This is a genomic window from Bifidobacterium panos (assembly GCF_012932445.1).
Taxonomy (GTDB): Bacteria; Actinomycetota; Actinomycetes; order Actinomycetales; family Bifidobacteriaceae; genus Bifidobacterium; species Bifidobacterium panos.
In genome coordinates this window covers 1-55,679 of sequence record NZ_JAAIIJ010000018.1, presented here as the reverse complement: position 1 = coordinate 55,679, position 55,679 = coordinate 1, and the positions used below count along the sequence as shown (strand labels likewise).

At 61.3% G+C, this 55,679-nt stretch carries 60 protein-coding genes and 1 tRNA gene (1 of these 61 running past the window's edge); 52 read left to right on the top strand and 9 right to left on the bottom strand.

Annotated features, from left to right (window positions below):
• Positions 1–775: the 5' portion of an allose kinase gene (gene alsK / locus G1C94_RS05010; protein ID WP_172145515.1), read on the bottom strand. 215 nt of this gene lie to the left of the window's left edge; the window shows 775 of its 990 coding nt (coding positions 1–775); the start codon lies at positions 773–775; its stop codon lies off the left edge, out of view.
• Positions 776–952: 177 nt separating this feature from the next.
• Positions 953–1,651 carry a D-allulose 6-phosphate 3-epimerase gene (gene alsE, locus G1C94_RS05005; RefSeq protein WP_172145512.1) on the bottom strand — a complete coding sequence of 233 codons (699 nt, stop codon included), beginning with the start codon at positions 1,649–1,651 and terminating at the stop codon, positions 953–955.
• 199 nt (positions 1,652–1,850) lie between these two features.
• Between alsE and G1C94_RS05000 the strand changes: the two genes are divergently transcribed.
• The 3 genes from G1C94_RS05000 (at position 1,851) to G1C94_RS04990 (ending at position 5,311) form a co-directional block, all read left to right on the top strand.
• On the top strand, positions 1,851–3,092 hold the full coding sequence (locus tag G1C94_RS05000) for an ROK family protein (RefSeq protein WP_172145509.1): 1,242 nt from the start codon (positions 1,851–1,853) through the stop codon (positions 3,090–3,092).
• A 459-nt stretch (positions 3,093–3,551) separates the two neighbouring features.
• Entirely contained in the window at positions 3,552–4,880 is a 1,329-nt protein-coding gene (locus G1C94_RS04995; protein ID WP_172145506.1) for an ATP-binding protein, read from the top strand.
• Between the two features lie 266 nt (positions 4,881–5,146).
• Positions 5,147–5,311 (top strand): hypothetical protein, encoded by a 165-nt coding sequence (locus G1C94_RS04990; RefSeq protein ID WP_172145503.1) that lies wholly within the window; start codon positions 5,147–5,149, stop codon positions 5,309–5,311.
• 97 nt (positions 5,312–5,408) lie between these two features.
• Here the strand turns inward: G1C94_RS04990 and G1C94_RS04985 are convergent, their stop codons facing one another.
• Complete coding sequence (locus tag G1C94_RS04985; RefSeq protein ID WP_172145500.1) at positions 5,409–6,359, bottom strand: YhjD/YihY/BrkB family envelope integrity protein; 951 nt, start codon at positions 6,357–6,359, stop codon at positions 5,409–5,411.
• 141 nt (positions 6,360–6,500) lie between these two features.
• On the opposite strand from G1C94_RS04985, the gene G1C94_RS04980 reads away from it, so the two are divergent.
• On the top strand, positions 6,501–6,803 hold the full coding sequence (locus G1C94_RS04980; RefSeq protein WP_253902321.1) for a type II toxin-antitoxin system RelB/DinJ family antitoxin: 303 nt from the start codon (positions 6,501–6,503) through the stop codon (positions 6,801–6,803).
• Entirely contained in the window at positions 6,800–7,258 is a 459-nt protein-coding gene (locus G1C94_RS04975) for a type II toxin-antitoxin system VapC family toxin (protein ID WP_172145494.1), read from the top strand. Before G1C94_RS04980 ends, G1C94_RS04975 begins: the two co-directional genes overlap by 4 nt.
• Here G1C94_RS04975 and G1C94_RS04970 read toward each other — a convergent pair.
• Positions 7,227–7,667, bottom strand: coding sequence for a type II toxin-antitoxin system VapC family toxin (locus tag G1C94_RS04970; protein WP_172145491.1), 441 nt, complete (start codon positions 7,665–7,667; stop codon positions 7,227–7,229). The two genes, G1C94_RS04975 and G1C94_RS04970, sit on opposite strands and share 32 nt — an antisense overlap.
• On the bottom strand, positions 7,664–7,924 hold the full coding sequence (locus G1C94_RS04965; protein WP_172145489.1) for a FitA-like ribbon-helix-helix domain-containing protein: 261 nt from the start codon (positions 7,922–7,924) through the stop codon (positions 7,664–7,666). Before G1C94_RS04965 ends, G1C94_RS04970 begins: the two co-directional genes overlap by 4 nt.
• Before the next feature lie 148 nt (positions 7,925–8,072).
• Here G1C94_RS04965 and G1C94_RS04960 point away from each other — a divergent pair, with 148 nt between their 5' ends.
• Together G1C94_RS04960 and G1C94_RS04955 are read left to right on the top strand one after the other, a co-directional pair.
• A complete protein-coding gene (locus G1C94_RS04960) occupies positions 8,073–8,345 on the top strand; it encodes an ACT domain-containing protein (RefSeq protein WP_172145486.1) in 273 nt (90 codons plus the stop codon).
• 130 nt (positions 8,346–8,475) lie between these two features.
• On the top strand, positions 8,476–9,840 hold the full coding sequence (locus G1C94_RS04955; RefSeq protein WP_172145483.1) for a PFL family protein: 1,365 nt from the start codon (positions 8,476–8,478) through the stop codon (positions 9,838–9,840).
• A gap of 218 nt (positions 9,841–10,058) precedes the next feature.
• Here the strand turns inward: G1C94_RS04955 and G1C94_RS04950 are convergent, their stop codons facing one another.
• On the bottom strand, positions 10,059–10,658 hold the full coding sequence (locus tag G1C94_RS04950) for a tRNA (cytidine(34)-2'-O)-methyltransferase (RefSeq protein WP_216656877.1): 600 nt from the start codon (positions 10,656–10,658) through the stop codon (positions 10,059–10,061).
• 107 nt (positions 10,659–10,765) lie between these two features.
• Between G1C94_RS04950 and G1C94_RS04945 the strand changes: the two genes are divergently transcribed.
• The 40 genes from G1C94_RS04945 to G1C94_RS04750 all read left to right on the top strand — a co-directional run bounded on the left by G1C94_RS04945 (position 10,766) and on the right by G1C94_RS04750 (position 45,614).
• The gene (locus tag G1C94_RS04945) at positions 10,766–11,701 is read left to right on the top strand and encodes an HhH-GPD family protein (protein ID WP_417852147.1); all 936 of its coding nucleotides are present in this window, start codon (positions 10,766–10,768) and stop codon (positions 11,699–11,701) included.
• A 915-nt stretch (positions 11,702–12,616) separates the two neighbouring features.
• Positions 12,617–20,215 (top strand): InlB B-repeat-containing protein, encoded by a 7,599-nt coding sequence (locus G1C94_RS04940; protein ID WP_172145480.1) that lies wholly within the window; start codon positions 12,617–12,619, stop codon positions 20,213–20,215.
• A gap of 560 nt (positions 20,216–20,775) precedes the next feature.
• Positions 20,776–21,168 carry a hypothetical protein gene (locus tag G1C94_RS04935; RefSeq protein WP_172145477.1) on the top strand — a complete coding sequence of 131 codons (393 nt, stop codon included), beginning with the start codon at positions 20,776–20,778 and terminating at the stop codon, positions 21,166–21,168.
• A gap of 361 nt (positions 21,169–21,529) precedes the next feature.
• Positions 21,530–23,485, top strand: coding sequence for a DNA helicase RecQ (gene recQ / locus G1C94_RS04930; protein WP_172145474.1), 1,956 nt, complete (start codon positions 21,530–21,532; stop codon positions 23,483–23,485).
• Positions 23,486–23,974: 489 nt separating this feature from the next.
• Positions 23,975–24,283, top strand: a complete 309-nt coding sequence (rpsJ, locus tag G1C94_RS04925) for a 30S ribosomal protein S10 (RefSeq protein ID WP_003827292.1) — start codon at positions 23,975–23,977, stop codon at positions 24,281–24,283.
• Between the two features lie 17 nt (positions 24,284–24,300).
• Positions 24,301–24,951 (top strand): 50S ribosomal protein L3, encoded by a 651-nt coding sequence (rplC, locus tag G1C94_RS04920; protein WP_172145471.1) that lies wholly within the window; start codon positions 24,301–24,303, stop codon positions 24,949–24,951.
• A 6-nt stretch (positions 24,952–24,957) separates the two neighbouring features.
• Positions 24,958–25,617, top strand: coding sequence for a 50S ribosomal protein L4 (gene rplD / locus G1C94_RS04915; RefSeq protein WP_172145468.1), 660 nt, complete (start codon positions 24,958–24,960; stop codon positions 25,615–25,617).
• Positions 25,618–25,622: 5 nt separating this feature from the next.
• The gene (rplW, locus tag G1C94_RS04910) at positions 25,623–25,919 is read left to right on the top strand and encodes a 50S ribosomal protein L23 (protein ID WP_172145465.1); all 297 of its coding nucleotides are present in this window, start codon (positions 25,623–25,625) and stop codon (positions 25,917–25,919) included.
• A 36-nt stretch (positions 25,920–25,955) separates the two neighbouring features.
• On the top strand, positions 25,956–26,786 hold the full coding sequence (gene rplB, locus G1C94_RS04905) for a 50S ribosomal protein L2 (RefSeq protein WP_172145462.1): 831 nt from the start codon (positions 25,956–25,958) through the stop codon (positions 26,784–26,786).
• Between the two features lie 14 nt (positions 26,787–26,800).
• Positions 26,801–27,079 carry a 30S ribosomal protein S19 gene (gene rpsS / locus G1C94_RS04900; RefSeq protein ID WP_172145459.1) on the top strand — a complete coding sequence of 93 codons (279 nt, stop codon included), beginning with the start codon at positions 26,801–26,803 and terminating at the stop codon, positions 27,077–27,079.
• Positions 27,080–27,094: 15 nt separating this feature from the next.
• Positions 27,095–27,454: a 50S ribosomal protein L22 gene (gene rplV / locus G1C94_RS04895; protein ID WP_172145456.1), complete on the top strand. Its 360-nt coding sequence runs from the start codon at positions 27,095–27,097 to the stop codon at positions 27,452–27,454.
• A 2-nt stretch (positions 27,455–27,456) separates the two neighbouring features.
• The gene (rpsC, locus tag G1C94_RS04890) at positions 27,457–28,281 is read left to right on the top strand and encodes a 30S ribosomal protein S3 (RefSeq protein ID WP_172145439.1); all 825 of its coding nucleotides are present in this window, start codon (positions 27,457–27,459) and stop codon (positions 28,279–28,281) included.
• Positions 28,282–28,287: 6 nt separating this feature from the next.
• The gene (rplP, locus tag G1C94_RS04885; protein WP_172145436.1) at positions 28,288–28,707 is read left to right on the top strand and encodes a 50S ribosomal protein L16; all 420 of its coding nucleotides are present in this window, start codon (positions 28,288–28,290) and stop codon (positions 28,705–28,707) included.
• Between the two features lies 1 nt (position 28,708).
• Positions 28,709–28,963: a 50S ribosomal protein L29 gene (gene rpmC, locus G1C94_RS04880; protein WP_172145433.1), complete on the top strand. Its 255-nt coding sequence runs from the start codon at positions 28,709–28,711 to the stop codon at positions 28,961–28,963.
• 2 nt (positions 28,964–28,965) lie between these two features.
• Entirely contained in the window at positions 28,966–29,226 is a 261-nt protein-coding gene (rpsQ, locus tag G1C94_RS04875; RefSeq protein ID WP_172145431.1) for a 30S ribosomal protein S17, read from the top strand.
• Positions 29,227–29,337: 111 nt separating this feature from the next.
• Positions 29,338–29,706: a 50S ribosomal protein L14 gene (gene rplN / locus G1C94_RS04870; RefSeq protein WP_033522682.1), complete on the top strand. Its 369-nt coding sequence runs from the start codon at positions 29,338–29,340 to the stop codon at positions 29,704–29,706.
• Between the two features lie 2 nt (positions 29,707–29,708).
• Positions 29,709–30,044: a 50S ribosomal protein L24 gene (gene rplX, locus G1C94_RS04865; RefSeq protein ID WP_172145429.1), complete on the top strand. Its 336-nt coding sequence runs from the start codon at positions 29,709–29,711 to the stop codon at positions 30,042–30,044.
• Positions 30,041–30,616, top strand: a complete 576-nt coding sequence (rplE, locus tag G1C94_RS04860) for a 50S ribosomal protein L5 (protein WP_172145427.1) — start codon at positions 30,041–30,043, stop codon at positions 30,614–30,616. The genes rplX and rplE overlap by 4 nt, the downstream gene beginning before the upstream one ends.
• Before the next feature lies 1 nt (position 30,617).
• Positions 30,618–30,803, top strand: coding sequence for a type Z 30S ribosomal protein S14 (locus G1C94_RS04855; RefSeq protein ID WP_172145425.1), 186 nt, complete (start codon positions 30,618–30,620; stop codon positions 30,801–30,803).
• Between the two features lie 85 nt (positions 30,804–30,888).
• Positions 30,889–31,287 (top strand): 30S ribosomal protein S8, encoded by a 399-nt coding sequence (rpsH, locus tag G1C94_RS04850; RefSeq protein WP_172145412.1) that lies wholly within the window; start codon positions 30,889–30,891, stop codon positions 31,285–31,287.
• Between the two features lie 17 nt (positions 31,288–31,304).
• The gene (rplF, locus tag G1C94_RS04845; RefSeq protein ID WP_172145410.1) at positions 31,305–31,844 is read left to right on the top strand and encodes a 50S ribosomal protein L6; all 540 of its coding nucleotides are present in this window, start codon (positions 31,305–31,307) and stop codon (positions 31,842–31,844) included.
• Between the two features lies 1 nt (position 31,845).
• Positions 31,846–32,217 carry a 50S ribosomal protein L18 gene (rplR, locus tag G1C94_RS04840; RefSeq protein ID WP_172145408.1) on the top strand — a complete coding sequence of 124 codons (372 nt, stop codon included), beginning with the start codon at positions 31,846–31,848 and terminating at the stop codon, positions 32,215–32,217.
• The gene (gene rpsE, locus G1C94_RS04835) at positions 32,214–32,951 is read left to right on the top strand and encodes a 30S ribosomal protein S5 (RefSeq protein WP_172145406.1); all 738 of its coding nucleotides are present in this window, start codon (positions 32,214–32,216) and stop codon (positions 32,949–32,951) included. Before rplR ends, rpsE begins: the two co-directional genes overlap by 4 nt.
• A 2-nt stretch (positions 32,952–32,953) precedes the next feature.
• Entirely contained in the window at positions 32,954–33,148 is a 195-nt protein-coding gene (rpmD, locus tag G1C94_RS04830) for a 50S ribosomal protein L30 (protein ID WP_172145403.1), read from the top strand.
• Between the two features lie 2 nt (positions 33,149–33,150).
• Positions 33,151–33,603 carry a 50S ribosomal protein L15 gene (rplO, locus tag G1C94_RS04825; protein WP_172145400.1) on the top strand — a complete coding sequence of 151 codons (453 nt, stop codon included), beginning with the start codon at positions 33,151–33,153 and terminating at the stop codon, positions 33,601–33,603.
• A 189-nt stretch (positions 33,604–33,792) separates the two neighbouring features.
• Complete coding sequence (gene secY / locus G1C94_RS04820; protein WP_172145397.1) at positions 33,793–35,130, top strand: preprotein translocase subunit SecY; 1,338 nt, start codon at positions 33,793–33,795, stop codon at positions 35,128–35,130.
• Between the two features lie 84 nt (positions 35,131–35,214).
• A complete protein-coding gene (locus tag G1C94_RS04815) occupies positions 35,215–35,781 on the top strand; it encodes an adenylate kinase (RefSeq protein WP_172145394.1) in 567 nt (188 codons plus the stop codon).
• Between the two features lie 143 nt (positions 35,782–35,924).
• Positions 35,925–36,143: a translation initiation factor IF-1 gene (gene infA / locus G1C94_RS04810; RefSeq protein ID WP_172145391.1), complete on the top strand. Its 219-nt coding sequence runs from the start codon at positions 35,925–35,927 to the stop codon at positions 36,141–36,143.
• 20 nt (positions 36,144–36,163) lie between these two features.
• On the top strand, positions 36,164–36,277 hold the full coding sequence (rpmJ, locus tag G1C94_RS04805) for a 50S ribosomal protein L36 (protein ID WP_003814578.1): 114 nt from the start codon (positions 36,164–36,166) through the stop codon (positions 36,275–36,277).
• 146 nt (positions 36,278–36,423) lie between these two features.
• A complete protein-coding gene (rpsM, locus tag G1C94_RS04800) occupies positions 36,424–36,801 on the top strand; it encodes a 30S ribosomal protein S13 (RefSeq protein ID WP_172145388.1) in 378 nt (125 codons plus the stop codon).
• An 85-nt stretch (positions 36,802–36,886) separates the two neighbouring features.
• Entirely contained in the window at positions 36,887–37,285 is a 399-nt protein-coding gene (gene rpsK, locus G1C94_RS04795; protein WP_024464353.1) for a 30S ribosomal protein S11, read from the top strand.
• An 82-nt stretch (positions 37,286–37,367) separates the two neighbouring features.
• Positions 37,368–38,366 (top strand): DNA-directed RNA polymerase subunit alpha, encoded by a 999-nt coding sequence (locus tag G1C94_RS04790; RefSeq protein WP_172145385.1) that lies wholly within the window; start codon positions 37,368–37,370, stop codon positions 38,364–38,366.
• A gap of 86 nt (positions 38,367–38,452) precedes the next feature.
• Positions 38,453–39,058: a 50S ribosomal protein L17 gene (gene rplQ, locus G1C94_RS04785; protein ID WP_172145382.1), complete on the top strand. Its 606-nt coding sequence runs from the start codon at positions 38,453–38,455 to the stop codon at positions 39,056–39,058.
• A gap of 655 nt (positions 39,059–39,713) precedes the next feature.
• Positions 39,714–39,866 carry a hypothetical protein gene (locus G1C94_RS04780; protein WP_172145379.1) on the top strand — a complete coding sequence of 51 codons (153 nt, stop codon included), beginning with the start codon at positions 39,714–39,716 and terminating at the stop codon, positions 39,864–39,866.
• 404 nt (positions 39,867–40,270) lie between these two features.
• Positions 40,271–41,293 (top strand): tRNA pseudouridine synthase A, encoded by a 1,023-nt coding sequence (locus G1C94_RS04775; RefSeq protein ID WP_253902318.1) that lies wholly within the window; start codon positions 40,271–40,273, stop codon positions 41,291–41,293.
• A gap of 202 nt (positions 41,294–41,495) precedes the next feature.
• Positions 41,496–43,703, top strand: a complete 2,208-nt coding sequence (locus tag G1C94_RS04770; RefSeq protein ID WP_172145626.1) for a circularly permuted type 2 ATP-grasp protein — start codon at positions 41,496–41,498, stop codon at positions 43,701–43,703.
• 58 nt (positions 43,704–43,761) lie between these two features.
• Positions 43,762–44,562 (top strand): transglutaminase family protein, encoded by an 801-nt coding sequence (locus tag G1C94_RS04765; protein ID WP_172145373.1) that lies wholly within the window; start codon positions 43,762–43,764, stop codon positions 44,560–44,562.
• A 139-nt stretch (positions 44,563–44,701) separates the two neighbouring features.
• Positions 44,702–44,787 (top strand) — tRNA-Ser (locus G1C94_RS04760).
• Positions 44,788–45,003: 216 nt separating this feature from the next.
• Positions 45,004–45,201 (top strand): type II toxin-antitoxin system HicA family toxin, encoded by a 198-nt coding sequence (locus G1C94_RS04755; protein WP_172145370.1) that lies wholly within the window; start codon positions 45,004–45,006, stop codon positions 45,199–45,201.
• Positions 45,198–45,614: a type II toxin-antitoxin system HicB family antitoxin gene (locus G1C94_RS04750; protein ID WP_172145361.1), complete on the top strand. Its 417-nt coding sequence runs from the start codon at positions 45,198–45,200 to the stop codon at positions 45,612–45,614. Before G1C94_RS04755 ends, G1C94_RS04750 begins: the two co-directional genes overlap by 4 nt.
• 20 nt (positions 45,615–45,634) lie before the next feature.
• Here the strand turns inward: G1C94_RS04750 and G1C94_RS04745 are convergent, their stop codons facing one another.
• A complete protein-coding gene (locus G1C94_RS04745; RefSeq protein ID WP_172145358.1) occupies positions 45,635–46,459 on the bottom strand; it encodes a hypothetical protein in 825 nt (274 codons plus the stop codon).
• Positions 46,460–46,530: 71 nt separating this feature from the next.
• Here G1C94_RS04745 and nusA point away from each other — a divergent pair, with 71 nt between their 5' ends.
• The 5 genes from nusA to ribF all read left to right on the top strand — a co-directional run bounded on the left by nusA (position 46,531) and on the right by ribF (position 53,254).
• Entirely contained in the window at positions 46,531–47,562 is a 1,032-nt protein-coding gene (gene nusA, locus G1C94_RS04740; RefSeq protein ID WP_172145355.1) for a transcription termination factor NusA, read from the top strand.
• A gap of 159 nt (positions 47,563–47,721) precedes the next feature.
• The gene (gene infB / locus G1C94_RS04735) at positions 47,722–50,433 is read left to right on the top strand and encodes a translation initiation factor IF-2 (protein WP_172145352.1); all 2,712 of its coding nucleotides are present in this window, start codon (positions 47,722–47,724) and stop codon (positions 50,431–50,433) included.
• Positions 50,434–50,439: 6 nt separating this feature from the next.
• Entirely contained in the window at positions 50,440–50,913 is a 474-nt protein-coding gene (rbfA, locus tag G1C94_RS04730) for a 30S ribosome-binding factor RbfA (RefSeq protein WP_172145350.1), read from the top strand.
• Positions 50,900–52,003, top strand: a complete 1,104-nt coding sequence (gene truB / locus G1C94_RS04725; RefSeq protein ID WP_172145347.1) for a tRNA pseudouridine(55) synthase TruB — start codon at positions 50,900–50,902, stop codon at positions 52,001–52,003. The genes rbfA and truB overlap by 14 nt, the downstream gene beginning before the upstream one ends.
• A 69-nt stretch (positions 52,004–52,072) precedes the next feature.
• On the top strand, positions 52,073–53,254 hold the full coding sequence (ribF, locus tag G1C94_RS04720) for a bifunctional riboflavin kinase/FMN adenylyltransferase (RefSeq protein WP_172145345.1): 1,182 nt from the start codon (positions 52,073–52,075) through the stop codon (positions 53,252–53,254).
• Positions 53,255–53,267: 13 nt separating this feature from the next.
• Here the strand turns inward: ribF and radA are convergent, their stop codons facing one another.
• The gene (radA, locus tag G1C94_RS04715; RefSeq protein ID WP_172145343.1) at positions 53,268–54,698 is read right to left on the bottom strand and encodes a DNA repair protein RadA; all 1,431 of its coding nucleotides are present in this window, start codon (positions 54,696–54,698) and stop codon (positions 53,268–53,270) included.
• 162 nt (positions 54,699–54,860) lie between these two features.
• Positions 54,861–55,046: a hypothetical protein gene (locus tag G1C94_RS04710; protein ID WP_172145341.1), complete on the bottom strand. Its 186-nt coding sequence runs from the start codon at positions 55,044–55,046 to the stop codon at positions 54,861–54,863.
• Between the last annotated feature and the right edge of the window lie 633 nt (positions 55,047–55,679).

The window sequence follows — 55,679 nt, the reverse complement described above, 5'->3', positions numbered from 1 at the left end:
AGGTCCAAGCGAGATGTTCCAGCCAGTCGTCGATGAACGGTTCGTCGCCATACTTACTGAACGCATCGTCGATGGAGGCGCCCGGATGATGCGCTTCAAGCTCGCGTACTAGCGCATTGCCGGAGGCGGCCGTTTCGGAGCAGCCGTCCAATCCGCATCCGCAGGTTCTGCCGGTCGCCTCGTAGATGTGGCCGAGTTCGCCGGCCACGCCGTGCATCCCGATCAGGATCTTGCCGTCCACCGCCAGCGCGCAGCCGATGCCGGTGCCGACGTAGCAGCCGAAGGTCACACCTTCGAGATTCTGCAGATTCAGACGTTTCGCATCGTAGCGGATGATCATGTTCACGTCGCGGTCGATGAACACCGGTACGCCGAAGCGGCTCAGGCGTTCCGGCACGTTCACGTTGTTCAGTCCCGGGATGAACGTGGTCTGCAGCACCACGGTGCGCGTGGCATCCACGACGGATGGGAAGCCGATGGAGATCGCCTTCAGCTCGTATTTGCCGTCGAGCATCTCACCAAGATAGCCTTCGAGATAGTCTGCGAGCTTGGCCATCGGATCGTCGCCGCTCAGAGCCTCCTGCGAGCTGACGCGACGGGAGTCGACGAGTGCGCCGAGGGCGTCGACCAGGCCGACACGCAGGTTGGTGCCGCCGATGTCAATGCCGAGTACGACCGGGGTTTTCAGCGTGGCGGAATTGACCGGGCTGTCGGCGGTGGCGACAATCGGCTCGTTGTTGGCGATTGCGGTTGTGAGGGTTGCGTCGTTGCTCATGATTGCTCCATTGCGAGAGAAAGATTGTTGGAATTCGTGTGATTGTGCTGCGATATTGCTCTGATTGAGGGTGGTGCAGGACCGTTCCGAAGTCGGAGGAAAGGTATGAAAGAGAGGGAACGGCTCTGCACCAAGTGATGATGAGAAGGGTTGTCGGGACGGACCTAACGAGCCGGATCAGTCTTCGGCTGGCAGCGTCTCGCCGGTGGTGCGCTCGTAATTGGCGCGCATCTTGGCCCAAGCTTTGTCGAGATCACGGTCAAGCGAGAACAAGCCGGAATTGCCCAGAATGAAGGTTTCCGCACCGGCGTTGCGAAGCTTGGCGAACGTCTTTTCGCTGCATGAACCGTCGATTTGGATTTCATAGTCCAAGCCGTGATCGGACTTGTATTTGGCCGCCTGCTCGATTTTGGCGAGCATCTCATCTATGAACGGCTGACCGGCGAAGCCGACGTCGATGGTCATCAGCGTGAGCAGATCGACGCGTTCGATCAGCGGCAGAATCGAATCGAACGGGGTCAGCGGGTTCACCACAAGGCCGGTACCGCAACCAAGTGCGCGAATCGAGTTCATGGTGCGGAAGGCGTGCGTGTTGAGTGTTTCGACATGAGGTGAGATTACGTTTACGCCGACCTGGGCGAGCGGTTCCAGCCAATAGTCGGGGTCGGTGGTCATCAGATGTGCTTCGTTGCGTATGGAGCTGTGCGGCAGCACCCACTTGAGCCATTCCGGGCTCAGGGAGAGGTTCGGCGCGAAATGGCCGTCCATGATATCGAGATGAAGGGAATCGGCATGCTGGCTCAGCGTGCTCACCTGCTCGCCGGCGATGGAGAAGTCCATGCACATCAGCGAGACCGCAAACTTTGGGGTTTCCATATCGGGTCCTTTCTTATGATGGCTGTCTTCGTCGGTACCAACGCGGGGAAGCTACTGTGCTTTCGCCGTTTTCCTTAAGGTGATTCTTACGATATGATTTCGATTAATGTGGTTCAACGACAGATTTATGTCGTAATTTGACATTAATCTGTCGTATATCTAAAGCATTGAAATTCCAACAATTCTTGAAAGGATTGCGATGAAGCAGTCTGCAATGTCGCCTACGAAAAAACAGTGGCGCTTCACCTTGCCGGACCGGCCGTGGACGTTGGCCGTTACCGGCAGCGAGTTGCCGAGCGAAGTTGCGATGCTGGTCGCCTCCGGCAAGGCGAACAGCAAGGCTGAGCTGGTGCGTGAGACCGGTTTGGCGCGTTCGACGGTGTCGTCATGTGTGGACGGGCTGCTGCGCAGGGGGACGCTGGCGGCTTCCGGTGTGATCGCGGTGGACCGTGGACGGCCAGCGGAACGACTGATGATCGCCAATCAGCTTGGTCTGATTGCGGTGGCCGACGTGGGTGCTCGGCACACCATGCTCGGCATCGCCGACATGAATATGCAGCTGCTTGCGCACGAGTGGCATGTGATTTCGATAACTGACTACACTCCGGAGGACTTTCTGGTCTGGGTGAGTGAACAGTTGTGGCGCATGGCGTCGGAAGCGAACGCCGACCTTCCGTTGCGGCATGCCGCGTTGTCGCTGCCGGCGCGCATCGACATTTGTGAGGATACGCCGATCCGACCGCCCATCATGCCCGGCTGGGATGCATTCGACGCGGTACAGCACATGCAGGACGCGCTCGGATGTCCCGTCAGTGTGGAAAACGACACCAACATTCGCGCGCTGGGCAATGCGGCCATACTGCCCGAAGACGAGAGGCCGATCATTGAAGTGAAGATCGGTACCGGCATCGGAGGGGGCATCATCATCAAGGACGGACGCGTCTTCCATGGATTCGACGGTGCGGCAGGTGAAATCGGGCACACGTCGTACGATCCGCGCAATCGCAAGCGCTGCGCCTGTGGCCAGACCGGCTGTCTGGAGACGATTGCATCCGTACCTGCCATGTTGCGCCGCATGCAGGTGCTTTCACCGACTGCCGACGAACCAGGCAGCGTTGAACAGCTCATCGAACGGCTTCACGACGGCAATCTCGGTGCCGAACAGGCGGTACGTGAAGCGGGCGAAGCGATCGGCATCATGGTGGCGACGCTGTGCAACATCCTCAATCCACGGCACATCATCGTCGGCGGGCTCATTGCGGAGGCGAGCGACGAGCTGCTCACCGCCATCCGCACCACCGTATATAAGACAGCGCGTCCGCTGACCACGCGAAACCTGAGCATCGGACGCAGCCCGCTCGGGCGCCTTGCCGGTCTGGCCGGTGGCATTGTGCTCGCCACGCAGGAGACGCTGTCGCCGGAACGACTGTACGGCAATTGAAAACGTAGCCGACACGCCTGGGTGGCTTATGAAGAGTCGCCAATCGTGATAGCGTGACGGCTGTTTTGAATAACCGCATGGCTTAGCCGATTCAAATTGGCTCGGCCGTGCGGTTTATTGACAGCCCATGAGACATATTGTGGCTAGGCGGGCTTAGCGCGTTTATTTAATTTGCGGCAATAGCCATTCGACCCCAATAGCCATTCGACCCCGACGCTCTTCTATTTGAGTCGTCGGGGTTTTGCATTCGCATGTTGCGAAAATCTAATCGTACGCTGGCAATGGCATTGCAAAATGCGACTTTGTGCTTTAAATAGGTGTTTTAGAATCTGACTTTGTGTCGAAAATAGCATTTTTAGAATTCGACTTTATGCTGAAAACAGCATTTCTAGAATATGACTTTGTGTCATAACAGTATAAGATAGAATCGTGATTTTTGTTAGATAGAAGGTGGAATCATTGAAACGAAAGGCATATGACGAACTGCTTGCTTGGAAGTCAGGCAAGACCAGACAGGCGCTTCTTGTCACCGGTGCCCGTCAGGTCGGCAAAACATATCTCGTCCGTGAATTCGGGCGTGCGGAATATAGCCGTTTCATTGAATTCAATCTTGCGACGGACGATGCGACGCGTGAGTCGTTCGCGGCCGCGCGTGATCCTGAGGACCTTCTGCTTCGTATTTCCGTCGCCGCATCCGAAGCCTTTGTTCCGGGGGAGACGCTGATATTCATCGATGAGGTCCAGCAATGTCCCAATATCGTCACGCTTATCAAGGCGCTGGTGGACAAGGGCGAATACGACTACATCCTTTCCGGTTCCCTGCTTGGGGTGGAATTGGAGAATGTGCGCTCGTATCCGGTTGGGTATATGTCGGAGCTCCTTATGTTTCCGATGGATTTTGAGGAATTCTGTTGGAGCATGGGGCTTACGGAAGAGGCCTTCGACATGGTGCGTGAGTCGTTGCGGAAGGAACAGCCGGTTCCCGACTATCTCAACGAACGCATGCTGGGGCTGTTCCACAGGTATTTGCTGACGGGCGGTATGCCGGATGCGGTTGGCGCGTTCGTCCGAGACGGAACCATCGACAATGTGCGTCGAATCCAGTCCGATATCAGACGCTTTTACAATCGGGACATCACCCAATACGCGCCGAAGAGCCGCAGGCTGGTCATCCAAGAAATCTATCGGCTGATTCCAAGCGAGCTGAACAATTCCACCCGCAGGTTCAAGGTCGGCGATATTTCCCAAGTGAAACGGTACAGCCAGATCGAAGATGAATTCCTTTGGCTGTCCCAGGCCAACGTCGCATTGCCCGTCTACAACGTTGAGGAGCCGAAAAGTCCGTTACTTGCGTCCAAAGAGCGCAAGCTGCTCAAACTGTTCTATTCGGACGTCGGGCTGTTGACCAGCACGTACGACAAGCAGGCCACCCTCGGCATACTCGGTGGTCTTGGTGTTGAAGGGCGCATGAATTATGGCGGTGTCTACGAGAACGTGATTGCCCAGGAGTTGACGGCACACGGGTTCGTCCCATATTATTTCACCAGTAAAAAGACGGGCAAGTTGGATTTTCTTATCGAAGACGAATCAGGCGGAGTCCTTGCCTTGGAAATCAAGTCCGGCAGAAGATTTCGTTCCCATGCGGCTTTGAACAAGGCGTTGGATACGCCGGGGTATGCGATTGACAATGCGTATGTCCTGGCGCAGACCAATGTGGAACGTGACGGCAAAGTGCTGTATCTGCCCGTATATATGGCAAGTGTGTTGCAGCGTCCGCGGCTGGTGTGACGCTTGCGGTTGGTGCTTGCGGACAGTGAATAAGTGGCTTATGTGCGGCATGCCCCTGATTGGAAAGTTGATGACTGGGAATTGCCGACACGCCCGGGTGGCTTACGAAGAGTCGCCAATCGTGATAGCGTGACGGCTGTTTTGAATAACCGCATGGCTTAGCCGATTTAAATCGGCTCGGCCGTGCGGTTTTTCTATGCCGCAACAACAGTTCAAATGAGTTTGAACAAGTTCAAATGAGCTTGAACAAGATTGAACAAGTTCAAATGAGTTTGAACAAGCTTGCGGCGCCATACCGTCGTTTGAGAGAGGAAAAGACGTTGTCCAAAACCTTGGCAACAAACCAATCGCAAAGTCACGAACAGTCCCAGCGTTTCGCGCATCCGCACAAGGTGATGCTCGGCCTGTATATCGGCGCATTCCCTTCCTGAAGGAAGACTCGCATGCCAAGTCCGAGTAATCGGCGGGCGTGGTGAATCGACTCACACGATAGCTAACATATCGGCTCCCTCATTGTGCTCATTGTGCTCATTGCGGGGAGCTGATCTTGTTTTTGCGCTGGTCGGTCTTTTTGATCCGGCTTTTAGCCGCTTGGCTCGCTTGCATTTCGGCGAGGAAAGCGGTGCAATACATCATGATTTGGGCGATGAAACTGAACCAGATCAGCACGCCGATAATCGCCGCGAACGGTGCCAATAGCGGATTGAAAGTCGCGCCGCCCAGCAGACGGCTTCCCAACAACTGCAGAATGGATATCGTCAGTCCGGCGACTGCGCAAGTGAAGGCGACAATCCGCTTGTCGCAGTCGATGCGCGCCACGAACAGGAACATCAGCGCCATCAGGGCAATGTTCAGCATAAGGCCAATTATGAAACCGGAGCAGTCGATCAGGACGGAATCGGTCAAAAGCGGGTTGTTGCCTTGCAAGATGTTGATTTTGCGCAACAGGGCGGTCATGCGGCGCACGGCACCGCCCGAAACCGCGCCGGCGATGCTGGAGACGATGAACAGCAACGCCAAACCGAGGAATGCCAGCGTGTCGAGCAGACGTATCTGGAACGGGTCGAAGAACGGTTTCGGCTTGTCCATCATCAGCCAGGCCGCGCTGCGCCACGCATCCAGACAACACAGCACCTTCCACAGGAACAGGCAGAACGTGATCAGGCCCGTCCAAGTCATCGTCAACGAAATGCCGCCGATCGTGCTGGGGTCGATGTCCAGGCTCGGAACCACGCGCTTGAGCTCGGTCGCCAGCCAATCCAGCAGGGCGTTGTCGTTGGTGAACAGCAGGGCGATGACGCTGAACACCGTCCACATGCCGGAGAAGAACGCGAACAGCAGATTGTATGCCATGCCGTTGGCCAGCGTGCCGCCGCTGTGCGAAGCGAACCGATTGATCATCCGTCCGAAAAACGATGCGTTCCACCGCGCGACACCCCGATCAACCCACGCCTGCGCCCGCTCGGTCCTCTTGCCCATGTCCCTATTCTAAATAGTTTCCGGTTGCTCGCGGCCCTGTCTGCCGAAACGCGCGGCAAATCCGCTCGTCGCGTTGCTGGTCTGGTTTATTTTCGATACAGTATGTAATACTTGTATTACAAGGTGGTGATTGCGGTGACAATGGCTATGGTGACGGCGAGAGTGGACGCGGATCGTAAGCGCGAAGCCGAAGATGTGCTCAAGCGTAACGGGCGAACATATTCCGATCTCATCAGGGATCTGACGGACTATATCGCCGATACTGGCGAGCTGCCCGAGTTTGAGCGAACGATGTTGGAACTGCTCGCACGCCACGAGATGAAACGCAAACTGCAGATTCTGGAATATTTCGCCAATCGTGAGCTGCCTGAAGTGGAAGGCGGATTGTCCGATGAAGAGTTGATTGAGCAGGAACGTGCGCGCAGAGCGGGGGATATGCGATGAAGCTGCTGTTGGACACCAATATCGTGCTTGATTTTTGCAATAACAGGCGGGTTCCGTTTCATGGCGAATGCATCGATTTGCTGTCGGTGTGCTTGGGCAGATCCGATATCGAACTTATGGTGGCCCTCTCGTCGTTGAACGATGCCTATTATGCATTGCGCCGCCATTATGGGACGGAGAGCCAAGCGCGTCAGGACATCGGCAGATTGCTGGATCTGTTTGAGATCCGCCCTTTGCTGGTGCGGCACGCGCGTCAGTCGTATCAATCCGACGAGCCGGATTTTGAAGACGGGTTGATTCGCGTCGTCGCCGAGGATAACCAGGCGGATGTGATCGTCACACGCGATGCCGCGGCGTTCGCGCATTCATCCGTCGCCCATATGAACGCTCTGGAGTGCCTGAAGCTGCTGCGGGGAGCTGGCGTCATTGCTGCCAAGTGCCGTCCCACGGGTTAACTAGAGCGACGCCGGTACCCTCGAAATCCTTGATGTTTCGAGTGGCGACGGTGCAGCCGTTCACTTTCGCGATGGCGGCGATTTGCGCATCCTGAAAACTGGTGGGTCGTCCCTTGGCATCCCGAATCGCAAGCATCACCGCGCATTGCAAGCTGGCGGGCAAATCAAAGCAAAGCGTTTGCCGCTCGTACTGTTCGAGCAACCGCTCAACCACTTGTTCCAACTGATGTCGACGGTGGCTGGATGGCAACCGTTCGACGCCGTGCAGCAGTTCGGTTACGGAAATGGTGCTGATATATGTCTTGCTGAGGCTCAGGCCATGCAGAAAGCTGTTGACATTTGGGTTCACGTGCTCTTTGAGCGCTTCGGACAGAACGTTGGTGTCCAGAAGATAGCGCGGTGTCGTCATGAAAGAACCGCCGGGCGTGGTCCGTCTTGCCGCGGGGCGATATCCAGCTCGTCGTCTTTCAGCCCGCCTTCAAGCTCTTTGCGTATCTGCTCGAAAAAGTCGCCGGTGCTGACCGCCTTATGAGCGACGAACTCGGCCGTATATTCCTCAAGAATCGACCTTGCTTCAGCTTCGGTTGAACGATTGTGCGCCTTGGCCGCTTCCTTGAGATGGACAAGCGCAGCATCATCCAGCCGGCGAATCGTAATCGAAGCCATGGCCCACCTCCTTAAGGGGAACAACAGTGATATCATTTTGCCATCACTTTGCTCTGACGGCAAACGTCTTGGCGTGTGCTGTTCCTATACTTGGTGGCGGTGCCCCGAAGGGGTGTGCCTACCCACGTCGAACCAACAGGGGAGCTTCATGAACAAGGCCATCATCACCGTCGTCGGACAGGACACCGTCGGCATCATTGCGCGCGTGTGCACCTACCTTTCCGCGCACCATGTCAACGTGCTCGACATTTCGCAGACCATCATCGACGGCTTCTTCAACATGATGATGATCGTCGATTATTCCGCCTCCGACGAGGGTTTCGACACCATCGTCGCCGACCTTGACAAGCTCGGCGAGGAGATCGGCGTGCGCATTCGCTGCCAGCGCGAGGAAATCTTCACCAAGATGCACCGCGTGTGACGCAAACGTTCGACAATCGTTCGACAATCGTTCGACAACACCGCCCAAAGTGGTGGTCGAAGACTTTTAATCACGAATCAATAGGCCTCAAAGCCCTTTTGTAACCGTAAGGAATACGTAAGGAATAACCATGCTGAATATCATGGAGGTCCACGAGACCAACCAGATGATCGAGCAGGAAAAGCTCGACGTGCGCACCATTACCATGGGCATCAGCCTGCTGGATTGCGCGGCCGGCGGCGTTGACGAGGTGTGCGAGAACGTTTACAACAAGATCGTCTCGACCGCCAGGGACCTGGTCGCCACAGGCGAGGCCATCGAGCGCGATTATGGCATTCCGATCGTCAACAAGCGCATCACCGTCACGCCGATTTCGCTGGTGGGCGCCAGCTCCTGCAAGAGCCCCGATGATTTCGTCAAGATCGCCCACTCGCTCGACCGCGCGGCCAAAGAGGTCGGCGTCGATCTGATTGGCGGCTATTCGGCGCTGGTCTCCAAGGCCATGACGCCGGCCGAGGAGATGCTGATTCGCTCCCTGCCGAAGGCGCTCGCCGAAACCGACATCGTGTGCTCGTCGGTGAACGTCGGCTCCACCAAAACCGGCATCGACATGAACTCGGTGGAGCTGCTGGGCCACATCATCAAAGACATCGCCCACGCCACCGCCGACAACGATTCCTATGGCTGCGTGAAGTTCGTGGCCTTCTGCAACGCCCCGGACGACAATCCCTTCATGGCCGGCGGCTTCCACGGCGTGACGGAAGGCGACGCGGTGATCAACGTCGGCGTGTCCGGGCCGGGCGTGGTCTCGCGTGCGCTGGACGAGGCCAAGGGCAAGGATTTCGAGTTCCTGTGCGAGACCATCAAGCGCACCGCGTTCAAGATCACGCGCGTCGGCCAACTGGTGGCGCAGGAGGCCTCGCGCCGCCTGGGCGTGCCGTTCGGCATCATCGATCTGTCGCTGGCCCCCACGCCGGCGGTCGGCGATTCGGTGGGAGAAGTGCTGGAGAAGATCGGCCTTGAGCAGGTCGGCGCGCCCGGCACCACTGCCGCGCTCGCAATGCTCAACGATCAGGTCAAGAAGGGCGGCATCATGGCGTCCTCGTATGTGGGCGGGCTTTCGGGCGCGTTCATCCCGGTGTCCGAAGACAAGAACATGATTGACGCCGCCTCCAACGGGTGCCTGACCATCGAAAAGCTCGAAGCCATGACCTGCGTGTGCTCGGTGGGCCTCGACATGATCGCCATTCCGGGCGAGACCAGTGCGGCCACGATCTCCGGCATCATCGCCGACGAGGCGGCCATCGGCATGGTCAACCAGAAGACCACCGCCGTGCGCATCATCCCCGTCGAAGGCAAGGGCGTGGGCGATATGGCCAATTTCGGCGGCCTGATGGGCTACGCGCCGATCATCCCGGTGAACCAAACCAGCTGCGAGGCGTTCGTCACCCGCGGCGGCCGCATCCCCGCCCCAATCCACTCGTTCAAGAACTGATTAAGGCGGATTTGTCGGCCTAATCGGGCCTATCTCGCTTATCTGTGGCAGCCTTCAGGCAAAACCCCGGTTATGAGTCTTGGAATTCCAAGGCCCATAACCGGGGTTTACCATATCGACCTGCCACAGATAAGCGAGATAGAGTGAAACTTGGCGAGATTAGCCCCTCTCCCTACGCTCCGTTCGTCACTGATGGCGAGCTCGGTGGCTCGGCTGGGTTATTTCCCGCCTTGGAACTGCAACTGGCGCCAGGCTTCGTAGATGGCGATGGAGGCGCAGTTGGTGAGGTTCAGCGAACGCAAGCTCGGGCGCATGGGCAGGCGCACCTGCTCGGCCACGTGCGGGCCGGCCATAATGTCCATCGGATCGGGAATATTGCCCGGCTCGGGGCCGAACAGCAGAATGTCGGTGGGGCGGTATTCCACTTCCGTATAGAGCTTCGTCGCGTGCGCGGTGAACGCGATGATGCGCGAATCCGGCATCGATTCCACCAGATTCTCGAAGTTCGGATGCAACACCACATGCGCCATATCGTGATAATCAAGCCCGGCGCGGCGCAGCTTGGTGTCGCGCAGATTGAACCCCAGCGGCTCCACCAAATGCAGAATCGTGCCCGTCACCGCGCACAGGCGAATCGCCGAACCCGTGTTGCCGGGGATGCGCGGCGAGTAATAGCACAGATGCGGCGTGGAAGTCTCGGCCTTGGCCGCCTCTTCGGCGGAAAGCATGGCATCCACCACCGAAATCGGATTGCCGTGCGCATCCGTCACCAGCTCGTCCGGCCCGTAGTTCGACTTGCGGTAGCCATATTCGAACATCTTCTCGACTTGCGCTTCAGGGTTCGTCTCAGGGTTCGTCTCAGGGTTTGCTTCGCTGTGTGCTTCAGGGTTGGTCACATCGTTCGTCACAGCTGCTAAGAATAAGAATGATGAACGACAGTGAAGCGGATGACGGCGTGGCTTTGGCGCTCGCCGCGTGGTGGGAGGCGAACGCGCGCGATTTGCCGTGGCGTTTCGGGCGCGCCACGCCGTGGGGCATTCTAGTCTCCGAAGTGATGAGCCAGCAGACGCAGATGAGCCGCGTGGTGCCATACTGGACGGCGTGGATGGCTAAGTGGCCTGACGCGCGTGCGCTCGCCGGCGCGCCCAAAGCCGAGGTGATCACCGCGTGGGGGCGGCTGGGCTATCCGCGACGCGCGCTGCGCTTGCAAGAATGTGCGCAGGTGGTAACCAATCGCTATGACGACGAGTTGCCGCGCACGTATGACGAGTTGGTTGCGTTGCCAGGCGTGGGTGACTATACCGCCAGCGCGGTGTTAAGCTTCGCCTACGGGCGGCGTGTCGCCGTGCTCGACACGAATATTCGGCGGGTGCTGTCGCGCGTATTCTGTGGCCAGGAGTCGCTGGGTGGCTCGGCCAGCCCGCTGGAGCGCGAGATGGCATGGCGGCTCTTGCCCGAGGACTTGCCGAGCCGCCGGGTTTCGCGGGCGAAGGGCGGGGTTGCGCCTTCGGTAACGTGGAATCAGTCAATAATGGAGTTGGGCGCGCTAGTATGCACGGCGAAATCGCCATTGTGCGGGCAATGCCCGTTGGCGGAGTGGTGCGCGTTTTTCCGAGCCGGTTGCCCTGGGTTGGGTCAGCGGCGCACCAGGCCGCGTCAGCGTTTCCAGGGCACCGACCGTCAGGTGCGCGGGCTGGTGTTGGGCGCGTTGCGCGAGCTGCCCGCCGGGGAAACGCTGAGCCGCGAGCGCGTCGAAGGGCTTTGGGAAGACCGCGCCCAGCTCACCTCTTGCGTCGCCTCACTTGACGACGACGGCCTGATCGAAATCCTGCCCAACGGCTCACTGCGCTTGCCGCAATAAAGAGTTTCAGTCTTCCTGATAGGGTGAGTTGGTCGTTTTGAAGATGGATCTACTATCCATCCCTGTGTTCTCCGCACCATTCGCCAACGTAGCAAGTCGTTTCCTGCGTGCTTGAGTCGCAGTGCCCGTTTTTCCGTCCTCAGTGTGCGTATTGCCATTTCGTTCTCAGTGCGTTTCGCTGTTCCGTCAGGTTTGCGTGGTGTTTGCGATTCCGGTGTTTGGCGGCGGATGTTGCCGTGTTCGACACCCTCCGGGCCGGTAGGCCAAGTCTTACGTCTCACACGGCAACATCCGCCTAGGGCATTCTGGCGTAACCGGTTCATTCCGCCTTGGGCCCCCGCTGGCGGGGGCTGGCCGAGCGTATGCGAGGTCTGGGGGTGGTCTCACTAAGCACGTGTTTGGTCCAACCACCCTCAGTCGCGCATCCGCGCGACAGCTCCCGCCAGCGGGAGCCCAGGGCTGGCTCCTTGTTATTTCGGTCGTGGTATGGTCCGTCCCGTCCTTTGTCATTTCGAGCGGAGCGGTAGCGGAGTCGAGAAATCTTGCCCGTCAGGGCGATGTGCGTGCTGACTCGGGGGAATGATTTCCCCCTTGGTCTGTTGCGGGCGTTGTGTTTTGCGTGATGTGGTTTGCCCTGTGATTCCGCGGGTTTTCGGGAGGAATCGTGCGGTGTTTAGCAGGTTGGCCGGGATAAGTTTCGGGGGCAGTTTTGTCCTGGGGGGGGGTAGTTTTCGAGGCTATTGGTGACCCCCGTTCTTCCGGGACGGCCGGATGGTTCGGTTGGCCGGTGTGCTGGGGTTTCCTCCTCCCCCAACTGGGAAGGCGTCTTCGCGCGCGGGTTTTTTGCGTGCGGGGAGCGTCGTTTTGTGTTGGGGGAGGGTTTGGTAGAAGAAAAAGAAATTTTAGGAGTTTCTTATGGTGAGATTTTCATCTCAAACCGGCTCGGGGCGCGGGTTGCCGCGTTGGCTGGCGGCCATGGTGTCGGCGGTGGTGTCGGCGCTGGTGGTGCTGGCGATGGCCGTGCCCGGCGCCTGGGCCGCGACCTCGGCGTCGGTGACCTCATGGGCCGACGCGCAGACGGCGCTTGCCGGTTCTGCGGATACGGTCACGTACACGGTGTCCGCGGGCACGGTGCCGGACGGCACGTTGACGGTGCCTAATGGCAAGACCCTTGTGGTCACGGGTTCGGGTTCGACCGCGCTGGCCGGTGGCGATTCTGGTGCGTCGTTGTTCAAGGTCGAGAAGGGCGGCCGTCTGGTGTTGGACGGGGTCGCGATCAGGGACAACGTCGTCGGTGATGATGGTGCGGTGTATGTCGCCGAGGGCGGCACCCTGGACTTGGGTTTCAATGACGGGACCGCCGCGACCGCCCCGTCGATCACGAACAACAAGACGGCGGCCGGCACGGCCCGCAACCTCGTGGTCGAGGAGAAAGCGTCCGCACGTTTGAACGCCAGCCCCGACAAGCCGATCGGCGTGTCATACGCCGAGGACACGCTGGTGAGCCCGGTCTCGCTGATTTCGAGCGGCCTCTACACGATCGCTGACACGGATGTGGCTGAGGGCAAGATCACGGTTGAGGACGCCACCGGCAAGCTGACGACGGTGGTGGCGAACGACTGCGTCGTCGTGCGCAACACGAAGGCGAAAATCCTGTACTGGTCACCAAACGGCATATTCGGTAGGGCAGCAGGGGCGGCGGATAATCCGCATTTGACGGCTCGGCAGGTTTCGACTTGGGAAGCGTCCCGTAACTATTTTAATAATCTTGGTGGTGACCTTACCGTGGTTAAGGGCAGCTCGGCCGGGAGGACGTCTTTCGTCGATGATAAAGCGTTGAACGATTCGACGGTTAACCAGTTCGATTTCATCTACATCGAGCCGAGCCTGTCTAAGCCGGACGGTGCCCATTACTACACGCAGGACGAGATTGATGCCTTGCTGTTGTATCTGGACTCGGGTGGGCGTATCTTCATCCAGTGCGAGGACACGGGTTTCGGCATAGAAAACGAGTCGGGATCGGAGCTTGCGCAGAGGCTAAACACCGGCTTCAAGGTGGAGTCCTCCCCCATGATTCCTGACCATAGCGTTGTAACCAGCAGGAAAGACTCGACGGTGGCGAAGGCTCTGACGGAGAACCTGCCGGAGACATGGCAAGTGTACCAAGCGAGTCCGATCACGTATGACAAGGGCGACGTCGTCTTCAGCACTGTGGTGGACGGCGAGGAGCAAGCGTTTTGTGTTGATTTGCAGGCGGGTTCCGACACTGACAAGACTCCGTGGGGTAATGTCACGGTCATTTCCGACGGAAACCTCTGGAATGGCAGATGGCAGGGTAGTGACGGTGCCGTACAAACCTCCTACGCCACTCAGTTTGCGAAGAACCTGTTGGATACGACTGTTGAGTCTCGTGCTATTGCTGCGACTGGTGCGAATCCGAATGAGGATCGGTTTACGGTGACGTTTGATCCGGGTGATGCCGGTGGTGATTCGACCACGAAGTCGGTGTTTGCGGGTGGTAAGGTTTCTGCGCCTGCGACTCCGGCGCATGATGATACGCAGTACGCGTTGGAGGGCTGGTATTACCAGAATGACCAGGGCGAGACCGTGAAGTGGGATTTCGATTCTGACACGATGCCGCAGCATGATTTGACGTTGACTGCGAAGTGGACGACTGAGGCGTCGTATTCGGTGGCGCATTATCGTGAGACGTTGGAGCCCGGTGTGTATCCCACGGTTGCGGATGAGACGGTGACGACGGATGAGAACAACGACCCGTTGAAGGGTACGATCGGCGATAAGGTCACTGCGGATCCGGAGGATACGTCGTCGGGTGAGTATGCGGGTTTCACCGCCCAGGCTGTCGAGCCGCAGACGCTTACGGCTGATGGCAAGACGGTGGTGAAGGTCTATTACACGCGTAACACGAACGAGGTGTCGTTCAAGGTGTTGGACGCGGACGCGGGCAAGGGTTCGTTGGCCGATGCCGTGAAGACGAATCCGTTGTCGGTGTTGACGGGTCAGGCGTTGTCGGAGGCCGAGGGTTATCCCGAGGGTGGTCCGACGGTGAGCGAGGTGGCGAATACCGGTTGGAAGTTCAAGGGCTGGCGCCAGCACACCGATGATGAGGAGGAGGCCGCGAAGTTGCCGGTGCTTTCGCCGGCCGAGATGGCGGACGTGACGGTCACGGGCAGCAGGCAGTATGATGCGGTGTTCGAGCAGTTGCCGGATGTGACGGTCGTGTTCGATTACAACGGCGGCGTCATGGACGGCGACGGGACCGGGGCCGGGTCCGCGAGGTTCACGGGCGCGCGGGAGACCAAGTACGCGGTGCCGGACAAGACGAAGCTGAAGCGCACGGGTTACACGCTGGACGACTCCGAGACGTGGAAGAGGACGTGGCAGTCCTCGTCCGCGGAGACGGATGTGCAGGCGGATGGCGTGTTGGCGGCCGATGCGACGTTCCAGGCCGTGTGGACCGCGAACGAGAACACGGTCACGTTCGACGCGGGCGAGCACGGCAAGATCGCCGCGGGCAAGGTGACGTCGTACACGGTGTCGACGGATCAGAAGGTCGGCGACGGCGTCGGCACGGATGCTTCCAAGACGAGGTACTCGGTCGCCGGCGAGCCGGTGCCGACGGCGGATGCCGGGTATACGTTTGTGGGTTGGACGTCGAGCGAGGACACGGCGGACGCCGATAAGAAGGCGGTGTACGCGTCGGGTGACGTGACGGGCGGCGTGAAGGATTACGTCGTCAGGGGCTCCGCCGCGGACCAGACGGTGACGTTGACCGCGAAGTACGTGGCGAACGAGAAGTGCACGGTGGTGTTCAACGCGAACGGCGGCAAGCTCGCCGACGACCAGAGCGCCGATGAGTCCTCGACGGTGTCCAGGACGGGCCTGAAGGACCAGACGTACACCAAGCCGGCCGATCCGACGCGCACCGACGGTTACACGTTCGCGTACTGGACCACGGACGGCACGACCGAGGCGGTCCCGAGCGGGAAGTTCGACACCGAGGGCACGACGATGTACATCGCCAAGTGGAACCCGACGTCCAATGACGTGAAGTTCAACGTGAAGGCGGCCGACGGCTCGTTGGCGGGCGGCGCGCTGAACGAGGACAAGACCACGTATGTCGCGACGTTGTCGAAGCCCACGGGCACGGCGTTGGGCGATGTCTCGGCTTATGCGGTGACGCCGGTCGCGGGCAAGAAGTTCGCGGGATGGCGTTCCAGCGCGGACAACGCGTTGTACCAGCCCGGCGAGGTCGCCGGCCTGTTGTCCAGGCCGGGCCTGTCGTTCACGGCCGAGTTCGAGGAACTGCCCAAGGTGACGGTGACGTTCGACTACAACGGCGGCACTTTGGCCGGCAAGGACTCCTCCGAGGTCACGGGCAACCAGGGCACCACGCAGTCTGTGCCGCAGCCGACCCGTAGCGGTTATTCGCTGGATGGTTGGAAGGCGGTTCCCTCGTCCGCGGGCGATCTGGGCAAGGACGACAAGACGGTGACGTTGACGACGGACGCGGTGTACACGGCCCAGTGGAAGGCGGGCAACAACGAGGTCAAGTTCTACGTGAAGGACCACGGCACGCTGGACAAGAAGGCGCATGAGACGCTGAACGTGGCGACCGGCCAGAGGATGGACACTTCCAAGGAGTCGTATGCGGAGCCGTCGGTGGATGCCGAGGCTGGTTGGAAGTTCCTGTACTGGCAGTCCTACGTGACCGGCGCGGACGGCGTGAAGAAGGCTGGTGCGTCGTACCAGCCGTCGCAGATCGCGGGCGTGCTGGCCGAGCCTGGTTTGTCGTTCGAGGCGGTGTATCAGGAGTTGGGTGCGGTGACCGCCACGTTGAACTACAACGGCGGCCGCAACGCGGCGGGCGAGTCGTCCGTGCAGTTGTCCGGCAAGGAGAACACCGCGTACTCGGACGCCGACAAGGCGAAGGCCGCGGAGGTTCCGACGCGTGACGGCTATACGTTCGCGGGTTGGGACACCGATCCGTCGGGCAAGTATGAGAACGCGTCGTATATCGCGCGGTGGACCGCGAACGAGAACACGGTCACGTTCGTCACGGACGAGCGCGGCACGCTGTCGGGCACCACGCAGTACGGGAAGGTGAAGACCGGCAGTGCCGTGAGTGGCAAGCCGGACGAGCCGAAGGCGAATGACGGGTATCGGTTCACGGGTTGGCGGTGCGACGAGGACGGCAGGCTGTACTCGCACGACAGCGTCGACAAGTACGTCGTGACGGGCGCGAACACGGGCGACAAGTTCAAGACGGTGACGTTCACCGCGGAGTACGTGGATTTGGATGACGTGCAGGTGTATTTCAACTACAACGGCGGCAGGGTCGGCAACGAGACCTCCGGCACATTGAGCGGCCAGGCGGGCAAGTCGTACACGCAGGACCAGGTGCCCACGCCGACGCGTACGGGTTACAGGTTCGCCGGCTGGGATACGACCCCGTCGTTGAAGTACGAGTCGGTGATGTACACGGCCAAGTGGGACGTGGTGGAGAACACGGTCACGTTCGACAAGGGCGAGCACGGCGCCGCGCTGACGGGCGAGACGACCTACAAGGTCAACTCGGGCGACAAGGTGTCCGGTGAGCCGGCGGTGACGCCTGAGGACGGCTGGACGTTCGTCGGCTGGCTGTGCGACGCGGACCAGAAGGTCTACGCGGCCGACGGCGTGAACGGCAAGTACGTGGTGTCGGGCGTGGACGGCGAGAAGGCTCAGACGGTCACGTTCACCGCGTTGTACGAGCAGAACAGCGGCGCGAAGGTGGTGTTCAACGCGAACGGCGGCCTGGTGGACGGCAAGTCCACCGTGACCCTGACGGACACGGCGGGCACCAAGTACACCACGCCCACGGATCTGACGCGCGAGGGCTACGAGCTGCAGACGCCGAACTGGCTGGACGCGGACGGCAACGAGCCGACCGGCACGTATGCCGAGGGCACGACCGTGTACACGGCCCAGTGGACCGCGAAGGCCAACAAGGTCACGTTCGAGCGTGGCGACAACGGCCAGATCTCGGGCAACCTGTCCTATGACAGTGTGGCCACGGACGCGAAGCTGGGCGAGGCCGGCGTATCGGCCCCGTCCACCACGGCGAACGCGGGCTATTCGTTCGCGGGCTGGCAGTCCGACGAGTTCGGCCTGGTCGCCTCGGACCAGCTGGCCGGCCTGGTCATGCCCTCCCATGACGTGACCATGACGGCCGTGTGGAACCCGAACCCGACCGGCACGGTGGTGTTCCTGTTCAACGGCGGGCACGACGCGAACAACGAGTCGTCCGCGCAGGTGTCCGGCCCGCTGAACACCAAGTACGACACTCCGGCGGATCCGACGCGCGAGGGCTGGACGTTCGACGGGTGGGACACGCCAGTGTCCGGCACGTTCGAGCAGTCCACGCTGGTGGTGACCGCCAAGTGGACCGAGGCCAGGAACAAGCTGGCGTTCGTCGCGGGCGACCACGGTTCAATCACGGGCACCACGGGTTACGAGGTGGCCACGAACGCGAACCTGAAGGACGCGGGCGTCACCGCGCCGACCGTGAGCGTGGAGCAGGGTTACGAGTTCATCGGCTGGCAGTCCGACAAACTCGGCCTGGTCACCACCGCTCAGCTGGCCAGCCTGGTCATGCCGGCGGGTGACGTGACGTTCACCGCGCAGTACAAGCCCCTCGCCCCGGGCGTGGTCGTGTTCGCCTACAACGGCGGAGTGGACAAGGACGGCAGCGCGTCCAAGGTCCTCACCGGCACGATCGGCAGCAAGTACGACGTCCCGGCCAACCCGACGCGCACCGGCTACACGTTCACCGGCTGGGACAGGAACGTGTCCGGCACGTTCGACCAGTCGCTCCTGCAGGTCAACGCCACCTGGAAGGCCAACACCTACAAGCTGACCTACAAGCTCGACGGCGGTTCGGACCCCAAGAACCCCACCACGTACACGTATGGTGTGGGTGTCGCCAGCCTGAAGAACCCGACCCGCGAGGGTTACACGTTCGCCGGCTGGGCCGACCAGAAGGGCAACCTCGTGTCCGGCATCAGCGCCTCCGACACCGGCGACAAGACCCTGACGGCCAAGTGGACGAAGAACGCCAGCACGGACGGGCTGAACCCGGACGGCGGCACGATCCCGTCCGACTGGACCGGCGCCGACGGCCAGCTGCCCATCCCCACGCGCCCCGGCTATAAGTTCGATGGCTGGTTCGATGAGGACGGCAACCAGGTGACCACGCTGAAGGATGCGGTGGGCAAGAACCTGACCGCCAAGTGGACCAAGATCGACGACGCGTTCGACCCCCAGGGCGGCACCCTGCCGTCGGATTGGACGGGTGAGGACGGCGACCTGCCCACCCCGACCAGGCCCGGTTATCGTTTCGATGGCTGGTATGACGAGCAGGGCAACAGGGTCACCACGTTGAAGGATGCCGCGGGCAAGAAGCTGACCGCGCATTGGACGAAGCTGCCGACGACGTTCGATGTGGACGGCGACGTGACCATCCCGGACGGTTGGACCGGCGAGGACGGCAAGCTGCCGGTTCCGGTCAAGCCGGGTTATAAGTTCGATGGCTGGTATGACGAGGACGGCAACCCGGTGACGAACGCGGAGGATGCGGCGGGCAAGACCCTGCACCCCAAGTGGACGCCGGTCGACCAGGCCTTCGACACGGACGGCGGCACTTTGCCCGATGGTTGGACTGGTGAGGATGGCAAGCTGCCGATTCCGTACAAGCCGGATTACAAGTTCGACGGCTGGTATGACAAGGACGGCAACCAGGTCACCAGCACGGAAGAGGCCATTGGCAAGGATTTGGTTGCGAAGTGGACCGCTCTGCCTGACGGGTTCGACGCTGACGGCGGCACGCTGCCTTCCGGTTGGACCGGCCAGGACGGCAAGCTGCCGATTCCGACCAAGCCGAACTACAAGTTCGACGGCTGGTACGACGAGGACGGCAACCTGATCACCAATGTGGAGGATGCGATCGGCAAGAAGCTCACCGCGAAGTGGACCAGCATGGCTGACGGGTTCGACGCCGACGGCGGCAACCTGCCCAATGGTTGGACCGGCGAGGACGGCAAGCTGCCCCTGCCGTACAAGCCGGGCTACAAGTTCGACGGCTGGTACGACGAACAGGGCAACCTCATCACCAGCGTGGAGGATGCGATCGGCAAGAAGCTGCACGCCAAGTGGACCAGCGTGAACGACGCGTTCGACGCCAACGGCGGCACCCTGCCCACGGACTGGACGGGCGAGGACGGCAAGCTGCCCGTGCCGACGCGTGACGGCTACACGTTCGACGGCTGGTACGACGACGAGGGCAACCTGGTCACCAGTGTGGAGGATGCGATCGGCAAGAAGCTGCACGCCCGCTGGAGCAAGGTCAACGCCCTGGCGTCCACCGGCGCCACCGGCCTGACCGCAGCCCTGACGGCCCTCGCCCTGGCCGGCGCGGGCCTGGCGGCTAGCGCCCTGCGCCGCCGCTCCCACTGACCGGCTTGGGCAATCGCCCGATCCAGCGAGCTGGGCTAACGCCCAGCTCCCCGGCCGGACCGGTCTAACCGACCGGTCCACCGGCCCGGATCGGGCCTGGCCGCCCGGCCACCGGCCGGACCGGGCCAGCGCCCGGTCCAACCAGCCGGTTGACGGTTTCCGAAAGGCGGGGGATCGCGAGGCTCGCGCCCCGCGTCCCCCGCCTTTCCTCATATCCCCCAATTTCGGTTTTGCGTCCCTTGGCCCCGCTGGACGAAGAGCCCTGTGGGCTCTTCGTGGCAGCGAGCAGCGATAGCGTTGCGAGCGTCGCATAAGACGTCGGGGGCTGTCGGCCGCAAGGCCGACTGGGGGTGGTGCGGGCGTGGTCACGTGACTGGCGTGACCACCCCCAGTCGCGCGTTCGCGCGACAGCCCCCGCCTGCGGGGGCCTATAGATTCCCGTGTTTGGTGTCGCGCGCTCTTCACAGCGGCGAACGGCGACAGCATCGCGAGCGTCACACAAGACAGCGGGGCCTTCAAAAGTTTTTCAGTTCCCTGCGTATCAGGAAGGACGGCCGACAATGAATGAGCCGCAGGTGTTTACGTCGGGTCAGCGGGCGTATTTGTCGTCGTTGGCTGCGGTGGATATGGTGGACGCGTCCTCGCGTATCCATTACGCGGACTGGTTCCGTATCGAGTGCATGCGCCGCTACAGGGAGGGCGAGAAGCCGGTGGACCTGTTCCGCCAGGCCGGCCTCGATCCCAAGCTCGTGGGCCATAAGCGCATTGAGCGCGCCTTCGCCCGCTGGAAACGTTCTCCCGAACCACTCCATCCCAAGCCGCCCAAACCCAAGTCCCGCGACACCGCCTCTGACCCGTACGATCCGCGCGACCCCCGCGACCGCCTCATCGCCGCCCAAGCCCTACGTATCCAACAGCTAGAAGAAGAGATTCGCTTTCTCAAGCGAGCATAGACGCGCTACCCTCAAACGGACGTTACCCTCAAAACAGACATAACTGCGCTACTCTCAAAAACGCACATAACCGCGTTACCCCCAAACGAACACAGACGCGTTACCCTCAAAACAGACATAACCGAGTTACTCTCAGACAGACAGACGCGTTATTCTCAAACGGACATAAAACGCGTTTCGGGTCGGTTGTTACCGTGTGAGACGTAAGACTTGGCCTACCGGCCCGGAGGGTGTCGAACACGGTAACAACCGACCCCAGACACGTACATTGCATATTTGACGTGCTTTCCCGTTGAGTTACCGGTATGGTCCTAAGAACGGGCTATGCCGCTCGGATGACAGGTGTTGCTAGACTGGCGACATGGCTGAGATTGGGGACGGGCGGGCGCGCGAGGCGCTGAAGAAATACTTCGGATACGACTCGTTTCGCCCCGGCCAGCAGGACATTGTCGATACGTTGCTGGGCGGGCGGGATGTGCTCGCCGTCATGCCCACCGGCGCGGGCAAGTCCGTGTGCTATCAGATTCCCGGTATTCTGCTCGGCGGCGTCGCCATTGTCATTTCGCCGCTGATTTCGTTGATGCAGGATCAGGTCGATGCGCTCAACGATGCCGGCATCCCCGCGGCGTTTATCAATGGTACGCAAAGCCCCGACGAGCAGTCGATGGTGCTTGCCCAGGCTGCCGCCGGTCAGATACAACTGCTGTATGTCGCGCCGGAACGCTTGGAAACCGAGCGCTTCAAGAATTTTGCCGCCCGCACCGCAATTGCATTGGTGGCGGTGGACGAAGCGCATTGTGTGTCGCAATGGGGGCAGGACTTCCGCTCATCGTATCTTGCCATTGGCGATTTTATAGCTTCACTGCCCAATCGCCCGACCGTTGGTGCGTTCACCGCCACCGCCACCGAGCGAGTGCGCCGTGATATCGCGCGGCTGTTGGGTTTGCACGACCCGGCCGTGACGGTGACCGGCTTCGACAGGCCGAATTTATACCTTGATGTTATCAAGATGGAAGCGAAGCATAAGGCCGCATGGGTGGCGAACTACGTGGCCGAACATGCGCGCGAATCGGGCATTATATATTGTGCGACGCGCAAAGACAGCGAGGCATTGGCAGAAACGTTGAACCAAACCGTGCCCCAACTGCGCGTGGCGAACGGCGCCCAAAGCCAAAGCGGAATCGAAATCGGCACGGAAGCAGTCGCGGCCGTCTACCACGGTGGCATGCTCGCCGACGCACGCAACCGGGCGCAACGCGATTTCGTCACCGACCGCGTGCAGGTGGTCGTCGCCACCAACGCTTTCGGCATGGGTATCGACAAATCGAACGTTCGTTTCGTCATTCATCATAATATGCCCGAAAGCATCGAAGCTTATTATCAGGAGGCGGGCCGCGCCGGGCGCGACGGCGAGCCGAGTCGGTGCACGCTGCTGTGGAACGAATCGGACATCGTCACCCGCCGCCGTTTGCTCGACACCGACAGCGAAAACGAGCGGCTCACCCCTGAGGAGCGCGAGTTGGTGCGCATGGCGCAACGCCGTCTGCTCGACGGCATGATCGGCTATTGCCGCACCACCGACTGTCTGCACCTTTATATTGTGCGCTATTTCGGCCAGGCCGACCACCGCCAGGATAAGTGCGCCGCTTGCTCGAATTGCGAAACCACATTCGAGACCATTGATGTCACCGATGTGGCCCGCGCGATCAGCCGGTGCGTGCACGACGTGAACCAGCGGGTGGGCTCCGGCAAAATCGTGCGTATTCTGCGCGGTTCCAAGGCGCAGGACTTGGCGTGGATGAACCCGGAGAGCATGCCCACGTTCGGCATGCTGTCCGAGGTGAGCGAGGCGCGCATCCGCGATGTGTTGAGCCAGATGGCCACGGACGGCTTTCTGTTCATTGACGAGGGGCGCATGCCGATTGTGCACTTCGGGCGCCGTGCCGCCGAAACCGCCGTGCCTGATTTTCGATATGAGATCAAGCGCGTGGAGCGCAAGGCAGCCGTCTCGCCGGGTGGGGAAAGCGCGAAGTCGCGCCCTGCCGCCGGCGGCACGTCGCCTGAGGAAGCGTATGTGCCCACCGATCGGGAAGAGGCGTTGTTCCAGCGGTTGCGCGAGCTGCGCCTTGATATCGCGCGCGAAATCGGCAAGCCTCCGTACATCGTCTTCTCCGACAAGACGTTGCGCGATATGGCCAGAATCAAGCCGCTCACCGACGCCCAGTTCCTTGCCGTCAACGGCGTGGGTGAAAACAAACTTCACCAATACGGCCAGCGCTTCATGCAGACCATCGCCGCCTTCCGTGCCGAGCAATAGGTGTTCCTCGTTTTCGTCGTCATCGTTCCCGTCGTCTCCTTTGGCGACCTTTCGCGCTCCTTTCCGTGACCAATCGGACAGTATATTGTCCGATTGGTAATGCGTGTGTCTGTCTTCGTGACGAATCGGACATTTTTATGTCTGATTGGTAATGCGTATGTTCCTCTTCATGACGAATCGGACACTATATTGTCCGATTGGTAACGGGGCTAAAAAGATCGCCTTTACGCCACGCTGTATGCATCGACACGCCATAAACCCCCTAGTCCCGCCTCGGTGGTTCAATAAGCAAGTTGCCTGAATTGGGCTCGCAAATTGGAATCAAAAAAGCGAGCGCGGACAAGGGATTGCCCACCAGTGGTCCCAAGGTTCGCGCACTGATGTCGGATGACCGCCACACGGACGTATGTCCAAGGGAGGCCATGCGCGCCGGTGCCCTTGAACAGGTTGGTAAACAGTAAGACAAATCGCTAGAAAGGGCGGACGGCAATGGCGGGACAGAAAATCCGTATCAGGCTTAAGTCCTATGACCATGAGGTCATCGACCAATCGGCGAAGAAGATCGTCGAAACGGTGACGAACGCGGGCGCGACTGTTGTTGGCCCCGTTCCGCTGCCGACCGAGAAGAACGTGTTCTGCGTTATCCGTTCTCCTCATAAGTACAAGGATTCTCGCGAGCATTTCGAGATGCGCACGCACAAGCGCCTCATTGACATCGTGGACCCGACCCCCAAGGCCGTGGATTCCCTGATGCACATCGACCTGCCCGCGGATGTCAACATCGAGATCAAGCTGTAAGGGGAGGAGGAACCGCTATGTCGCAAAGAGCAGATCGCAAGGCGCTGCTGGGCAAGAAGCTCGGCATGTCCCAGGTGTGGGATGAGAACGGCTTCTTCGTTCCCGTCACGCTGGTCGACGTGTCCACCAACGTGGTGACCGCCGTCAAGACCGATGAGACCGACGGCTACACCGCCGTTCAGATCGGCTACGGCCAGATCGACCCGACCAAGGTGACCAAGCCGCTCGCCGGCCACTTCGCCAAGGCGGGCGTCACGCCGCGTCGTCACCTCGTCGAGGTGCGCGAGGACAACGCCGCCGAATATGAGGTCGGCCAGGAGCTGACCGCCGAAGTGTTCGCCGAGGGCACCGAGGTTGACGTGACCGGCACCACCAAGGGCAAGGGCTTCGCCGGCACCATCAAGCGCTGGGGCTTCAAGTCCTACCGCCGCACCCACGGCTCGCACAAGAACGAGCGTCGCCCCGGTTCGGTCGGCGCCTGCGCCACCCCGAGCCGCATTCTCAAGGGCAAGCGCATGGCTGGCCGCATGGGTCATGTGACCTCCACCGTGCAGAACCTCACCATCGTTTCCGCGGATGTTGAGAACGGCATCCTCGCCATCAAGGGCGCCATTCCCGGCCCCAAGGGCGGCATCGTTCTCGTCCGTTCGGCAGTGAAGGGAGCCTGATAAACCATGGCAAACGTTACTCTGAACGTCACTGACGCCAAGGGCGCCAAGACCGGCACCGTCAAGGCTCCGGCCGAGCTGTTCGGCATTTCCGCCGAAGACGTGCAGGCGCATGTGCCGCTGATCCACCAGGTTGTGGTGGCCCAGCTGGCCGCCGCTCGTCAGGGCACCCACGCCACCAAGACCCGCGCCAATGTTTCCGGCGGCGGCAAGAAGCCGTGGAAGCAGAAGGGTACCGGTCGCGCCCGCCAGGGTTCAACCCGCGCTCCGCAGTGGTATCACGGTGGTGTCGTGTTCGGCCCGCAGCCGCGCAAGTACGACCAGCGCACCCCGAAGAAGATGAAGGCCGCAGCCCTCAAGTACGTGCTGTCCGACCGCGCCAACGCCGGCCGCATCGCCGTCGTGGACTTCGCCGTGGCCGACGCCCCGTCCACCAAGACGGCCGTCGCCGCGCTGAGCCCGGTCACCGACAACAAGTTCACCACCGTCGTGCTCACGCGCGACAACGTGAACGAGTGGCTGTCCGTGCGCAACATCCCGACCGTTCACCCGATTTTCGTTGATCAGCTCAACACGTACGACGTGGTCACCGCGCAGTACGTCGTCTTCACCAAGGAAGCTCTCGAGGCTTTCGTCGCGGCGAAGACCGAGCCGAAGGAGGCCTGATTTAGATGGTCGCTATTCACAAGCCGTCTCATGACGTGATTCTGAAGCCCGTCGTCTCCGAGAAGAGCTACGCCGCTTCCGATCGTGGCCAGTACACCTTCGTGGTGGCCCCGAACGCGAACAAGGTGCAGATCAAGCAAGCTGTTGAAGAGATCTTCAATGTCAAGGTGACGAATGTCAACACCCTCAACCGCGCCGGCAAGCGCCAGCGCACCCGCACCGGTTTCGGTCAGCGCGTCAACCAGAAGCGCGCCATCGTCACCGTGGCCGAGGGGCAGACGATCGACATCTTCGGTAACTGAAGGCTAGCCGAGAAAAGTTAAAGGAAGAACTACATTATGGCTATCCGCGTATATAAGCCGACGACTGCAGGCCGCCGCAACGCTTCCGTCTCGGATTTCTCCGAGATCACGCGCTCCACGCCTGAGAAGTCGCTGGTTCGCAAACTGTCAAAGACCGGCGGTCGCAACTCTTACGGCCGCATGACCTCCCGCCATCGCGGCGGCGGCCACAAGCGCCAGTATCGTCTCATCGACTTCCGTCGCTGGGACAAGGACGGCGTGCCCGCCAAGGTCGCTCACATCGAGTACGACCCGAACCGCACCGCCAACATCGCCCTCCTGCACTATGCGGACGGCGAGAAGCGCTACATCATCGCGCCGAAGGGCCTCAAGCAGGGAGATGTCATCGAGACCGGTGCCCAGGCCGACATCAAGCCGGGCAACAACCTGCCTCTGCGCAACATCCCCACCGGTACCATTGTGCACGCCATCGAGTTGCGTCCGCTGGGCGGCGCCAAGATCGCGCGTTCCGCCGGTGCCGCTGTGCAGCTCGTCGCCAAGGACGGCGCTTACGCTCAGCTGCGTATGCCGTCCGGCGAAATCCGCAACGTCGACGCGCGCTGCCGCGCCACCGTCGGTGAGGTCGGCAATGAAGACCACGCCAACGTGCAGCTCGGCAAGGCCGGTCGCGCCCGCTGGATGGGCAAGCGCCCGATCACCCGTGGTGAGTCCATGAACCCGGTCGACCACCCGCACGGCGGTCGTACCCGCGGTGGCAAGCCGCCGGTTTCCCCGTGGGGCAAGGGCGAAGTGCGCACCCGCCGTCCGAAGAAGGCTTCGAACAAGATGATTGTTCGTCGTCGTCCGAATGGTAAGAACCGCAAGTAAGGAAGGTCGAGAAGATGACTCGTAGCATCAAGAAGGGCCCCTTCGTCGACGCCCACTTGCAGAAGAAGGTCGACGAGCAGAACGAAAAGGGCACCAAGAACGTCATCAAGACGTGGTCCCGCCGTTCGATGATCACCCCCGATTTCATCGGACACACGTTCGCAGTCCACGACGGCCGCAAGCACGTCCCGGTGTTCGTCACCGAGTCGATGGTCGGCCACAAGCTCGGTGAGTTCGCCCCCACGAAGACCTTCAAGGGTCACGTGAAGGACGACAAGAAGGCCCGCCGCTAAAGGAGAGAATGACTTATGGAAGCTAAAGCAATCGCTCGTCACGTCCGCGTGACGCCGCGCAAGGCTCGCCGCATGGTCGACCTCATCCGAGGCAAGCAGGCGACTGAAGCCGTCACCATTTTGAAGTTCGCCCCCCAGGCCGCGTCCCTGCCGGTTCGCAAGGTTCTGGAGAGCGCCATCGCCAACGCGCGCGTCAAGGCCGACAAGGCCGGCGAGCCGTTCCGCGAGAACGATCTGGTTGTCAAGGAGACCTATGTGGACGAAGGCGTGACGCTCAAGCGTTTCCGCGCCCGTGCCCAGGGTCGTGCCGCTCGCATCAACAAGCGCACCAGCCACATCACGGTCGTCGTCGCCAACAAGGAAGGAGCCCGCTAAAGATGGGTCAGAAGATCAATCCCTTTGGCTATCGCCTGGGCATCACTGAGAACCATCGCTCCAAGTGGTTCTCCGATTCCAACAAGAGCGGCGAGCGTTACCGCGACTTCGTGCTTGAGGACGATCAGATCCGCAAGGAGATGAGCAAGGATCTCGAGCGCGCCGGCGTCAGCAGGATCGTCATCGAGCGCACCCGCGACCGCGTTCGCGTGGACATTCACACCGCCCGTCCGGGCATCGTGATTGGCCGCCGCGGCGCCGAGGCCGAGCGCGTGCGCGCCAAGCTGGAGAAGATCACCGGCAAGCAGGTTCAGCTCAACATCTTCGAGGTCAAGAACGCCGCGCTGGACGCCCAGCTCGTCGCTCAGGGCATCGCCGAGCAGCTGACCAACCGCGTGACCTTCCGCCGCGCCATGCGCAAGGCCCAGCAGGACGCCATGCGCGCCGGTGCCAAGGGCATCCGCATCAAGCTCTCCGGCCGTCTCGGCGGCGCGGAAATGAGCCGTTCCGAGTTCTACCGCGAGGGTCGCGTTCCGCTGCAGACCCTGCGCGCCCTGATTGATTACGGCTTCTTCGAGGCCAAGACCACCTACGGCCGCATCGGCGTGAAGGTGTGGATCTACAAGGGCGATATGACCGAACGTGAGTTCGAAGAGCAGCAGACCCAGCAGGGCAACCGCTCCGGCCGTCGCGGCGATCGCCGCCCGCGCCGTGGCTCGCGTCCCGCCGCCGGTGCCGCCGCCCAGCCGCAGACCGCCCAGGCCACTGAGGCCCAGGCTGCTCCTGCCGCTGCCGAGGCCCCCGCTGCCACGGAAACGAAGGAGTGAGCAAGAATGCTTATCCCAAAGAGGACCAAGTATCGCAAGCAGCACCGCCCCGTGCGTACCGGCATGTCCAAGGGCGGCAACGAGATCAACTTCGGTGATTTCGGCATCCAGGCGCTGGCCCCGGCCTACGTGACCAACCGCCAGATCGAAGCCGCGCGTATCGCCATGACCCGCTACATCAAGCGTGGTGGCCGCGTGTGGATCACGATCTTCCCGGATCGCCCGCTCACCAAGCACCCGCTCGGTGCCCGAATGGGTTCCGGTAAGGGCACGCCGGAATTCTGGGTGGCCAACATCCACCCCGGCCGCGTGATGTTCGAAATCGGTGGCGTCTCGGAGGAAGTCGCTCGCGAGGCCCTGCGCCGCGCCATCGACAAGCTCCCCATGAAGTGCCGTGTGATTGCACGTGAAGGCGGTGACATCTGATATGGCAGTCGGAACCGAAGAATACTCCATCAAGAATCTCAACGAGAAGACCACTGAGGAGATTGAGGGCTTCCTGAAGAAGTCCAAGGAAGAGCTGTTCAACCTGCGCTTCCAGTCCGCCACTGGTCAGCTTGAGAACACGGCTCGTCTCAAGGCCGTCAAGCGCGACATCGCCCGCATGTACACCGTGCTGCGCGAACGCGAGCTTGGCATCAGCACCGAGCAGGCCGCCGCTGAAACCGTTAAGGAGAAGTGAACATGGCTCAAGAGCGCAACTTCCGCAAGGTTCGCCGCGGCTACGTCGTGTCCGAGGCTATGGACAAGACGATTGCCGTGGAGCTTGAGAAGCGTTCGACCCACCCGCTGTACGGCAAGGTCGTTCGTTCCACCAAGACGGTCAAGGTCCATGATGAACACAACGACGCCCACGTTGGCGACCTCGTGAGTATTATGGAGACTCGGCCTCTGAGCAAGACCAAGCGTTGGCGTCTCGATAGCATCATCGAACGCGCCAAGTAAACAACAGTTCGGCAAGGCTCGCCGTCCACTGAGCGTGAGCGAGGGCACTCTTTTCGGGTGCATCGCTCGCGCTCAGTGTGCGGGGAGAACCAGCTCGGCTAAGGAGAATCAATGATTCAGCAGGAAACGCGGCTTCATGTCGCCGACAACACGGGTGCCAAGGAGATCCTTGCCATTCGCGTGCTCGGTGGATCGAAGCGACGCTATGCCGGCCTGGGCGATGTCATTGTCGCCTCGGTCAAGGACGCGATCCCTGGCGGATCGGTCAAGAAGGGCGACGTGGTCAAGGCCGTCGTCGTCCGCACCGTCAAGGAGCACCGCCGCGCGGACGGCTCCTACATCAAGTTCGACGAGAACGCCGCTGTGATTCTCGGCTCCGGCCGTGAACCCAAGGGCACTCGTATCTTCGGCCCGATTGCCCGTGAGCTGCGCGACAAGCGCTTCATGCGCATCGTGTCCCTCGCCCCGGAGGTGATCTGATTATGGTAGCCAAGATCAAGAGCGGCGATCAGGTCAAGGTCATCCGCGGCAAGGATCGCGGCAAGGAGGGCACCGTCACCCGCGTGCTCGCCGACGACCGTCTGATTGTCGAAGGTGTTCAGATCGTTAAGAAGCACGTGCGCGCCACCCAGCAGGGTCAGCAGGCGGGCATCGTCTCCGTCGAGGCGCCGATCCATCGCTCCAACGTGATGCTGATCGACCCGGAGACGAAGCAGCCGACCCGTGTGGGCGTGACCGTGAAGGAAGAGGCTCGCGACGGCAAGGTTAAGACCGTGCGCGTGCGCGTCGCCAAGAAGTCCGGGAAGGAGCTGGCATGAGCGACACCACTACCGTCGAAGCGCCGGCAACTCCGCGCTTGAAGCAGAAGTACAACGAGCAGATCGTGCCCGAGCTGGAGAAGGAGTTCAAGTACTCCAACCCCATGCAGGTTGCGCGCATCCAGAAGGTCGTCGTCTCCATGGGCGTCGGTGCCGCCGCACGCGACTCCAAGCTCATCGAGGGCGCCGTCAAGGATCTCACCCTGATCACCGGTCAGAAGCCGAAGATCACCAAGGCCAAGAAGTCCGTCGCGCAGTTCCATCTGCGTGAGGGCCAGGCCATCGGCGCGTACGTCACCCTGCGTGGCGAGCGCATGTGGGAGTTCCTCGACCGCCTCCTGACTCTGGCTCTGCCGCGCATCCGCGATTTCCGCGGCATCAACGGCAAGCAGTTCGATGGCCAGGGCAACTACAACTTTGGCCTCACGGAGCAGTCCATGTTCCACGAGATCGATCCCGATGAGATTGATCACCAGCGTGGTATGGACATCACCGTGGTGACCAGCACCAAGGACGACAAGGAAGCTCACTCGCTGCTCAAGCACCTGGGCTTCCCCTTCAAGGAGAACTGATATGGCAAAAACCGCTCTGAAGAACAAGGCGGCCGGCAGCCCGAAGTTCAAGGTGCGCGGCTACACGCGCTGCCAGGTCTGCGGTCGTCCCCATTCCGTGTACCGCAAGTTCGGCCTGTGCCGCATCTGCCTTCGCGAGAAGGCCCATCGCGGCGAGCTGCCCGGCGTTACGAAGTCCAGTTGGTAAACATCGACGCTGAAGGTCCGCGGCCGGGTCTGCGATAGAGGCAGACAGGCGGCGGAAACCACGGCGAGAAAGGGCACTAGCCCACATGACAATGACAGATCCAATCGCAGACATGCTTACGCGTCTGCGTAATGCGAGCGCGGCAAAGCACGAAACCGTGGATATGCCGTACTCCAAGTTCAAAGCGAACATTGCCGAAATTCTGAAGCGCGAAGGCTTTATCAAGGACTTCTCCGCGAAGGAAGCCAAGGTCGGCCAGACGCTTGAGGTCACCCTCAAGTACGGCCCCAACGGCGAGCGTTCCATCCAGGGCATCAAGCGCATCTCCAAGCCGGGCCTGCGTCGCTACGCAAAGTCCGACGCCCTGCCGATGCCGCTCGGTGGCCTTGGTATCGCGATCATCTCGACTTCGTCGGGATTGCTGACCCAGAAGGAATGCCTCGACCGGGGCATCGGCGGCGAGATCGTCGCCTACGTGTGGTGAGAAAGGAGAGCTGAATTATGGCATCGCATATTGGTAAGCTCCCCGTCGCCATCCCGGCTGGCGTGGAAGTCAAGATTGACGGTCAGAACTTCTCGGTCAAGGGTCCGAAGGGTTCCGACTCCTACGTTATTCCCGAAGGTGTCACCGGCACCGTCGAAGGCAATGAGATTGTGCTCACTCCGGCAGACGATCTGCGCCCCACCCGTGCCAAGCACGGCCTGAGCCGCTCCATCATCGCCGGCATGGTCAAGGGCGTGCACGAGGGCTATGCCAAGACCTTGGACATCATCGGCACCGGTTATCGTGCCGTGGCCAAGGGCAAGGGCATCGAGTTCTTCCTCGGCTATTCGCACACCATCACCGTGAACCCGCCGGAAGGCATCGAGTTCGAGCTGCCGAACCCCAACCAGGTGATCGTCAAGGGCACCGACAAGCAGGTTGTGGGTCAGGTCGCCGCGAACATTCGCAAGTTGCGCGCTCCCGAACCCTACAAGGGCAAGGGTGTCAAGTATGCCGATGAGCATATTCTGCGCAAGGCTGGAAAGGCTGGTAAGTGATATGAGCGTCACTATTCTCGGAAAAGGCAAGAAGGTCGCTCTCAAGCGCCGTCACGCTCGCATCCGCAAGCACATCAGCGGCACCGCCGAGCGTCCGCGCCTGGTGGTCACCCGTTCCAACCGTCACATCGTGGCCCAGATCGTCGACGACACCCAGGGCAAGACCCTGGCCTCCGCTTCGACCCTGACCGCCGAATTCTCCGGATTCAAGGGCACCAAGGTCGAGGCCGCCAAGAAGGTCGGCGAGCTCGTGGCCGAAAAGGCGAAGGCCGCCGGCATCTCCACCGTCGTGTTCGACCGTGGTGGCCGCAAGTACACCGGTCGCGTCGCGGCTGTGGCCGAAGGCGCCCGTGAGGGAGGTCTGGCACTGTGAGCGAAGAAACAAAGGAAACTCAAGTGGCTGAAGAGACTCAGAACACTCAGGCTGCTCCTGCTGAAGAGAAAGCCAACGACGAGCGTCGTGGGGGCCGTCGCGGCCAGCGTGGCGAAGGCCGCCGTGGCGAGCGTCGCAACCGTCGCGAAGAGAACAAGGGCGACGAGCTTCTTGATCGCGTCGTGACCATCAACCGCGTGTCCAAGACCCACAAGGGTGGCCGCACGTTCAGCTTTGCCGCCCTCGTGGTGGTCGGCGACGGCAACGGCACCGTGGGCGTCGGCTACGGCAAGTCCCGTGAGGTCCCCGCCGCCATCGCCAAGGGTCAGCTGGACGCCAAGAAGCACATGTTCACCGTGCCGCGCGTCAAGGGCACCGTCACCCATCCGGTGCTCGGTCACGACGCCGCGGGCACCGTGCTGCTGCGCCCCGCCGCTCCCGGTACCGGCGTAATCGCCGGCGGCCCGGTGCGCGCCGTCATGGAGTGCGCCGGCATCACCGACGTGCTGACCAAGTCCATGGGCTCGCCCACCGCCATCAACATGGTGCGTGCGACGGTCGATGCCTTAAAGCAGCTCGAAGAGCCGGAAGAGATCGCGGCACGTCGTGGCCTTTCCCTTGAGGAAGTCGCCCCCGACGCCCTGCTGCGCGCTCGCGCCGAAGGCATCGCCGAGGCCCGCAAGGCCCGCGAAGAGGCCGCGGCCAAGGCCACCGAAGCGAAGGATGGTGAGTGAGCATGGCTACCAAGGCTAAGAAGCTGAAGATTACGCTGCACCACGGCCTGGTGAATCGCAAGCCGAACCAGCGCGCCACGGCTCAGACCTTGGGTCTGAGGAAGATCGGCCAGTCGGTCGTCCGCGAGGACACCCCGGCCGTGCGCGGTATGGTCAACGTTCTGCGTCACCTGGTCACCGTCGAGGAGGCTGACTGATTATGGCAGACAACGAAATCTTGCAGATGCACGATCTGAAGCCCGCCCCGGGCGCCAAGAAGAGCCGCACCCGCGTGGGCCGCGGTGAAGGCTCCAAGGGCAAGACCGCAGGTCGTGGTTTCAAGGGCCAGACCAAGCGCACCCACGTGCGCGCCGGCTTCGAAGGCGGGCAGCTGCCGCTGTACATGCGCCTTCCGAAGCTGCGCGGTTTCAAGAACCCGTTCAAGACGGAGTTCCAGGTCATCAATATCGCCAAGCTCGCCGAGCTCTTCCCGGAGGGCGGCGAACTGGGTGTGGCCGACCTCATCGCCAAGGGTGCCGTCCGCGACGGCTACCCGGTGAAGGTTCTGGGCGATGGCGAGACCACCGCCAAGTTCACGCTCAAGGGCGTGAAGGCCTCCGCTTCCGCCAAGGCCAAGATCGAGGCCGCGGGCGGTTCCGTCTCCGAGGACTGAGCTTCTCGGTGAGGTGATTCGATACCGGCTCCCTTTCCAATACGCGAGGGGAGCCGGTTTTATATTGAGCGCGTAATGAGCGTGGCGCGAAGTAGAGACTGTGAGCTATGCTCGTGCGTTAGCGTGTAATTTGTAGTCCGTGCGCATGGTATCGCATGCGTACTGTGGGTGTTTAAGGGAGGAATCAAGGTGAGGACGCTAATCCAAGCCCTGAAGACGAAAGAACTGAGGAAGAAGATCTTCTTCGTTCTGTTCATCATTATTATTTATCGGATCGGTTCGTTCATCCCCACCCCGGGCGTGGACTACAAGGTCGTGCAGGAATGCGTGGCCACGTTGTCCAGCAATCAGGAGAACTTCGTCGGCTTGGTGAACCTGTTCTCGGGCGGCGCCATGCTCCAGCTGTCGATTTTCGCTCTGGGTGTCATGCCGTACATCACCGCCTCCATCGTGGTGCAGCTGTTGCGCGTGGTGATTCCGCGCTTCGAGGCGCTGCACAAGGAGGGCCAGTCCGGCGAAACGAAGCTCACCCAGTACACCCGTTATCTCACCATCGGTTTGGCGGTGCTGCAGTCCACCACCATCCTCGTGACCGCCCGCTCCGGCGCGCTGTTCAACTATCAGTGCTCGCAGGTCATTCCGGACGGCTCCGTGTGGAACCTCGTGGTGATGGTGCTCATTATGACCGGCGGCACCGGCCTGATCATGTGGATGGCCGAGTTGATCACCGACAAGGGCATCGGTCAGGGCATGTCCGTGTTGATCTTCATGTCCATCTGCTCCGGCTTCCTGCCGCAGCTGTGGGAGATCGGTTGGGGCAGCGACGGCACCGACGGCGACTGGAAGAAGTTCGCCATCGTAGTGAGCGTCCTGGTCGTCATCCTCATCTTCGTGGATTTCGTGGAGCTGTGCCAGCGCCGCATCCCGGTGCAGTACACCCGCCGCATGATCGGCCGCAAGATGTACGGTGGCTCCTCCACCTACCTGCCGCTGAAGATCAATATGAGCGGCGTTATCCCGCCCATCTTCGCGTCCTCGATTCTGGCCATCCCGACCCTGATCGCGCAGTTCGGCAACTCCGAACAGAGCTGGGTCACGTGGATCAACTCCAATCTGGCCAACACCACCTCCGTGTGGTACATCGCGCTGTACGCGCTGATGATCGTGTTCTTCTGCTTCTTCTATACGTCGATTACGTTCAACCCGGACGAAACCGCCGATAACATGAAGCAGTACGGCGGCTTCATCCCCGGCATTCGCGCGGGCAACGCCACCAGCCGATACCTGACTTACGTGATGAACCGACTCAACACAGTCGGCGCGGTCTACCTGCTGTTCGTGGCGCTGATTCCGACGGTGCTCATCATGGCGCTGAACCTCAACTCCACACTGCCGTTCGGCGGCACCACCATCCTGATCATCGCGGGCGTCGGTCTCGACACGCTGCGTCAGGCCAAGGCCCAGACCGAGCAGTTCCAGTACGCCGGCTTCCTGTTCGAGGGAACCGACCACAAGGAAGGCAAGTGAGGCAGTCGCCACCGCGGCGATAGCGTCAGCCGAACCAATCAGGCATATAAACCAATCAACTACCAAAGAGAAACAAAGGACATCATGCGTCTGCTGATTATGGGCCCCCAGGGCGTCGGCAAAGGCACTCAAGCCGCTCTGCTCGCCGAGCACTACGGCATCCCCGCCATTTCCACCGGTGACATCTTCCGTGCCAACATCAAAGGCAAGACCGAGCTCGGCTTGAAGGTGATCGCATACACCGACAAGGGCGAACTGGTGCCCGACGAGCTGACCAATTCGATTGTCAAGGATCGATTGGCGCAAAGCGACGCGCAGAACGGCTGGATTCTCGATGGCTACCCGCGCAACGCCTCCCAGGTCGCCGCGCTCGACGCCATGCTCGCCGAACTGGGCACGCCGCTCGACGCGGTGGTAGCACTCGACGCCGACCATGACGTGCTGATGGAGCGCATCGCCAAGCGCGCCGCCGAGCAGGGCCGCACCGACGACACCCCGGAGGCCATCGCCAAGCGCCTGGCCACCTACGCCAAGGAAACCGCGCCGCTGCTGGACACGTACAAGTCCCGCGGCCAGTTGGTCGCCATCGATGGTGTCGGCGATATCGACGAGATTCAGAAGAGCATCGTCGCCGCGCTCGACGCCCGCTGAAAGCGCACATTATACGAGCCAAGAGGGTTCCCAAAGGTTAAGACACGCCGTCTTAGCTTTTGGGGACCCTCTTGTGTACTCTTGCAACTTGGTGTGTCTTCGGATACGCCAAGTAATACACCTTAAGGATGGAACCGGAGCACATGGCAAAAGACGGTGTGATTGAAGTCGAAGGACGGGTAGTGGAAGCGCTGCCGAACGCGATGTTTCGCGTCGAACTCGAAAACAAGCACATCGTGCTCGCCACCATTTCCGGCAAGATGCGGAAGAATTACATCCGCATCCTCCCGCAGGATCGCGTCGTGCTCGAAATGAGCCCTTACGATCTGACCCGCGGGCGTATTACGTACCGTTATAAGTAAGGTACAAGCAAAGGAAAACCATGAAGGTCAGCCCTAGTGTGAAGAGGATCTGCGAAAACTGCCGCGTGATTCGTCGTCACGGCCGCGTCATGGTGATCTGCACCAACCCGCGCCACAAGCAGCGCCAGGGCTGAGCAGATTTCCCAGCGGCACAAGTTAACAAGGCACTTTCTCACAGCGTCTGCCTTGCAAGGAAGGCGTTGAACCACGGGCACGTAGGCCCGTGCCGGGCAACCGGGCGAGCAGGTGCAAGACCTACGGAACATGAGAAGGAATCGCAATGGCACGTCTTGCCGGAGTCGACATCCCCAACGAGAAGCGCATCGAAATCGCCCTCACTTATATTTTCGGTGTCGGGCGCACTCGTGCGAAGCAAACGCTTGCTGCGACGGGCATCAGCCCGGACATTCGCGTCAAGGATCTTACCGACGAGCAGCTGATCACGCTGCGTGACTACCTCGAAGCCAACTACAAGATCGAGGGTGATCTGCGCCGTGAAATCGACGCTGATATCCGCCGTAAGATTCAGATCAACTGCTATCAAGGCCAGCGTCACCGCAAGGGTCTTCCCGTGCGCGGGCAGCGCACCAAGACCAACGCGCGCACCCGCAAGGGTCCGAAGCGCACGGTCGCCGGAAAGAAGAAGGCCACCAAGTAAGTCCGGTGGCAAGACCCGCGCCACGAGGCCTTAACCCTCATCGCGTGAGTCGACAAGCAAATTCGTTATTAGGAAACGAGGGTCAATGGCAGCTCAAAAGCAAGCCACGCGCAAGCCGCGTCGCCGCGACCGCAAGTCGGTCCCGGTCGGGCAGGCGCACATCAAGTCCACTTTCAACAACACGATCATCTCGATCACCGATCCGTCCGGCGCAGTGGTGTCCTGGGCCTCCGGTGGCGATGTCGGCTTCAAGGGCTCGCGTAAGTCCACGCCGTACGCCGCTGGCATGGCTGCCGAATCCGCCGCCCGCAAGGCGATGGAGCACGGCGTCAAGAAGGTCGACGTGTTCGTGAAGGGTCCGGGTTCCGGTCGTGAAACCGCCATCCGTTCTCTGCAGTCCGCAGGGCTCGAAGTCGGCTCCATCACCGATGTCACCCCGCAAGCGCACAACGGCGTCCGTCCTCCGAAGCGCCGTCGCGTCTGAGCACTATTTACCAGACAATATTCATCCAACCCGCTTATGGTCGGCGAGTGCACCGCCGCCCGAAAGCTGAAAGGATATCACAGTGCTTATTGCACAGCGTCCGACTCTTACCGAGGAATCGCTGAACCCTCAGCGCTCCCGCTTCACCATCGAACCGCTCGAGCCGGGGTTCGGCTACACGCTTGGCAACTCGCTGCGTCGCACCCTGCTGAGCTCGATTCCGGGTGCTGCTGTCACGTCGGTGCGCGTCTCCGGTGCCCTGCATGAGTTCACCACTCTGCCGGGCGTCCAGGAAGACGTCACCGAGATTCTGCTGAACATCAAGGGCATCGTCCTCACCAGCGAATACGACGAGCCGGTGGTCATGTATCTGCGCAAGAGCGGCAAGGGAGAGGCCACCGCCGGTGACATCACCCCGCCTGCCGGCGTCACCATCGCCAATCCCGAGATGCGTATCGCCACTCTGGCCGAAGACGGCGAACTTGAGATCGAGTTCACTGTCGAGCGTGGCCGTGGCTATGTGCCGGCTGCGATGAACAAGCAGGACGGCGACGAAATCGGTCGTATTCCGGTCGATTCCATCTATTCTCCGGTGCTCAAGGTGAGCTACAAGGTCGAGGCCACCCGCGTGGAGCAGCGCACGGACTTCGACAAGCTCATTCTCGATGTGGAGACCAAGCCGGCCATCTCCCCGCGCGATGCGGTGGCTTCCGCCGGTTCCACCTTGGTCGAGCTCTTCGGTTTGTGCCGTGAGCTCAATGTCCAGGCCGAAGGCGTCGAGGTCGGTTCCGCTCCCGTTGTGGAAGAGACCAACCCCGAGCACGCCGTGCCGATTGAGGATCTGAACCTGACGCAGCGCAGCTATAACTGCCTCAAGCGTGAGGGTATCCACACCATCGGCGAGTTGGTGTCCCACACCGAGCAGGATTTGCTCGACATCCGTAATTTCGGTATGAAGTCCATCGATGAGGTCAAGGAGAAGCTTCAGTCCCTGAGTCTGTCTCTGAAGGCTTCGCCGCTTGGCAGCTTCGACCCCAACAATCTCGAAGGTGGCACGTTCTTCTCCCCGGAAGACGAGTGACCATCCTTTGACCAACCGCTTTGGCCGGTTCGGATGTTCGGGCACTTGCCCACCCGAACCGCGCTTTAAAGCAATAAGGAGTAACAATGCCTACACCTAAGAAGGGCCCGCGTCTGGCCTCCAGCCCGGCTCACGAGCGTCTCATGCTCGCGAACATGGCCACCAGCCTGTTCCAGAACGGCCGCATCACCACCACGCTGCCGAAGGCCAAGCGCCTTCGTCCGCTGGCCGAGCGCCTGATCACCTTCGCCAAGCGCGGTGACCTGCACTCCCGCCGTCGCGTGATGCGCGTGATTCGCAACAAGTCCGTGGTGCACCTGCTGTTCACCCAGATTGCCGAGCAGATGGAGCAGCGCGAGGGTGGCTACACTCGCATCGTGAAGATCGCCTCCCGCACGGGCGACAACGCTCCGGCCGCGATCATCGAGCTCGTCACCGAGCCGGTGAGCCCGAAGAAGGCCGTGGTGAAGGAAGCCGAAGCGGCCACCAAGACCGCCGCCAAGGCGGAAGCAGCCAAGGACGAAGTCGAGGTCAAGGACGAGGCTCCGGTTGAGGCCACTGCCGAGGAAACCAAGGCTGACGGGGCCGAGAAGGTCGAAGCCGAGGCCAAGAAGGACACCAAGAAGTCCGCTGCCAAGGGCGGCAAGTCTGAGGACAAGGCTGACGAAGCCGAAGAAACCAAGGCTGAGTGACACCTCTTCTCTAATCAAGACAAGGGCCGGGAATCCACACGATTCCCGGCCCTCGCCATCTCACCCCTCCCCCAAACAAACTTCCACCCCCCACTAAGCCATCATCAGCATACGAATTTTCCTCATCTGATAACCAGAACGACCAAAGCCCTACTGTCGCTTGGGTTCTTGCAACTTCAGCATAACGCAGGTCTAGTTATGGTCTAGTTGAATGCTTCCGAGGGGTCTTCGCCCGCCGTGTCCACCGCTTCGGCCATCTTGCTTTGCTGGGAGCGTGAATGTCGAACCTGTACGTACCGTCAGCCCACAGGTTCCAACCGAAATCGGACGGCGTGAAGTCAGGTGAGGTCGTGTCACCGTCGTTCGCGATAGTCACCGATTTCGACACGGTTGGCGCGTCCAAGTTCTCCTTAAATGCCGGAACCGTTGTTCGACGCATGGATTACGTCACGCACCGCGGTCGCCGGCCCCGCCTTCACAACCGAACTCTGCTGATCCGTCGTAATCGTCAGCTTGTAGTTCGACGGCGCGGGCTTGAACCTTCACAATATTCGCAGTGTCAGCGGCACCGTCGCGTATACAATGAGAATGCACATGGCAGACCGCCGCCCGTTCCGCGGGGTTCGGCGAGAACGCATGAGGGAGGCACATGGTCATGGATGAAAAGAAGCGTGATGATTCGCCGCGTGATGAACGCGTGATGAACGCAAGCGAATACTGGGACAGGCTCTCCCGTTCCTTTAATGCCGACTATGTGAAAGCGGTCGAGGAGAAGTATGACAGCCGAAAGCGATTGCAGGTGGCTTGACGTATCTCCCGACTATTACGGGAGATTGCAGGTTTTCGAATGCGCCGTCCCCAAGGACGGCGTTTCCGTTGGATACAGGACAAGGGTGAGCGGCCATACGGTGTCGTACGCCGTGGCTATGCGGCCACATCAGATTTAGTTATCCCAGCTTGAATAGCTTCTCATGGCGCGTCACACACTCTCGTACAGGTCGTGCAAGAACACCGAAAACTGTTGAAATAAAGCCGTTTCGGTCATTTTTCAATGATTATGCGGAATAGAACATTAACAAACTGGTCGTTTTCCGCAACCGGGTGATTTGTGTGAAAGAACGCACGCTGAGTGGACGTCAGTGTTCGAAATTTCGGAAGTATGGTGATTGCTGACGGCGGGGCGTACCTAGCTGTTGTTGCGCCGGCCGTAGTATGGGGGTTATGAGACTGCGAATCGACTTGGGCTATGACGGTGAAGGATTTTATGGATGGGCCCTCCAGCCTAACGTTCGCACCGTGCAAGGGGAAGTCGAGAACGCGATACGGCGGATATTGCGCGTGCCGCCGGACGACTCGGAAGATCCGGTTCGCCTGGTGGTGGCCGGACGCACCGACACCGGAGTGCATGCCAGCCATCAGGTGTGCCACGTCGACGTCAACGCAAGCACGTTGAGCCGCGCGAAAGGGCATATGCGGGTGTCGGCCGTGACGGCGTTGGAACACCGGTTGCAACGTATCGTGCCGGACGACATTGCCATCCATTCCGTCAGCGCGGCGCCGGAGGGTTTCGACGCGCGGTTCTCCGCGCTGGAACGCACCTATGTGTATCGCATCGCCGACCGGGGGAGCGGAGTTGATCCGCGACTGCGCGGTTGTGTGCTCCATATCGATGACGAGCTGGATATCGACGCGATGAATCAGGCCGCCGCTATGACGATCGGTCTGCATGATTTCGGCTCCTTCGCCACTCCGAACCCGGGCGGCACCACGATTCGCGAGGTGAAACGGGCCTATTGGGAGCGGGTCCCGTCGACGCCCCTGTGCGCCGGAATCGCCCCACAAGCCGGACGGGTTGCGGCAAAGGCAAAAGCAAAGACAAAGACAAAAGCAAAGACAAAGGCAGCGGCGGAACCGACAGAATCGCCGGAGTCGACAGAAGCAACAACGCAATCATACGTCGTGCCCGCGCTCGAATCGGGGCTGGTATGCTTCACCATCGTGGCCGACGCCTTCGCCCGCAATATGGTGCGTTCGCTGGTCAACGCCTGTGTGCAAATCGGTGTGGGTAAGCGGGACCTTGACTGGTTCGCGGGCAAGATGGAAGTCCCCGAGCGCGAAGGCAGCACCGGCCCGATTGCACCGCAAGGTCTGACGCTTGAGCACGTGGCTTATCCGCCCGACAGCCAGCTGGCCTCCCGCGCCCAATCCATCCGCGCCGTACGCACGCTGTCGTAAGCGGTGATACGACCGTAACAATTCAAACGATGAGCAGTAACGGCTCGCTCCTAGAGTGCGACATGTCGACATATCGACACATATCCACATAAATCGATATATAGCGACATAAATCGACACATATCGATGGGCGCGCACCCCAAACGCAACACTTGCGGTTCGCGCCGGATTGACAGCGGTTTGAAAGGAAGCGGTGTTTGCGATGATCGAATCGGCGGCGCGCAGGTTGGCTGCGGAACTGGTGGAGCGGCGCGAGGGCATCAATCGCGAACTGAGCCGCAACGGCGTGCGTTTCGGAGTGTACAAGAATGGCGAATATCACGACCGCCTGTTCCCCTACGATCCTCTGCCGCGCATCATCGAATCTGATGAGTTCGATCACCTTGAGGCCGGACTGAAGCAACGCGTCAACGCGCTGAACGCCTATCTCAAAGACATCTACTCCGACAAGCGCATCATCCACGATGGCATCGTGCCCGAGGAGTTCGTCTACACCTCGGCCGGCTACTACCCGCAAGTCAACGGCGTCACCCCGCCCGGCGGCGTGTTCGCGCACATCGCCGGTGAGGATCTCGTGCAGGGCGAAGACGGGCGCTGGTGGGTGCTGGAAGACAATCTGCGCATTCCCTCCGGCGCGAGCTACCCGCTGTTCGCGCGCGATATCGAGCGCCGCACCAATCCGCGGCTGTTCCGCGAGGTGCGTGTGCGCGACAACCGCGACTACCCGCGCCTGCTGCGCAAGGCCATGGATTTCGTCTCCACCGAGGGCATTGCCGTGGTGCTGGCTCCGGGGCGTTACAATTCCGCGTTTTTCGAGCATGCCTATTTGGCCGAGAAAACCGGTGCCACCCTTGCGTTTCCGGAAGACCTGGAAGTGGTGGAGAACAAGCTGTTCTTCCTTGATTACGCCGGCAACCGCCATCGCGTGGGCGTGGTGTATCGCCGCCTGTCCGACGATTATCTCGACCCGTTCGCGTTCAATCCGGACTCCGTGATCGGCGTGCCCGGGTTGCTGTCCGCCTATCGCGCCGGCAATGTGGCCATCGTCAACGCGCCTGGCAACGGTGCCGCCGACGATAAGGCCATCTATTATTTCGTGCCGCAGATGATCAAGTATTATCTCGGCGAGGAACCGCTGCTGCACAACGCACCCACATATATGCCCATGTTCGAGCAGGACCGCAAGGAGGTGCTCTCGCGTCTCGGCGAACTCGTGATCAAGGACGTGGCCGAGGCGGGAGGCTACGGGGTGGTGTTCGGCCGAGACCTGGACACCGCCGCCCGCAGGGAGCTGTCCGAGCGCATCGCCGCCGAGCCGCGCCGCTTCATCGCCCAGGAGATCATCCAATTCAAGGACCTCGATGTGGTCGACCCGCAAACCGACGCGATGAGCCCGCGCAAGGCGGATCTGCGCGCTTTCGTTATCACCGGGCAGAACACGCACGTGTGGTATTCGGGGTTGACTCGCTACTCGTCGGTGCCCGGCCAGATGATCGTCAACTCGTCGCAGGGAGGCGGGTTCAAGGACACTTGGGTGTTGGCGCCGGACGAACAGTCGACCGCGCGGCATGACGAGGAACTCGAATCCGTCAACCTCGCGTCCCTCGCGCCCCTCGCGCCCCGCATGCCCCGCATCCGCAAACATGCGTTGCAGCTGGTCACCGCTTCCAAAGCCGATAACCTGTATTGGCTCGGCCGATACACCGAGCGCGCCTTCACCACGCTGGTGCAGTTCTTCCCCTTCTACGATCGCGTGATGGACGAAAACCCCAACGCTTTCCGCCCGTTCGCGCGTGCGCTCGATCTGCCCGAGGACTTCGAGGATTTCGATGCGTTCATCCATTCGTTCCTCTACGATGGCGACAATCCCGATTCCGTGCGCAGCGCCATCGTCGCGGCCTTCAACAATGCGGTGATTCTGCGCCCCGAACTCAGCTCCCGCCTGCTGCAATATGTGGAGCTCGCGATGACGAACATCACCGACGCCGCCGAGCGTTCCGCCAACGCCGAAGACATTTACGCCCAGCGTGATGTGGCTGACAACATGCTCGCCTTCTGGGGTGGCATCGAGAATTCGGTGGTCAGCCAGCAGCTGAAGGCGTTCATTTTCATCGGCAAATACATCGAGCGCATCGATTTGTACACTCGTTTTCATCTGCCGCTTGAGCAGATGGACGCGCCGCTGGACAAGCTCGAAACCTACGCGCATCTGCTCGACGGCCTGCCGCTGCCGCAATGCTTCGCGAGCGGTATCGATTGGCTGCTCGGGCAGTTGCCGCAACGCGGTTACCTGGAAATCACCGACAAACTCAAGGCGTTCCTCGACGACTTCACCAGCCGCGCCATCGGCGGCGACAACAGGGATTCGGGTGCGCTGAGTTCGATGAATATGGACGCGCATCGGCCGTGAGTCACATCGGCTGGTATCGTTAGAGCTTAGTTTTGACCGTTTGTCAGGAGCTTGTTCCATGAAGAAGCTGGTGTTTGACTATGAGATGAAGCTCAGCTTCAGCTCGCCCGTCACAGAGCACCGTTTTCAGTTGCGCTGCATTCCCGTCACCGGGGCGCGTCAGCAGGTCGTTGATGCCAAGATAACGGTGGAGCCGGCGGTGGAGCTGGAAACCACCGTCGATTCGTTTGGTTCCCTGGTCAAGACGGGTTATATTCCCGAGCCGCACGAGGTGTTCAACTATAAGGTCACCGGCATCGCGTTCGTCGACAACGAGCACATCAAGCCGGAAATCCACAAACCGCTCTATCGTTTCGATTCGGCGCTCACCATTCCGGGGCCGAGTGTCGAGGCGTTGATTCGCGTGTGCCGCGAGCGCGTGGGGGCGTTGCCGGCCGAGGCCACGCCGATCGACCGCGCCCGCGAGGTGATGGACGAGGTGTTCCACGCCTTCGTCTACACGCCCGGCTCCACCACCATCCGCACCACCGCCGAACAGGCGCTTTCCCAGCGCAAGGGTGTGTGTCAGGATTATGCGCATGTGATGCTGTCCGTCTGCCGGCATGTGGGTCTTACCGCCCGTTATATCGCCGGTCTGCTCGGTGGCGAGGGGGCTACGCACGCTTGGGCGGAGATCTACCATGACGGCCGTTGGATCGGCCTTGATCCCACGCATAATCGCATGGTTGACGACAGTTACATCACCATCGCCCACGGGCGCGATTACCGCGACTGCATGCTCGACATCGGCATCTTCTCGGGCAATGACGTTCAGCAGCACCAGTGGGTTAATGCGTCCGTGCACGAGCAGGAGCTATAGGCTATTAGGCGGTTTTGTCGGCTTGGCGCCGCTTCGATGACGGCCCAGTCCTGTTGCGCCGAACCGCGCGACACCGCAGCGACTTGCCGGATGGCGAATCTGTGACATAATGGACAAGTTGCTTGCAAACAGGCAACATGGATGAGTGTCCGAGCGGTCTAAGGAGCACGCCTCGAAAGCGTGTGAGGGCGAACCCCTCCGCGAGTTCGAATCTCGCCTCATCCGCCCCAGGGCTTATTGAGAATCCTCGATAAGCCCTTCTCTTTTACCCCAACCCCTTGCAATCACTGGGTTTTGCGGAGGGTTGACTTGGCGTGGCCAGATATTAGCCCCCCGTGTCGGTCTCAAAGGACCGGTACAGGTTCAACCTGGGCGAACCCGCGGCGCTGGGAGGCACCATGCGACTTGACAAACGGTACGTATAATGCGTATTGTGAGGATGTGAGATTCAAAGAAGTTGAGAAGAGGGTACTTGCGGACGGATGGCGGCTCGTCGCCCAAAAGGGTAGCCACCGCCAATATGCCCACCCGACGAAACGTGGCAAGGTCACCATTCCCAAACACGGCGGCGATATCAATCCCAACATCGTCAGATCGATATGGAAACAGGCCGGTATCGACGAAAGGAGAACGAAATGAAACTCGCATACCCCATCATCCTTATACCGTGGGAAGCGCCGGAATCCGGCTACACCGTCGAAGTGCCCGACTTGCCCGGCTGCGTCACCGGCGGTGACACGCTCGCCGAGGCCCTGTTCATGGCCGAAGACGCCGCCAGCGGCTGGGTGCTCACCGAACTCGAAGCCGGACGCCCCGCGCCCAAGGCCAGCAACCCCGCCGACATCCACCCCGAGGAAACGACGGCCATGGTCAGCACCGTCGCCCTCGACATGGACGCCTACGCCGCCAAATACGGCAACAAGGCCGTGCGCAAGAACGTCACCATCCCCGCGTGGCTCGACACATGGGCCGAAAAAGCGGGCGTCAATTACAGCGGCACACTGCGCGACGCGCTCGAAGCCATGTACCAACGCCAGCCCGCCACCGCGTGACGACCACTGGCACCGCTCGTTTATTGCAAGCGCAGCAGAGCCGCGTCGAGTGAGGGATAGCCGAAATCGAATGCGCGCCAGAGGCGGCTGACGGCGGCGCTCGCCATCCATTCCTTCGAGGGGCGGGAAAGCGTTTCGGTTTGCGCCAGCGCGTCGAGCCAAGAGCGCGCGCAGTTCATCTCTACCGCCGCCGCGATCGGGGCGGTCAGCCCGGTGGCCGGGTCGTCGATGGCATCGGGATGGGCGAGCAACTGATCGACCGCATACACTTTCTGACGCGGGTCGCTGTCGGCGCCGGAAAGGGAGAACAGGCGTTGCGCCACGGTTTTATGGTTGTCCGCAATGGACAGCGTGGCGTTCGGCGTTTCGCGCGCGGCCAGCACCTCCATGCAGAAACCGGCGCGATCCTCCGCCAGCACAATACTCGACAGCGCGCTGGCGTCCATATTGATCTGCGCGACTTCGCTGAAATCCACGGTTTCGGGCGCGCCGGCCTCCAATCCCAGCCGGCCCGCCAGTCGCTCGCTTGCGTATGAGGCTTGCGCGGCGTGCACGATGCCCTCAGTCAGGCGCGTGGGGCAGGAAACGGCGACGGAGGTCCACGACTCGGCGGCGGCGCGCGCGGCCAGATATCGAATTATCAGCGGCCCGCCGGAACGATATGTGTCGCTGCTGCTCGTTGCGGATTGGTAGGAGCTTTCGCAAGTGCCGGCGCGCGCAGCCTCATCCACTTGCGCTTCGAGTTGGGGCATCGCGCAACCGCCCAAAGGCAACGTAATCGCGCAGATGGCAGCCGCCGCAAGTGCTCTTGCGCCGAAGGCCGAACCGTCCCGAAGTGTCTGCATAAAACAGTAGAGTAGACACTGACTATGACCATATGAGCGCGGCCAATAATTTAAAGGGAGGTCTTCGAGGTATGGAACTGGACCTGACGGGAATGCACAAGCTTGCGGCGGAGCAGGGGATCGACGCCGAAACGCTTGATGCTGCACTTGCCGAGGCGCTGCGCCTCGCCTATCTGAAGACTCCGCATGCCGCCAAGCATGCGCGCGTCGAACTTGACGAGCGCGCCGGCTCCTTCACGGTGTGGGCCGCCGATGAGATTCCCGGCACGCCCACCGAAGACAACCCGCATCCCGCCCCCACGTTGGGCGAGGAATATGACGATACTCCGAAGGATTTCGGGCGTCTGGCCGCGGCCACCGCGCGTCAGGTGATCACAATGCTGTTCCGCCGTGCCGAGGACGACAAGGTGTTTGGCGCGTTCAGCGGGCAGAAGGGCAAGCTTGTCACCGGCGTGGTGCAGCAGGACGCCAAGGATTCCTCCAATGTGCATGTCGCGGTGGGCGATGTTGAGGCTATTCTGCCGCGCCGTGAGCAGGTGCCCGGTGAGCATTACCGCCATGGCGAACGTCTGCGTGTGTATGTCGTCAATGTGGGTCGCGGCCTCAAGGGGGCGGAAATCACTGTGTCGCGTTCGCACCCGGAGCTGGTGCGTCGCCTGTTCGAGCGTGAGGTGCCGGAGCTGGTGTCGGGTGCCGTTTCGATTATGGCGATTGCCCGCGAGGCGGGTGCCCGCACGAAGATTGCCGTCAGGGCCAATACGGAAGGTGTCAATCCCAAAGGTGCGTTGATTGGCCCCGGGGGCGCGCGTGTGCGTGCCGTGATGGAGAACCTCGGTCAGGAGAAGATCGATATTGTCGATTATTCGGATGATCCGGCCAAGTTCGTGGCTTCCGCGCTTTCGCCGGCTATTGCCACCGATGTGCAGGTGATCAGCGAGAAGAACAAGACCGCCGTCGCCTTTATCCACGATGATCAGCTGTCGTTGGCCATCGGCAAGGAGGGGCAGAACGCGCGTTTGGCCGCCAAGCTCACCGGCTGGAAGATCGGCATCGAATCCACCGAGGCTCACGCCAAGAAGCTGAGCGAGCAGGCCGGAGAGTAATCCAGCGGCTTGAGTATGCTGGGGTCGGTATGCCGGGGGTAAGGAACGTCTGGCCGAATAATGATGAGGACACACACGATTATGGTCGCACGATGAACAGGCTCACCATTATCGAGCATTGACTGCGCGGGCGCGTGGTCACGGATAGGAGAACGAGTAGTGGCGAAACCACGCGTATATGAAATTGCCAAAGAGGTTGGCCTCGACAGCAAAGCCGTGCTGGAGAAGCTCAAGGAAATGGGGGAATTCGTCAAATCCGCATCCTCCACTGTGGAACCCCCTGTCGCACGTAAGTTGAAGGCCGCTTTGGCACCGAAGGGTGGTCAGGAAGCGCCGGCTCATAAGCCTGCCGCCAAGTCCGCCAAACCCGCCGCCGCGACTGCGACTGCCAAATCTGCCGCTAAACCCGCCTCCGAAATCGCGGCTCCCAAGCCAGCCGCCAAGCCCGTTGCCAAGCCTGCCTCCGCAACAACTGCGAAAGCGCCGGCGGCACCCAAGACTTCGAAAGCACATCACGGCGACAAGGCGACCCCGTCCCCTGCCGCGCCGGCCCCGGTCCCGCAGCGTCCGCACACTTCCGGCCCCCGTCCGGGCAACAATCCGTTCAGCCGCAAACAGGGCATGCGCGCACCCACGCCGGGTGACATTCCGCGCCCGCACCCGATGGCGCGTCCGAACGCGGGCAACAACGAAGGCGGTCGCGGTGGCTCGCGCGGCGGTGCACGAGGGGGCTCGCGCGGTGGATTCCGCGGCGGTCGTCCCGCGCAGGGTGCGCAAGGTGGGCGCCAAGGTGGCAACCAGTGGGGCCAAGGCCGTTCCGGCGGCCAAGGCGGCGGCTCGCGCGGCGGTTTCCACGGTGGCGGCGGCCAGCAGGGCGGCGGCTTCCAGAACAATATGCCGAGCAGCGGCCCCGCGCGTGGCGGCGGTCGTGGTCGCGGCGGTGCCGCAGGCGCGTTTGGTCGTCAGGGCGGCAAGTCCTCGAAGGCGCGTAAGAACAGGCTGGCGAAACGCCGCGAATATGAGGAGATCAAAGCACCGACCATCGGCGGCGTGCGCATTCCGCGCGGCGACGGCCAGGTGATTCGTCTGCGTCAGGGCGCAAGCCTTGCCGACTTGGCGGAGAAGATCAACGTCAATCCGGCCGCGCTGGTCACCGTGATGTTCCATCTGGGCGAGATGGCCACGGCCACGCAGTCGTTGGATGAAACCACCTTCCAGATCCTCGGCGAGGAAATCGGCTGGGACATCAAGCTCGTGTCCGCCGAAGAGGAAGACAAGGAGCTGCTGCAGCAGTTCGACATCAATCTGGACGAAGAGGAACTGCAGGACGACAAGGATTTGAAGCCCCGTCCCCCGGTGGTCACCGTCATGGGTCACGTCGATCACGGCAAGACCAGATTGCTCGACACCATCCGCCGCAGCAACGTCATCGAAGGCGAGGCCGGCGGCATCACCCAGCGCATCGGTGCTTATCAGGTGTCGGTCGATCTCGAGGGTGAGCAGCGCAAGATCACGTTCCTCGACACCCCTGGTCACGAGGCGTTCACCGCCATGCGTGCCCGTGGCGCGGAGCTGACGGACGTGGCGATTCTGGTGGTCGCCGCCGATGACGGCGTGATGCCGCAGACGGTCGAGGCCATCAACCACGCGCAGGCGGCTCATGTGCCGATCGTCGTGGCCGTCAACAAGATCGATAAGGAAGGCGCCAACCCCGACAAGGTGCGCGGCCAGCTCACCGAGTTCGGTCTTGTGCCTGAGGACTACGGCGGCGACACGATGTTCGTCGACATCTCCGCCAAGCAGGGCACCAATGTCAACAAGCTGCTCGAAGCCGTGCTGCTGACGGCCGACGCCGAACTGGACTTGCGCGCCAACCCCGATATGGATGCGCGTGGTGCCACCATCGAAGCCCGTCTCGACAAGGGACGCGGTGCCGTGGCGAGTGTGCTGGTGCAGTCCGGCACCCTGCATGTGGGCGACGCGATTGTGGCCGGCACCTCTTATGGCCGCGTGCGCGCCATGCTCGACGAAAACGGCAAGCCGATGAAGGAAGCCACCCCTTCCAGCCCGGTGCAGGTGCTCGGCCTGACCTCCGTGCCCACCGCAGGCGACTTGTTCCTCGTGGCTGGCGACGACCGCGCCGCGCGCCAGATCGCCGGCAAGCGCCAGGCCACCGAGCGCGCCGCCCAGCTTGCCAAGCGCCGCAAGATCGTCTCGCTGGAAAGCCTCAAGGAGCAGTTCGCCAAGTCCGAGGTGGACATGCTCAACATCGTTATCAAGGGCGATTCCTCCGGTTCCGTCGAGGCGTTGGAGGATTCGTTGATGAAGATCGAGGTGTCCGACGAGGTCGGCATCCAGGTCATTCACCGCGGCGTGGGCGCGATCACCCAGAACGACGTCAACCTCGCCACGGTCGACAAGGCCGTCATTATCGGCTTCAACGTGCGTCCGAATCGTCAGGTCGCCGATCTGGCCGACCGCGAGGGCGTGGAGATCAAGTACTATTCGATCATCTACAAGGCCATCGAAGACATCGAGGCCTCCCTGAAGGGCATGCTCAAGCCGGAATACGAAGAGGTCACCACCTCCCACTCCGAGATCCGCGAAATCTTCCGTTCCTCCAAGTTCGGCAATATCGCCGGCGTCATGGTGCAGGACGGCGAGGTCAAGCGCGGTACGAAGTGCCGCATTCTGCGCAACGGCGTGGCCACGGTCAACGACCTGGAGATTTCCTCGCTGCGTCGTTTCAAGGACGACGTGCAGTCCGTCAAGGAGGGCTACGAGGCCGGCATCAACCTCGGCACCTTCAACGACATCGAGCTCGGCGACATCATCGAGACCTTCGAGATGCGCGAAATCGAACGCAAGTAGTCGCTCATGGCAGGAACCAACCCGCGCGCCGCGCGTATCGCGGCTTTGATCCAGCGAGTTATCGCCTCTTCGATGGAAGCGCAGTTGCATGACAAGCGACTGGCGAATATCACCATCACCGAAGTGCGCGTGACGAACGACCTGCAGATCGCCAAGGTGTATTGGACGCAACTTGGCCATGAGGGTCGTGAGGACGGCGAACGCAAACGCGCCCAACAGGCGCTTGACCAAGCGAAGGGCCGGTTGCGCTCGCTGGTGGGCGCGAAGGCCGGTCTGCGCTTGACCCCGCAGCTGCAGTTCGTGTTCGACGAAGTGCCCGGCGAGGCTCACGAGATCGAAGATATTCTCGCCGTGGCGAAGAAGCGTGACGCCGAACTCGCCAAAACCCGTGCCAGCGCGCAATATGCGGGCGATGTCGACCCATACAGGCACGATGATGCCGACGAGCAGACCGGCGACGAGGGCAATGGCGAATACTGAATTGTCATCCGGCCTGTTGCTGGTGGACAAACCGCGAGGCGTGACCAGTTTCGACGTGGTCGCGGCGGTGCGCGGCGCGTTGCGCATCAAGAAAGTGGGGCACGCCGGCACGCTCGACCCGATGGCCACCGGCTTGCTGGTCGTCGGCTTCGGCCACGCCACGCGCCTGCTCAACGCCATCGTCGAGCACAGCAAAACCTATGAGGCCACGATTCGACTGGGCTTGACCACCGACACCGACGACGCGGAAGCCGAGCGATGCAAGCGCGGCGGCGCGAGCGTCGAGAGCTTAACCGAAGGGCGCATCGAATCCACTATTGCCGAGCGCTTCCTGGGCCATATCGAACAAGTGCCCAACAGCTTTTCGGCCATCAAAATCAACGGCCAACGCGCCTACGACCTCGCGCGCGACGGCAAGGACGTCGAGCTGAAAGCCCGACCCGTCACCATTGACGAGTTCACGGTATTGGCGGCGCGCCGCGGCTGGGCGAATATGGACGAACCCGCCAGCGCATTGAGCCAAGTCGCGCTGGCAGGTGAACTGGTGCCCGTCGTCGACATCGATGTGCGCGTGAGTTGTTCGTCCGGCACATACATTCGCGCGTTGGCGCGTGATCTCGGCGCCGCGCTTGGGGTCGGCGGCTACCTGACCCGCTTGCGCCGCACTCGCGTGGGGCGTTTCGCCCTGCCCGACGATGCCAGCGGGCTCGCGGTTGCGCGTAATGGCCAGACGCATATCGTCACCGCGCATACCGAAGCGAAGACCTTCACCAACCGCCAGGGCGAAATCATCATCCGCAATCGCGCGATATTGGACATACCCGGCGAAACCGGTGCCGCGCGCGGCGAATGGCTGCGTGCCCACGCCCTGAGCATGCTCGAGGCCGCGCAAGGTTCCATGCCCACGATGCCCATCAGCGCCGACGAGGCTGCCGAACTGCGCTTCGGAAGGCGCATCGGGCGCACGCTCGAACGCGACGCGGTGGCGTATGTGCCGGCCGAAGCCGATGCGCCCGCCGACGTGGTGGCCATCGTCACCGCCGCCAACGCGCACCAAGCCAAACCCGTCACGGTATTCCCGGCCATATAGCCCGGGGCGTTGCCGCGCGCTGGTAAAGTGGACGCGGCCGAACCCGACAACACACGAGGAACAACGCACATGAACATCACCACCCTGACCCCCGACGACAATGGCGATGTCGATTGGCCCAGCGCTGATAACGACCGCCGCGTGGTGGTCACCTTGGGTGCGTTCGACGGCATGCATTTGGGGCATCAGGCGGTGGTGCGCCGCGTGGTCGAGCTGGCGCACCGGCACGATGTCGGCTCGGCGGTGATTCTGTTCGACCCGCGCCCGGCGTTCGTGCATGCAAGCGGTGGCTCCGACACCGGCTCCGACACCAACAACCCCATCGACACCGACGCATTGACCGGCGTTGACGAGCGGCTCAACCGCCTGGAGGAACTCGGCGTCGAGCAGGTGTATGTGGTGCATTACACGCTGGCGTTCGCCTCGAAATCCTATATTTTCTTTCTCGGTCAGCTCACCGGCAAACTCGGCATGCGCACGCTGGTGCTGGGATCCGACGCCGCGATGGGCGAGGGCCGCAAGGGCGACATCAAGGCCATTGCCAACTTGGCCGCGGCCACCGGCGTGTTCGAGCTGGACGTGGTGGACGACCGCGGCCCGGGCGAAGTGCGCATTCCGCGCGATTGGACGCCTGAGGCTCCCGATGCGCCGGGCGAACCTGCCGACCCGTTGGCCGATGCCAGCAAAGCCGAGCGGCGTGCGTGGAGCAAGAAGCACCAAGCCAAGGCCACTCGCGCCTGGAGTTCGAGCAATGTGCGCTATCTGCTCGCTCATGGGCGCGTCCGCGAGGCCAATGCGATTCTGGGTCACTGTCATGCGGTGACGGGTGAAGTGGTGCATGGTGAGGAGCGCGGGCGATCCATCGGCTTCCCGACGGCGAATCTCGGCGATCAGGTGACTGGCTATCTGCCGGTGGACGGCGTATATGCCGGTTGGCTGGTCGATATGGGTGTGGCGGATATGGGTGTGGCCGAAAGTGAATCAGCGGGGCGGAATACGACGCAAGATGCTCCCAGATGGCCAGCCGCCATCTCCATCGGCACCAAGCCGACCTTCAGCAAGACGACCGGGCTTCACGAGCGGGTGGTGGAGGCGTATTGCATCACCGAAGACTGGCTGGAACTTTACGGGCACACCGTGCGCGTCGAGTTCGCCGGATTCCTGCGCCCGCAAGTCCGCTTCGACGGCCCGGACGAACTCACCGCCGAACTCAAGCGCAACGTCGAGGAAACCAAGCGCCTGACGGCCTGATATCGTCTGGGACTCACAACCCCAACGCGCCCAACGCGCCCAACGCATCGCGCAAGTGTGCGACTTCAACAATCCGCAATCCGGCCACATCCGCGCGCTTGCGCATGGGCGGCACCACGGCCACCGTGAAGCCAAGCCTGGCCGCCTCGCGCAGGCGGTATTCCAAACGCGGCACCGGCCGCACCTGCCCGGTGAGCGAAATCTCCCCGATGGCGCAGGTGGTGCGGGCGATCGCCGTATGCTTCGCCGCGCTCGCCAACGCCGCCACAATCGCCAGATCGCAACCCGGCTCCTTGGCCTGACCGCCCGCAATAGTGGAAATATACAGATCGTTGCCCAACAGATTCAGCCGGCCGTGGCGATACAGCACGGCGGCGAGCATGGCGATGCGATTGGCATCCACCCCATTGACCGCACGGCGCGGGGCGGGCAGCACCGAATCGGTGACCAGCGCCTGCACCTCGATGGGCAGCGAGCGGTGCCCATCCAACGTGAACGTCACGCACGTGCCCTCAACGGGCGCGGCGGCCCCACCCTCGCCGCCCGAAAGGAACAGCCCAGCCGGGTCGCGCACCTCTTCGATGCCCTCGCCGCTCATATCAAAGCAACCCACTTCATCAGTGGGTCCAAAGCGGTTTTTCACCGCGCGCAACATGCGCAACGCGGTTTCGTTGTCGCCCTCGAACTGGCAAACCACGTCCACCAGATGCTCCAACGTGCGCGGGCCGGCAATCGAACCGTCCTTCGTCACATGCCCGACGAGCAGCACCGGCACATCCAGCGTTTTCGCGGTGTCGATCAAAGCGCTCGCCACCTCGCGCACCTGCGTGGAGCCGCCCGAAATGCCGTCGACATCCTGCGAAACGATGGTCTGCGCCGAATCGACGATGGCCAGTGTAGGCTTATATTGCTCAATCAACCCCAGCACGCACGACAGATCGGTGGTGGCGGCGAGCAGAAGGTTATCCTCCACCGCGTTGATGCGCGTGGCGCGAAGGCGCACCTGCGCCTGTGATTCCTCGCCGGAGATATACAGCACGGTGCTTTCGGTGCCACTGTTGTGCGCGCGAGCCACATTGCCCGCGGTCTCCAGCAGCAGCGTAGACTTGCCGATACCGGGTTCGCCGGCCAGCAGCACCACCGAACCGGGCACGATGCCGCCGCCGAGCACGCGGTCGAACTCCGAGAATCCGGTGGGAATGCGCTTCACTGTTTCGGTGCCGACTTGGGTGATGGCCGTGGCTGCTGCGACGGTTCCGGCTCGCGTGCGTGAGGTGCGCCCCGGCTCGGCTATGATGGTGGTGCGCGATCGCGCCGCGGGCCGTGCCTCGTGGAACTCCTCGACGGTGCCCCATTGCCCGCATTCGGGGCAGCGCCCCATCCACTTCGCCCCGCTCCAGCCGCATTCGGAACACAGATATTGCACGCTTGCTTTTGCTGCCATGCCTCCAGCCTAACCCGAGGAAGTACCATCTTGGCGTCTCGTTGTCTATTTGCAAGTGCGACATTCGTTAAATTGGGAATTGCCAGAAAAGCCGTCTGTTCTCAGTGTGCGTTGCTATCGTTCTCGGTCTGCTTCAAGTCGCAGTGCCCATCGTTTTCGTTCTTAGTTTGCCTGCGGGTCGCAGTGCTTATTGCTATCGTTTTCGGTTTGTTCGTCAGGTTTGTGTGTTGTTTGGCTATTGCGGTGTTTGGCGGCGGATGTTGCCGTGTTCGACACCCCGGACGAACAGCCCAGTGGGCTGTTCGTGTCGATATCAACGGACGGCGTCATTTTGCGGTAATAGATCATTCCCGTGTCCTCTGTAGACCCATGCCGACGCGGCGAACTCGTTTCCTGCGTGTCTGAGTCACAGTGTGCGTTGCTATCGTTCTCGGTCTGTCTTGAGTCGCAGTGCTACTGCTATCGTTCTCAGTTTGTCTCGGGTTGCAGTGCTCGTTGTTTCGTTCTTAGTGGGTTCCGTTCAGTTTTCGTGTTGCTTGATCGGCTCCGGTGTTTGGCGGCGGATGTTGCCGTGTTCGACACCCTCCGGGCCGGTAGGCCAAGTCTTACGTCTCACACGGCAACATCCGCCTAGGGGCATCTTGGCGTAGCCGGTTCAGCACGCCTTGGGCCCCCGCTGGCGGGGGCTGGCCGAGCGTATGCGAGGTCTGAGGGTGGTTTCACCGGGCACGTGTCTGGTTTGACCACCCTCAGTCGCGCAGACGCGCGACAGCTCCCGCCAGCGGGAGCCCTAGGCTGATCCGTCCCTCGCCTTCTCCGTCACGTCGAGGGATTCGGGTGGGCTTGTTCCTTTTTGTGGCGTGTCTTTTTTCTGGGGTTTGGTTTTTGGCGGGACTGGTGGTTTTCGGGGGTTTATGTCGATTGCTGGGACGTGAGTTTTGCGATCTCGCTGTCGCGGGGGGGGGTAGCTTTCAGGGCTAT

Bases quoted from the DNA above. Each gene is read 5' to 3' on its own strand.
- alsE (WP_172145512.1), bottom strand. From the start codon at position 1,651: ATGGAAACCCCAAAGTTTGCGGTCTCGCTGATGTGCATGGACTTCTCC.
- G1C94_RS05000 (WP_172145509.1), top strand. From the start codon at position 1,851: ATGAAGCAGTCTGCAATGTCGCCTACGAAAAAACAGTGGCGCTTCACC.
- G1C94_RS04990 (WP_172145503.1), top strand. From the start codon at position 5,147: ATGAGTTTGAACAAGCTTGCGGCGCCATACCGTCGTTTGAGAGAGGAA.
- G1C94_RS04985 (WP_172145500.1), bottom strand. From the start codon at position 6,359: ATGGGCAAGAGGACCGAGCGGGCGCAGGCGTGGGTTGATCGGGGTGTC.
- G1C94_RS04980 (WP_253902321.1), top strand. From the start codon at position 6,501: ATGGCTATGGTGACGGCGAGAGTGGACGCGGATCGTAAGCGCGAAGCC.
- G1C94_RS04975 (WP_172145494.1), top strand. From the start codon at position 6,800: ATGAAGCTGCTGTTGGACACCAATATCGTGCTTGATTTTTGCAATAAC.
- G1C94_RS04970 (WP_172145491.1), bottom strand. From the start codon at position 7,667: ATGACGACACCGCGCTATCTTCTGGACACCAACGTTCTGTCCGAAGCG.
- G1C94_RS04965 (WP_172145489.1), bottom strand. From the start codon at position 7,924: ATGGCTTCGATTACGATTCGCCGGCTGGATGATGCTGCGCTTGTCCAT.
- G1C94_RS04960 (WP_172145486.1), top strand. From the start codon at position 8,073: ATGAACAAGGCCATCATCACCGTCGTCGGACAGGACACCGTCGGCATC.
- G1C94_RS04955 (WP_172145483.1), top strand. From the start codon at position 8,476: ATGCTGAATATCATGGAGGTCCACGAGACCAACCAGATGATCGAGCAG.
- G1C94_RS04950 (WP_216656877.1), bottom strand. From the start codon at position 10,658: ATGTTCGAATATGGCTACCGCAAGTCGAACTACGGGCCGGACGAGCTG.
- G1C94_RS04945 (WP_417852147.1), top strand. From the start codon at position 10,766: ATGATGAACGACAGTGAAGCGGATGACGGCGTGGCTTTGGCGCTCGCC.
- G1C94_RS04940 (WP_172145480.1), top strand. From the start codon at position 12,617: ATGGTGAGATTTTCATCTCAAACCGGCTCGGGGCGCGGGTTGCCGCGT.
- G1C94_RS04935 (WP_172145477.1), top strand. From the start codon at position 20,776: ATGAATGAGCCGCAGGTGTTTACGTCGGGTCAGCGGGCGTATTTGTCG.
- recQ (WP_172145474.1), top strand. From the start codon at position 21,530: ATGGCTGAGATTGGGGACGGGCGGGCGCGCGAGGCGCTGAAGAAATAC.
- rpsJ (WP_003827292.1), top strand. From the start codon at position 23,975: ATGGCGGGACAGAAAATCCGTATCAGGCTTAAGTCCTATGACCATGAG.
- rplC (WP_172145471.1), top strand. From the start codon at position 24,301: ATGTCGCAAAGAGCAGATCGCAAGGCGCTGCTGGGCAAGAAGCTCGGC.
- rplD (WP_172145468.1), top strand. From the start codon at position 24,958: ATGGCAAACGTTACTCTGAACGTCACTGACGCCAAGGGCGCCAAGACC.
- rplW (WP_172145465.1), top strand. From the start codon at position 25,623: ATGGTCGCTATTCACAAGCCGTCTCATGACGTGATTCTGAAGCCCGTC.
- rplB (WP_172145462.1), top strand. From the start codon at position 25,956: ATGGCTATCCGCGTATATAAGCCGACGACTGCAGGCCGCCGCAACGCT.
- rpsS (WP_172145459.1), top strand. From the start codon at position 26,801: ATGACTCGTAGCATCAAGAAGGGCCCCTTCGTCGACGCCCACTTGCAG.
- rplV (WP_172145456.1), top strand. From the start codon at position 27,095: ATGGAAGCTAAAGCAATCGCTCGTCACGTCCGCGTGACGCCGCGCAAG.
- rpsC (WP_172145439.1), top strand. From the start codon at position 27,457: ATGGGTCAGAAGATCAATCCCTTTGGCTATCGCCTGGGCATCACTGAG.
- rplP (WP_172145436.1), top strand. From the start codon at position 28,288: ATGCTTATCCCAAAGAGGACCAAGTATCGCAAGCAGCACCGCCCCGTG.
- rpmC (WP_172145433.1), top strand. From the start codon at position 28,709: ATGGCAGTCGGAACCGAAGAATACTCCATCAAGAATCTCAACGAGAAG.
- rpsQ (WP_172145431.1), top strand. From the start codon at position 28,966: ATGGCTCAAGAGCGCAACTTCCGCAAGGTTCGCCGCGGCTACGTCGTG.
- rplN (WP_033522682.1), top strand. From the start codon at position 29,338: ATGATTCAGCAGGAAACGCGGCTTCATGTCGCCGACAACACGGGTGCC.
- rplX (WP_172145429.1), top strand. From the start codon at position 29,709: ATGGTAGCCAAGATCAAGAGCGGCGATCAGGTCAAGGTCATCCGCGGC.
- rplE (WP_172145427.1), top strand. From the start codon at position 30,041: ATGAGCGACACCACTACCGTCGAAGCGCCGGCAACTCCGCGCTTGAAG.
- G1C94_RS04855 (WP_172145425.1), top strand. From the start codon at position 30,618: ATGGCAAAAACCGCTCTGAAGAACAAGGCGGCCGGCAGCCCGAAGTTC.
- rpsH (WP_172145412.1), top strand. From the start codon at position 30,889: ATGACAATGACAGATCCAATCGCAGACATGCTTACGCGTCTGCGTAAT.
- rplF (WP_172145410.1), top strand. From the start codon at position 31,305: ATGGCATCGCATATTGGTAAGCTCCCCGTCGCCATCCCGGCTGGCGTG.
- rplR (WP_172145408.1), top strand. From the start codon at position 31,846: ATGAGCGTCACTATTCTCGGAAAAGGCAAGAAGGTCGCTCTCAAGCGC.
- rpmD (WP_172145403.1), top strand. From the start codon at position 32,954: ATGGCTACCAAGGCTAAGAAGCTGAAGATTACGCTGCACCACGGCCTG.
- rplO (WP_172145400.1), top strand. From the start codon at position 33,151: ATGGCAGACAACGAAATCTTGCAGATGCACGATCTGAAGCCCGCCCCG.
- G1C94_RS04815 (WP_172145394.1), top strand. From the start codon at position 35,215: ATGCGTCTGCTGATTATGGGCCCCCAGGGCGTCGGCAAAGGCACTCAA.
- infA (WP_172145391.1), top strand. From the start codon at position 35,925: ATGGCAAAAGACGGTGTGATTGAAGTCGAAGGACGGGTAGTGGAAGCG.
- rpmJ (WP_003814578.1), top strand. From the start codon at position 36,164: ATGAAGGTCAGCCCTAGTGTGAAGAGGATCTGCGAAAACTGCCGCGTG.
- rpsM (WP_172145388.1), top strand. From the start codon at position 36,424: ATGGCACGTCTTGCCGGAGTCGACATCCCCAACGAGAAGCGCATCGAA.
- rpsK (WP_024464353.1), top strand. From the start codon at position 36,887: ATGGCAGCTCAAAAGCAAGCCACGCGCAAGCCGCGTCGCCGCGACCGC.
- rplQ (WP_172145382.1), top strand. From the start codon at position 38,453: ATGCCTACACCTAAGAAGGGCCCGCGTCTGGCCTCCAGCCCGGCTCAC.
- G1C94_RS04780 (WP_172145379.1), top strand. From the start codon at position 39,714: ATGGATGAAAAGAAGCGTGATGATTCGCCGCGTGATGAACGCGTGATG.
- G1C94_RS04775 (WP_253902318.1), top strand. From the start codon at position 40,271: ATGGGGGTTATGAGACTGCGAATCGACTTGGGCTATGACGGTGAAGGA.
- G1C94_RS04770 (WP_172145626.1), top strand. From the start codon at position 41,496: ATGATCGAATCGGCGGCGCGCAGGTTGGCTGCGGAACTGGTGGAGCGG.
- G1C94_RS04765 (WP_172145373.1), top strand. From the start codon at position 43,762: ATGAAGAAGCTGGTGTTTGACTATGAGATGAAGCTCAGCTTCAGCTCG.
- G1C94_RS04750 (WP_172145361.1), top strand. From the start codon at position 45,198: ATGAAACTCGCATACCCCATCATCCTTATACCGTGGGAAGCGCCGGAA.
- G1C94_RS04745 (WP_172145358.1), bottom strand. From the start codon at position 46,459: ATGCAGACACTTCGGGACGGTTCGGCCTTCGGCGCAAGAGCACTTGCG.
- nusA (WP_172145355.1), top strand. From the start codon at position 46,531: ATGGAACTGGACCTGACGGGAATGCACAAGCTTGCGGCGGAGCAGGGG.
- rbfA (WP_172145350.1), top strand. From the start codon at position 50,440: ATGGCAGGAACCAACCCGCGCGCCGCGCGTATCGCGGCTTTGATCCAG.
- truB (WP_172145347.1), top strand. From the start codon at position 50,900: ATGGCGAATACTGAATTGTCATCCGGCCTGTTGCTGGTGGACAAACCG.
- ribF (WP_172145345.1), top strand. From the start codon at position 52,073: ATGAACATCACCACCCTGACCCCCGACGACAATGGCGATGTCGATTGG.
- radA (WP_172145343.1), bottom strand. From the start codon at position 54,698: ATGGCAGCAAAAGCAAGCGTGCAATATCTGTGTTCCGAATGCGGCTGG.
- G1C94_RS04710 (WP_172145341.1), bottom strand. From the start codon at position 55,046: ATGATCTATTACCGCAAAATGACGCCGTCCGTTGATATCGACACGAAC.